The following is a 55,664-nucleotide window of genomic DNA, read 5'->3' as shown; positions in this document are numbered from 1 at the left end:
TCGTCCGGGTCAACGACACCGACCCCGAGCTCCTGCGCTACCTCGCCGACATCGACATCGGCATCGGCATGCGCGTAGAGGTCGTCGAGCGCCTGCCCTTCGCCGGATCGATCCAGATCTCGGTCCACCCGGAGAAGGACGACGAGGTGCGTGACCAGGCCCTGGGCCTGGTCGCCGCCGAAGCCCTGTGGCTCAGCCCCGAGCAGTAAGGTAGGGGGCCGGACATGTCCTCTCAGCCTGCGGGTGAAGAGTCCTCCGAACCCTGGTACCCGGTGCCGATGCCCTCACCAGGCGGCTACACCGCCGATGAGCTGGACCGTTGCGGTGAGCTTCCGCCACACACCGAGCTGATTGACGCGAGCCAGGTCTTCTCCCCCTTCGCGGGGGACGTCCAGGCGCTTGTGCGTTCGGTACTCGACCGTTACCGCGGCGAAGCGTCTCCGGTAGAGGCCGAGGAGGAGGGGCGTCCGGGGGTCATGTTGACTTCCTCCCTCTCCTGAAGTGAGAGGGATTCCGACCAGACCCAAGGGTCTGGTGGCGCTGTCCGCCTCGCGGCGGCAGCAGGTTCCTGCTTCTGCCGTGCCAGCCCTTGGACAGGATCGCCCGGTTCAACCCCGCCTTCTGCCGCACCCTCTTCCCAGGAGACTCTGCGGTGCCCTTGGCCGAGCGGGTCATGTTCTTCGTGTTGAGCTTCTCCAACACCACGACCGCGTTCTTGTCACACAACACGTGCGCGGTCTGGGCGCTGAAATCGGCGCGCCGGGCCCGCACCCGCCCGGTCACCCGCGACAGGGCCCGCTTGGTCTTGGCCCGATTGTTCGATCCCTTGCGGCGCCGGGCCATCTGGCGGCGCAGCCGGCGCTCCCGCTCGATCTCCTTGGGGGTTTGGAAGGTGCGGTCGAACAGGTCGCCTTCGGAGGTGGCCACCGCCACCGCCACACCCCGGTCCACCCCCACCGCCGAATCGGGAACCGCATGCGAGGTCGACGTGTGCTCGCCGTCTTCGCAGAGCAGGGACACGTACCAGTGCGCCCCGTCGCGGCGCACGGTCGCCGAGCGGATGGTGCCCTTGGGCGCGCGGGACCAGCGGAAGCGCACCCACCCGAGTTTGGGCAGCTGCACCCGCCCCCAGCGGCCCAGGCGCTCGACGGTGATGCTCGGCCCGTCGGGGAAGCGGAACGAGGGTTTCCAGTGGTGTTTGGCGCGGAAGTTGACGTTGAAGGTGCCGTGCTGGGTGCAGGCCCGGTCCAGGTCCTTGAGGGTCTGCTGCAGGATGTGCGAGGGAGCGGCCTTGAGCCAGGTCTCCTCGGTCTTGGCCTGGGCCAGCTGCCCAGCTTGGAGGTGGTAGCCGCAGTAGGGGGTGGCATAGCCGCACTGCCACCGGTCCCTGATGTGGCGGCGCTGGTCCAGGACGGTGTTCCGCACCGCCCGGCAGACATCGCCGTACTCGGCGCACTGGCGGGCTTGGGCGTCGGTGAGCGCCAGCCGGTACCGGTATCCCGTCAGCACAGCACACACCCCCCGTTGGTCTTGGTGGGGACCGTATCGGGAGGGTGTGACGTTTCTTGGCGGGGGCGGTGATCCCCGCCCTGAAGGGACGGGGTCTGCACCGCCAGAGAACCGGATCAAACTGGGGTACGCCGACCCGCACAGCGACATCCTGAGTGTCCAGGTCCAGGCCGCCGATGCCGAGTGGTGTTCCTGGTTTCCTCTGGCCGCGGTCGCGTTGGTGATCGAAGTGGCCCCTGCTGGCGAGTCGTCCCGGTCCGCGGAACGGGCACGGGCACACCTAGCGACCGGTGTCCCCCCTTCTGGTCGTTCGAGGAGGACGCGGACGCCACGGTAGTGCACGTCCACGAACTCGCTAACGATGCGAGATCCGCTCGACCAACCGTGCTGCGGGACTGCCTCCAGGCAGCACGGCCGTTCGAGGTCGACTTCGACCTCAGCAGGATCCGGCCGGTGCGAAGCTGACCCGCGCGATCAGGGCTCCCCTCCCGGGGTAGGACCTCCTCGGAAAAGTCCTCGGAAGGGAGCGCAGCATGGCCACCAAGGTAGGTAGGGTCCAACTCGACGAGGTTGAGGAGACCCTGCTGTGGACCGTGTACAGCAAGGTGCTCGACTTCCGGAACGCACACCCGGTGCTGGGCGACATCTGGGCCGTGGACGTGTTCGACCGCCTCGACTTCGATCAGCGCGCGCTCCGCGGGGCGACCGACAACCGGTACATGGTGCTGCTGCGGGCCCGGTGCATCGACACGTGGGCGCGGCGGTGGATCGCCGAGAACCCCGAGGGCACCGTCCTGCACCTGGCCTGCGGGCTGGACGCCCGGGCGCTGAGGCTGGGCCTGCCGCGCGGCGGGCGCTGGTTCGACCTGGACCTGCCCAGCGTCGTCGAACTCCGCCGCGGCCTGCTGCCCGAACCCGAGGGCTACCGACTGCTGTCCGGCTCGGTCACCGACCCCGACTGGCTCGACCAGGTCCCCGCCGACGCTCCCGTGCTGGTCATCGCCGAGGGCCTGGTCGAGTACCTGCCCACGGAGCAGACACGGCTGCTCCTGGACCGCCTGGTCGACCACTTCTCCCGAGGAGGAGAACTGGTCTTCGACACGGTGCGGCCCTGGGTGGGCCGGATGGCGCGGATGGTCGGCCGACAGATGCACGGCATGGCCGACCCCCGAAGCCCCGAGCACTGGAACCCGCGACTGGCGCTGGCTGAGGACTTCCCCCTGATGTCCGGCCACGAGGAAGTCCCCGAACGCTTCTACCGGGCCTCTTATCAGCTGATGAACGGGTGGGAGCCCACCCGTTCAGCCATGCGGGTCTCGCGCTTCCGCTTCTGAGAGGTCGCCTGCCGCGCACCGTCCCGTGTGCCACGCACCCGTCACGCGTCGGGTCGGGCCCCCGGTATGCCGGCGTCGATGACGAAACTGGCCCGGTCGCGGATGGGCGCCCCCGGCTCGCTCACGTAGTTGACCACCCGGTAGTCGGCGGTCCACTCCGTCGGGGTGACCGTGTTGCGCACGTAGCCGCGATGGCGGTTGATGAACCTGATGTGCGGGTTCTCCGCGAGCTGGACCGCGTCGGTGGGGTCCTGTTCCGATCCGTCCCGGCCGCTGGTGAAGGACGTGCCCACCAACTCGGTGGCGACCGTCGCCGACTCCGGGTCGTCGAAGTCGGCCTTGACGTCCACCACGTAGTTGGCGTGCACGTCCCCGGTGATCACGACCGGGTTTGCCACCCCGGCGAGCTCGTCGCGGACACTGTTCCGCTCCACCATGTAGTTGTCCCAGGCGTCGTCGCTGAAGTGGGTGGGCGGGCCCTCGGCGAAGTCGCGCTGGGAGAAGAAGACCTGCTGGGCCAGGATGTTCCAGGTCGCGGAGGAGTCCGCCAGCCCTCGAGACAGCCACCGGCGCTGGTCCGCGCCGAGCAGGGTGCGTTCGGGGTCTTCGCGCTCGGAATCCTCCACCTGCTCGTCCCGGTACTGGCGCGTGTCCAGCAGGTGCAGGTCGACCAGGTTCCCGAAGGCCAGCCTGCGGTACAGGTGCAGGTCGGGTCCGGCGGGGCGTTGGGCGGCGCGCAGAGGCATGTGCTCGTAGTAGGCCTTAAGCGCGTGCTCGCGGCGGATCAGGAACTTCTCCGGGGGTATGTCCTCCTCGTAGGAGATGTCGTCGGCCCAGTTGTTCTCCAACTCGTGGTCGTCGAAGACCACCGCCCACGGGAAGGCGGCGTGCGCCGCTTGGAGGTCGTGGTCGGTCTTGTACTGGGCGTGCCGGAGCCGGTACTCGGTCAGAGAGCGGGCCTCGGTCTCGGGGAAGTGTCCGCGGCCGATGTCGCCCTGGTCTGGGGTCTCGTAGATGTAGTCGCCGAGGAAGGCCACCAGGTCCAGGTCCTCCTCCGCCAGGTGGGCCTGGGCGGTGTAGTACCCGTGGGTGTAGCTCTGGCAGCTGGCGAAGGCGAAGGTGAACCGGTCCAGGCGGCTGCCGGGCAGGGGGGCGGTCCTGGTCCGGCCCACTGGACTGATCTCGCCCGCGGCGCGGAACCGGTAGAAGTAGTCGGCCCGGGGGCGCAGGCCCTCCACTTCCACGTGTACCGAGTGTGCGTGGTCGGGGCCGGTGCTGACCGTGCCGGAGGCGGCCAGGGCCGCGAAGTTCTCGTCATGGGAGACCTGCCACTCCACCTCCACCGTGCGGTCGGGCATACCTCCCAGGCCGTTCTCGGCGAGGGGGTCGGGTGCGAGGCGGGTCCAGAGCACGACGCCGTTGTGGAGGGGGTCACCGGAGGCGATACCCAAGGAGAAGGGTTCGGAGATCACGGGGCCTCGGGGAGTAGGGGTGGCCGCGAGGGCGGAGGGCGTGACCAGAGTGCTACCCAGAGCGGCCGCGCCCAATGTGACCGCACCGCCGACAAGTGCCTGTCGGCGGGTCGTGGCGAGTCCTGAGACGGGGGATCGGGACGGATCGGGGGATGCTGTGGTGCCCGGCATGCACGGTCTCCTGGAGATCGTGGGAGGAACCGCCCCGACGGATACGAGGCGGGAAGGACCGTGGTCAATCCCGCCACGGGGAACGGTACGTCCCAACCCCTACGCGGTGAACGTTACCCTCCGTTTGGTAACGAGAAAATGACCGAGAGTTACTTCCTGGGCTTTCGTGTCCCCGCGGGAGTTAGGATCGGCGCGGTCGCCTCCCCGAGACCGAAGGGAACCCGTGGGTTACAGACTCGACGCCGTCGTCGCTGAGGCCCCGCTCCTGCGCTGCGCCATCCGCGGCCTCGCCCGTGCCCGTCCCGTCGCCCTGCACCAAGACTTGGGCCTCCTCCCGGTCACCTGCGACCTCGTGGACCAGGACGACGACATCGTGGTCGACGACCCACCCGGTTTCCTCCTGCTGACCGACTGGCTTGTAGAACGGATAGCCGCCTGTTCGGCCCGTGGCCCGCTCGCCTACCTGGAGGCCGACTTCTTCGGCGGGGTCGGCTCGCAGCAGGCAGTCGTGTGGGAACGGGGCGAGATCGTGCTGGGACCCCTGCATCTACCGGTGGGCGCATCCGCACCCGCGAGCGGATCGCCGCTCTCCCAAGCCCTGCGCTACCTGGGCGTGGCCACCGGCCCCGGCGATCATGACGAGTTCGACGCCTCGGGCCTGGGGACCCACCGCTCCAGTGAGAAGTGGGTGGAATTCGGGGCATCTCTCCCGGGGGACTAGGCGCCGACGGTTCCTAGGGAGGCTCTGGATGCCTGGCGGCGGCCGGTCCGGATCCCCTAACCTGGACGCATGAACCAGCGACATTAAGTCCCAGGCTGCGGCCGAGGCCGGTCCGAGGCGAACGCCCGCGGGCCACCGGGTGACCACCACCCCGGTGTCCGTTGTTCGCCCGACCGAAAGACCTCCATGACCACCCTGCCCTCACGCGCGTCCGACGCGCGGCTGTCAAGGCTGACCCGGCCCGTCTACGCGTACGCGTTCTTCACGGAGTTCATCCTCCTCTATCCGCTGTACGCCCTGCTGTTCACCGAGACCGGACTGTCGGTCGCCCAGATCAGCTCGCTCTTCGTCGTCTGGTCCCTCACCGGCGTGCTCCTAGCCGTTCCCGCCGGAACCTGGGCCGACATCGTGCCCCGCCGCCACCTGCTGGCCGCCGCACCGGTGCTGGCCGGGGCCGGGTTCGCGCTCTGGCTGACCTTCCCCTCCTACGGGGTGTTCGCCCTCGGCTTCGTCCTGTGGGGCGCGGGCGGCGCCCTGTCCTCAGGAGCTTTCGAGGCGCTCGTCTACACCGAACTCGCACACCGGGGCTCCGCTTACCGCTACGCCCGCGTCATGGGTGTGACCCGGGCCTTGGGTGTGGCGTCGGTGGGCGCGGCCACAATGCTCGCCGTGCCGGTGATGGCCCACGGCGGCTACGCGGCGATCGGCGCGGCCAGCGTGGCCGCCTGTGTCCTGTGCGCCCTGTCCGGTTTGGCTCTGCCGGAGAACCGCGCCGCGAGCGGGGACCCCGGCGGCGGGGGCGACCAAGCCTCCGAGCCCGGTTACCGCGAGACCATGCGGGTCGGCCTGGCCGAGGCCCGCCGCAGCCGGACCGTGCGCGGCGCGATCGTGCTGGTCGTCCTGATCACCGCGTTCTGGGAGACGCTGGAGGAGTACATCCCCCTGCTGGCCTCCTCTGCGGGCCTCGCCACCGAAGACGTACCCCTGGTGGTGCTGACGGTGTGGACCTGCGTCACGGTGGGTGGTCTGCTGGCCGGACCGGCGGCCCGCCTGAACCACCTGACCCTCGGCGCGCTCCTCGTCCTGGCCGCGGTCGCGATCGGCGCGGGAGCCCTTCTGGCCAATCCGGTGGGCTGGGTCCTGCTCGGATGCGGTTTCGGTGTGTGCCAGATGATGAGCGTGGTGGCCGACGCCCGACTCCAGGACAGCATCTCCGGCCCCAGCCGGGCCACCGTCACCTCGCTGGCCGGCATGGGCACGGAGACGGTGGGAATCACGACGTTCCTGCTGTACACCGGGGTGTTCCTGGCCGTGGGACACGGCCCGGCCTTCGCGGTGTTCGCCGCTCCGTACCTGCTCGCCGCTGTGCTGATGGCCTGCGGCGGCCGCCGCAGGACCACGGGCGCGGAGCACTGATCAGGGCATTGACCAGTCAACCCGCGGGCGGGTCGAACCTCTCCGGAGAATTCCTGTCGCCAGAAAGCCGATAGGACCGAACCCTTCCGGCTCACCACGCGTCTCCACCTGTGTCGGGACATCCATACCCGACACGGATGCGGCGGGCCCCGAGTCCGCCGCAGTGCACCGTGCCCGAGGACGGCGGGCCACGGCGCTCGGGCCGTAGGTGACGAGGGACCACCTACGGCCCGACCACTTTCCCGAAGGCCTCTATTCAAGGCCTTGCGCCCGTGAATAACATCGTTTCTTGTGACACACCAGACGACGAACACCGCGAACAGTGACGGCCCGGACACCGCGCACGTGCGCGGAATCGGTGTCAGTTATACCGATCGCGGAGCGGGATGCCCCGTCCTGTTCATCCACGGTCACCCCTTCGACAAGAGCATGTGGGAACCCCAGGTCAGAGCACTGGCTGGGCGGGGCTACCGGACCATCGTCCCGGACCTGCGCGGCTACGGCCGCACCACCGTCCTCCCTGGTTTCACCTCGATGGACTCCTTCGCCCGAGATCTCGCGGCCCTCCTGGACCACCTGGAGATCGACGTGGTCAACGTGGTCGGCCTGTCCATGGGCGGCCAGATCGCGCTGGAGATGTACCGGCTCTTCCCCGACCGGGTGGACTCGCTGACGCTGGCGGCGACCAACCCGATGCCGGAGACCGAACAGGGAAAGCTCTCCCGCAAGCGCATGGCCGCGCGCCTGCGCGAAGAGGGGATGCGCGGCTACGCCGACGAGATGCTGGTCGGCATGATGACCGCCGACAACGTGCGCGACCTGCCCGCGGTCGCCGACCACGTGCGCGCGATGATGTACGCGGCCCCGCCCGAGGGCGCTGCCGCCGCGCAGCTGGGCCGGGCCGAACGCCCCGACCACACGGTGCTGCTGCCCCGTATCTCGGCCCCCACCCTGCTGGTGGTGGGCCAACACGACGGTTTCACGCCGCCCGAGGGCGCTGAACTGATGCACGTCCAGGTACCGGACTCGGCCGTGGAGATCGTCGAGGGCGCGGGACACCTGCCCAACCTGGAACGCCCGGACCGGTTCAACGAGGTGCTGCGCCGTTTCCTGGAGCAGGCCAGGACCCGCTCCAGGGCACTCTGAACGGGTCGCCGCCCTGACCGACGCCCCCTCCTGACACAAGACTCCTACATATCAGGAGATGAGCATCCCGGCGATGGCGGCGCTCATCAGGTTGGCCAGGGTCCCGGCGAGGATGGCGCGCAGGCCCAGGTCGGCGATGTCGCCCCTACGACTGGGGGCCAGGCTGCCCAGGCCGCCCAGCAGAATCGCTAGCGAGGAGAGGTTGGCGAAGCCGGTCAGCGCGAACGTGGTGATCGCCGCGGTCTTGGGACTGAAGTCGTCGGCCTGTGGGCCGAAGTCCACGAAGGCCACGAACTCGTTCAGTACGATCTTTTGCCCCACGAAGCTGCCGGAGGCCACCGCCTCGCTCCACGGCACGCCCACGAGCGTCATCACCGGGGCGAACAGGTAGCCGATCAGCTGCTCGAAGCTCAGGTCCGGGGCGCCGAAGAGCCCACCGACCGCGCCCAGTAGCAGGTTCATCAGGGCGATCAGCGAGATGAACGCCAACAGCATGCCGCCGATGGTCGCGGCGAGTTTGAGACCGTCGGCCGCTCCCCTGGCGGCGGCGTCGATGACGTTGCGCGGCTTGTCCTGCTCGGGTTCCACCTCGTTCGACTCGCCCGACCCACTCTCCTGCTCCGTCTCGGTCGCGTCGCTCGTCCCAGCCTCGCCGGGCACGCCGACCGGGGACGAGGTGGGCGCGGCGCCCGGACCGTTGAGCCCTGCGGCGGTGACCGCCTCGGTGGAAACCGCGGGCCGCTCGGTCTCGGGAATGATGATCTTGGCCATCAGCAGCCCCGCTGGAGCTGCCATGAAACTCGCCGCGATCAGGTAGTCCAGTCGCGCGCCCAGCAGCGCGTAGCCGAGCAGCACCGTCCCGGCCACGGTCGAGACCCCGCCGACCATCACCGCGAACAGCTCCGACCTGGTCATCCGCTTCAGGTAGGGGCGGATGAACAGAGGTGCCTCGGTCTGTCCCACGAACATGTTGGCGGCGGCGTTCATCGACTCCGCCCGGCTCGTGCCGAGCACCCAGTGCAGGGCGCCGCCGATGACGTTGACGATCCGCTGCATGATGCCCAGGTAGAAGAGCACCGAGACCAGGGACGCCACGAAGATGACCACGGGGAGCACCTGCAAGGCGAAGACCGTGCCCTCGCCCTCGACCAGGTCGCCGAACAGGAAGGCGATCCCGTCGTCGGAGGCGGAGATGACCGCGCCGACCCCGTTCGAAGCCCACGTGAGCGCTTGCTGACCGGGCTCCCAGTAAAGGACCACCACCCCGATAACCACCTGAATGGCCAGCGCACCGGCAACCGGGCGCAGCTTGATCGCGCGGCGGTCGGTGGAGACGGCGACCGCGATGGCGATCAGAGCAGCCATGCCGCCTACTCCCCAGAGTATGTTCATCATTCTCTCTCGCTCTTGGTTGCCGACGGCTCGGTCCGAGGCTGGGGCGGCACAGCAGGGTCTCGGTGAAGTGGGCGCTGAAGTCGCGCGGCCCGGTGCCCAGGGCCACCCGGCCGGTGTGGCGGGTACGGGCGAGGATGTGCGGCGGGTAGTTGAAGCGGGCGGCCTTGTCCTCGGGCAGGTACACGGTCTGACCGCGCCCCAGCTCGCTCGCGCATTCGACGGCGACCGTTCCGGTGCCCGTGGTCACGAAGGACTCGTCGGCCGCGACCCCGACCGCCAGCGGGTCGTGCAGCGGGCAGGAGCTCTGCCTGTGGTTGGAGTCGTAGGCCTTCAGGTCCCACAGTCCGGTGCCGAGCAGGTACTGCAGAGCGACGGCGTCGTCCAGCCCCGGATCGCTGTCCAGGACGATGGGGGCGGCTGCCACGGCATACCTCTCTGTCGGTAAACGTTCTCCCATGCGCTGCTAGGTGATCTTCCCCATGTCAATTCCTAGCTATCAAAAGTCAAGGTCAAAGACGCTCACCCTAGGGATGTGTCGATGATAACGTTTACCCTCATCTGCTCGCGGACGATGAGGGGAACACATGCCAGAGGTGACACTGCGCGAGGTGGCTCAAGAGTCGGGCTACTCCGTGGCCACCGTCTCCCGCGTCCTGGCCGGCACCCGCACCGTCGGAGCGCAGACCGAGCGCAGGGTCCGCGCGGTCGCCGCGCACCTGGGCTACCGACCCAACCAGGTGGCCCGCGCGCTGCGCAGTCGCTCGACCGGAACCATCGGCATGGTCCTGCCACAGATCACCAACCCGTTCTTCCCCGCGCTCGTGCGCGCCGTGGAGCACGCGCTGCACAGCCGCGGCCGCGCCCTGCTCATCGCCGACTGCGACGACGACCCGGCCGTGGAGGCCGACCGAGTCAGCACGCTCCTGGACCGCCAAGTGGACGCGCTGCTGGTGATCCCCGTGCACGAGGAGCACAGTCGGGTGGCGGTGCGCGCCGCGGCCGAGCGTGTGCCCGTAGTGCAGCTGGACCGCCGCTGCGGCACCGACGTCGCCGACACCGTGGCCGTCGACAACACCGCCGGGATGGCCCTGGTACTGGACCACCTGGCCCGTACGGGCCGCAGCCGCCCCTGCTTCCTCGGCTCGGACGGGACCGACTCCGCCGCCGTGGAACGGCGCGCCGCCTACCAAGGCGCCCTCTCGGCCCGGGACCCTGAGGGGGCCTCCCGCGTGGTGCTGGGCGACTTCTCCGTGGAGTGGGGCCGCGCCGCCGCCGAGCATGTGTGGCCCGACCGTCCCGACGCGCTCGTGTGTGCCAACGACCTGATCGCGGTCGGTGCCATGCAGCAGCTGCGCCGGATGGGCGCGGACGTGCCCGGTCAGATCGCCGTCACCGGGTTCGACGACGTCGCGATCGCCTCCCTCGCCGAACCCGCCCTGACCACCGTCCGGCAACCTGTCACCGGACTTGCTGAGGAGGCCGTGCGCCTGCTCGACCAGTGCCTGGGTGAGCAGGGGTCCAGACCGAACCACGCGGTGCGCCTGGCCCCCGAGCTCGTCGAGCGCGCCTCGACCGCAGCTCGTACGAAGGAAGCACATTGATCGCAGTCGTCGGAAGCTTCAACTTGGACGTCGTCACCGCCGTACCCCGGCACCCGGTGCCGGGCGAGACCGTGCCGGGCGGGGAGATCGCCCACCACACTGGCGGCAAGGGCCGCCAACCATGCGGTGGCCGCCACGCCGGGGACGGCGACCGGCCGCGCGCATATCGCGGTTGACCGTACGGGTGAGAACACCATCATCGTCAGTCCCGGCGCGAACGCGTACGTGAGCGCCGCCGACTGTGCGGGGGCCGCCGGGGGTGCTGCGCGGCGCGAGGGTGACCCTGTTGCAGCAGGAGGTACCCGAGGAGGCCAACCACGCGGCCGCGCGCCTGGCCTGCCAGGACCCGCTCTAGGGCACTCTGAACCACCCACCCCTTCGCATCGCTGTATTCGCCACGGTCAGCGCTTCGGCGCGTTGTGCCAAGATGTTCGCCATCCCTCGACATCGGCGTGAAGGATTCCCCGTATGGCCCCACGGACGAACAGCACACCGCACGGGGTCAGGGCCGCGCGCCACTGGGGCGCAACTACTGGCGGCTTCTCACCGCGAGCGGGCTGAGCAACCTGGGCGACGGGATCGCGATCGTCGCTCTTCCCTCGATGAACGCGGCGATCCTGGTGCTGTACGCCCAGGACGTGCTCGGCTTGGGCTCGGTCGGTTACGGTCTGCTGCTGGCCACGGTCGCTGTGGGTATGGTGCTCGGCGCGCAGGTGGTGCCGTGGCTAATCCCGCGCCTGCCGCCTGGCGCCACTCTGGTCTGGGTTCTGGCTGCGCAAGCGGTGGCCTACACCGCGATCGCGTTAGTCCCCAGCACGGCGCTGTTCGCGCTGTTGTGGGTCGTGGTCGGGTTCACGACTATGTGGTGGAACATCCTGACCATCTCGCTACGCCAGCGGATCATCCCGGACCCGCTGCTCTCGCGAGTCCTGTCCGCCTTCCGCACCATGGGTCTCGGCACCGCGGCGATCGGCATGGCCTTGGGCGGGCTCACCGCCTCGCTCCTGGAGTCCCCGGTGGGCCGCGAGACCGCGCTGTCCACCCCGTTCCTGCTCGCGGGCCTGATCAGCTTCGCCTTGGTGGTGGTCTCGGCTCAGTCGATGACCACCGCTCGCATCCGCGCGGCCCTGGCCGACGCCGACCGGGACCGCGCGGATTCGATGGGCCGGGACGATCAGACCCGGCGCAGCGAGCAGGCCTAGGCCGTCGTCTTCTCCACCGGCAGCCACAGCTCACCCGAGGCGATGGTCTCGTCCTCCTCGTCGTACTCCACGCTCAACAGTTCCGGCCCGTGCTTGTGCTGGTAGGCGGGGTTGGACGGGAACCACTCGGAGTGGGCGTAGACCCAGATGTGCTGGATGGCCTCGGGGAAGGTGAACTGCTCGAACGGGAAGACCACCCAGGTGCCCGCGGGTACGTCCAGGGCCTCCATCCCGTCGGGGGCCTCGGTGGCGGAGGTGGCGGCCGCCAGGTAGTAGTCGACGTCGCTGCCCTCCCGCCGGTCGGGGTCGTGGGTCACAGTGGCCGAAAAGCCGCCGTGGGGCTCCTGGTCGGACAGCTCCTCGAGCCGCTCGTAGGTGACGTCGTCGAGGCCTTCGACGAACGCGGCCATGGCGGGGTTGACGCCCTCGTAGACGAGCGGCACCCGGGCCTTGGGGCCGACGAGTCGGAAGGCCTCCTTCTCGACGATGCGGTAGCGCATGGTGGTGTTCCCTTCGATGGTGAGGTGGAAGGTCAGCCGTGACTGGGAGTTGAGCGCGGCACCCGATCGGCGGGCATCACCCGGGCTGATCCCGTGCATGGCCCGGAACGCCCGGCCGAAGGCCTCGGCGGACCCGTATCCGTAGCGGACCGCGATCTCGAGCAGGGTGTCCCGGCCCTCGATCACCTCGGCCCCGGCCAGCGTGAGCCGGCGCCGACGCACGTACTCCGACAGCGGCATCCCGGACAGCGCCGAGAACATCCGCCGGAAGTGGTGCTCGGAGGTGAGCGTGGTCCGCGCCATCGCGGCCACGTCCACCGGCTCACCCAGGTCCCCCTCGACCCGCTCGAGCGCCTCGTTCAACCGGTCCAGCATCTGGTCCTCCGCCGTTCACCACCCAAATTAGGGAGGTGGGACCCATCCCCACCCGACAGTTGCCGTTCACCTCCGGTCAGGTTCCGGATCCCTTCTGACCAGTGCTTCTGCCCAGCGCAGAAGGATCTGTCGGCCCCAGTACGTAGCCTGCCAACCTTCTGGCCCCACCCCCGAGGAAAGGCCGCCGTGTCCCACCGATCACACGCTCGCGATATCTCCGGACGCCGCCGCGAACCCCTGGGGCGCGACTACTGGCGGTTGCTCTCCGCCAGCGGACTGGGCAACCTGGGGGACGGTATCGCGGTCGTCGCCCTGCCTTGGTACGCCGCCACCCTGACCGACGACCCCTTCCTGGTCGCGGCAGTGGGCGCGGCCACCCGCCTGCCCTGGCTGCTGTTCGCGCTGTTCGCGGGGGTCCTAGGGGACCGGATGGACCGCCGTCGCCTGATGGTGGCCGCGGGAAGTGCCAAGGCGGTTCTGTTGGCGGCCCTGACCGCCGTCATCGTCTGGGGCGTCGCCTCGATTCCGCTCCTGGTGGCGGTGGCGCTGCTGGTCGGGGTGTGCGAGGTGCTGTTCGACAACACCACGCACTCCGTACTGCCCGCGGTCGTACCCTCCTCGCGTCTGGAGCGGGCCAACGGGACCCTCCAGGGCGTGGAGCGGGTCCTGGACCGCTTCGTGGGTGCCCCGCTCGCCGGGGTGCTGATAGCGGTCTCCACCGCTCTGGCCTTCGGCGCCCAGGCCGCCTTCGTCCTGCTGGCCGTGGTCGCCCTGTGCACACTGCGCGGCGACTTCGAACCCGCCAAGCAGACCGGGCCCCGCGAGCCGATCCGGACCATGCTCGCCCGAGGCCTGGCATGGCTGTGGCGGCACTCCATGATGCGCCCCCTGGCGCTGGTGTCGGGGGTGGCCAACCTGGCGTCGGCCCTGACCGCGACGATCCTGGTGCTCTTCGCCCGCGATGTCCTGGATCTGGGCCCACAGGGCTACGCGCTCCTGCTGACAGTCTCGGCGGCCGGGGCAGTCCTGGGGTCGGTCCTGGTACCCATCATCACCGCGCGGGTCCGCACGTCCACCACCCTCGTCCTGGTCCTGGCCCTCCAGGGGCTCATGGCCGCGACGATGGGCCTGATACACCACGTCGCGGTGTTCACGGCGGCTATGTTCCTGCTGGGTTTCGGCGGGATGTGGTGGAACGTGACGGTCGTGTCCCTGTTCCAGCGCGTCATCCCCGACGCGTTGAGGTCCCGGGTCTTCAGCGCCCACCGCATGTTCTCGTGGGGCATGCTTCCGCTCGGCACGGCGCTGGGCGGTGCGCTGGCCTCCCTGACCGAGCCCGCCCTGGGGCGGACGCTCTCCCTGTCCGCGCCCTACCTGCTCTCCTCGGTCATCAGCCTCGTCCTGGCCGCGATCGCGGCCAAGGTGCTCACCAACCGGGTCATCGACCGGGCCCTCGCCGATGCCGGGACCCGCCCTGGCACCCCTTGACCGCGCCGGGGCGGGGTGAAGGGAAAAACCTGGGAATCATCGGGCAAGAACCGTGTCTGGTTCGACGTGTGTAGCTGACAGAACCCACCATGGCCGGTCAGGATGACTCGCAGGCCGACCCCAGAAGGAGGTGGGCGGGGCGGGGTACACGCGCCCCGCAAACTATGGATCTTGGTTTTCTGCGACCTCTGTACGAAAGTGACGGCCCGGTGGCTTCGGTGCACCTGGACACCACCCGTGACACCACGGACGCTGACAAGAAGATCGAGCTGCGCTGGCGGCACCTGAGAGAGGAGCTGGCCGCGCTCGGTACCGACGAGGCCACTCTCGATGTCCTCGAAGAGGCCGTGGGACAGGGGTCCTCCCGCTCCTTCGGGAACCACGGCCAAGCCCTCTACGCCTCCGAAGGCCGCCTGTTGGGCGCGCATACCCTCGCTGAACCGCCCAGCCAGGACCGGGCCTCGTTCCTACCCGTGCCGGACGCTCTCCCCTTGGCCATCGACCGCGGCCGCAGGCTGCCCTATGTCCTTGTGGCCCTGGACCGGGTCAAGGCCAAGGTGTTCGCCTACCCGTCCCACCCCGCCGGCCAACCGGTGCTGGAGCAGGAGGCCCAAGGCGAGAACCTGCAGAACATCGACGGACAGGGCCGGATCTACCCCGGCCAGCGCGGCGACGCGGGCGGCCGCCGCGCCGACACCGGAACCGCCCAGGACATCTGGCGGGAGAACACCGCCGCGGTCGCCGAACTGGTCCGCGACGCGGTGCGCAAGGTCGACGCCGCGGTGATCATCGTGGGAGGCGACGACGAGGCCATCGCCTACCTGCGGGACAACCTCGGCCCGCGGCAGCTGTCCATCCCGATCAAGGTGGTCGCGGGGGGCCGGGGCGGGACTGACGCCGAGGAACGTCTGCACGAGACCGCCGAGGAGTGCCTGCGCGAGCTCGTCCTCGAAGAGCACGACCAGAGCCTGTCCGAGTACAAGCGCAAGCTCGCCCATGACCAGGCGGTCCAAGGCAGGACGCCGCTCCTGCCGATGCTGTCGGAGGCCCGGGTGGAGACCCTGCTCCTGGGGGCCGACCGGGAGGACGAGCCCGAGCTGTGGGGTTCCCACAACTCACCGGTCCTGGTGGACTCCTCACCCAAGGGCCTGGACGACCCGGAAGCGGGCTTCAAGGCTCCGGCCAGCGCACTGATGCTGCGAGCGGCGGTGATGTCCCACGCCGGGTTCACCGAGCTGCTCGACCACGGCGTGCCCTGCTCAGAGGTCGGCGCCACGTTGCGCTTCCCCGCGCAGTAGGCCCAAGCAGGGCTGGTAAGCCGGTGCCCCGCTCCCATCCGTGGGGGAGCGGGGCACCATTCGCGTACGGATGTTTTCGAGCATCAGGGCACTTCCCGCCGATCTGAAGGGACTGAGCCGATGAGGTGGAGCGCCGCGCGGGCCAGGGAGGCTTTCGCGGCCGGTCGCGTCGCGCGGCTGGCCACCGTGGACGGTGCGGGGCAACCGCACCTGGTACCGGTTACCTTCGCCGCCTACGCAGACACACTGGCCGTCGCCGTGGACAGCAAGCCGAAGTCCACCCGCGACCCCAAACGCCTGCGCAACATCGCCGGGAACCCCCGTGCGTCGCTGTTGGTGGACGAGTACGACGACGACTGGACGCGCCTGTGGTGGGCGCGCGCGGACGGCCTGGCCCGGATCGAGCACGCGGGGCCGGACTGGACCCGGGCGCGGGACGAGCTCACCGCCCGGTACCGGCAGTACCGGGTCACCCCGCCCGCGGCGGCGATCATCCTGGTGGCCGTCGAGCGCTGGTCCGGCTGGTCCTACCGCTGAGATCCACTCGCAGGTCTCCCGATGTGTACGCAGACCACAAAGCCACTGGACGGGCAGCACACCCCTACCGAGCATGCGGTGCCCGACTCGTCGGTGGGGGGGGTGGACCGAGGTGTGGCCTTCCTCGACAGGGACTTCATCCTTGGAGCCTGCTGACAAAGGGGGTTTGGTTGCCCTGCCCTTGGGGTGTGCCGCTTTCCGCGTGGGTGGTGGGTGGGGAGTCCGCGTGGGCTGGGGTTTGTTGTTGGGTGCGGGTTGCCCCGTTTCCTGCCGCTTTATGGTGGCCGTCTCCGCTGCGCGCGTCAAGGTCGTCGCCATCGAAGCGCTGGCGCGCTATCGGAGGCGCTCCACCTTGACCCGCTTCGCTACGACGGCGGGTCGGCGGCAGTCAGGAAACGGGGGGCGTGTGGTCGGGGTGGCGACGGGACCGGCCTGCGGCCGGGAACTGCCCCGGCCGTGGCCGGCCGGGTTCCTGCCCGTGGGTCTGGTTGTGTCGGCAGGCGCGTCGCAATCCAGTGGCCGGCCGGCGACGAAGAGCCCGAACAGGTGCCTGGGTGGCTGGGCGCGTCCCACCGGTCTGGCGGCTCGGTGGTGGGTGGCCCATACGGGTGCGGGTGGTGCTGTTGGACCGGTCGGGTGTGGGTTCCAGGGCATCGAACCCCCCTGTTGGAGTCATTTTGGGCGCCGAGATTGCCTCCAGGGAGGGGGTTCACCGGCCCCCGGGTGCTTCCGGGAGGGGGCTCGGCGCCCCAGGCGCCCCCATGTGGGGGTAGCGGGCGCCCCCCGGTGGGCGCCCCACACGGAGGTAGACCCGGTGTCTGAAACTGGCCCGGCGAAGATGACCGCTGTGTCCGAAACCGGTTCATCCCCGATGATCTTGCCCCCAGCTCCACCCTCGGCCGTCGAGGGTTGAGACAGGGGCAAGATCATCGTTGGAAAGGGGGCCCACCCCTGACCGAAAGTCCGGTGGGACGCGCTCAGCCACGCGCCCGGCCTGATCGGGTTCTTCGTCGCCCGCTGGCCACTGGATTGGGACGCGCTGGCCGATGAAGCCGGGCGGACGGGCAGGAATCCGGCCGGCCACGGCCGGACCAGGCGAAGCCCGGCCCACCGGGCCGGAGGGTCGGGGCCCGAAGGGCCCCATATCGGCCCCGACCACACGTCCCCCGTTTCCTGACAGCCGCCCACCCGCCGTCGCAGCAAAGCGGGTCAAGGTGGAGCGCCTGAGATAGCGCGCCAGCGCTTCGACGGCGACGACCTTGACGCGCGCAGCGGAGACGGCCACCATCAAGCGGCAGGAAACGGGGCAACCCGCACCCAACAACAAACCCCGGCCACACCGAGCCCCACCCACGCGGACTCCCCACCCACCACCCACGCGGAAAGCGGCACACCCCAAGGGCAGGGCAACCAAACCCCCCCTTTGTCAGCAGGCTCTTGGCCCTATGGAGGAGCTGCTCTCCCCGCCGGTTGGTCTGGTGGTACTCATGGTCTGGACGGCCGCCGCCCGGACGGCCGGAGCACTGGCGCTGAAGCGCCGGGATGCCTGAGAACGAGGAGTGGGCCGTGGGCGGAGATAGCGGAGCCGGTCTTCGCCTGCGTGGGGCGTGGGCGCACGCGAGACGGCGCGCACGGGAGTTCGTCGGCCTGTGGGTGGGACTGCTGGTGACGGTGCTGACACTGGTGTGGGCGCTGTTGTCGGCACTGGTCCTGCTGGCCGGGCTGGTGTGGCCCCCGGTGTGGCCGCGCGCACGGGGCACGTTCCGGGCGTGGACACGTTGGCTGTGCGACCGGGACCTGGACCGTCTCGCCTGCTGGATGGGTGCGACCATCAGGCCGGAGGCGGGTACCAGGGTCCGGGCGGCCTACCTGCTCGTCCGTTTTCCCTTGCACCTGGCAGCGCTCTACCTGGTCTTCGTGGTGGGCTTCACGATCTCACTCCTGCTCTCCGGGGTGGCGATACAGATCGCCACGGGAACCACGTCCGACATCGCGCTGTCCTGGCCCGGGGTGGGTGTGTACACCTCCAGTGCGAATGTCGGCCTCGCCGCCGCCCTGGTGATGCTGGTGGTCCTGTGGGCTCTGGTCGCTATCGCCGTCGGCCTCGACCGGTGGCTGGCCCGGACGATGCTCGGCCCCACGGCCGAGGACCTGCTGCACCGGCGCATCGACGAACTCACCCAGACCCGGACGGGGATCGTGCGCGCCGTGGACGAGGAGCGGCGCCGGATCGAACGCGACCTGCACGACGGGGTACAGCAGCGGGTGGTGGCGCTGGCCATGCTGCTCGGACGGGCCCAGCGCGGCAGCGACCCCGAGCGCACCGCAACACTGGTGCGTCAGGCCCACACCGAGTCGCGGGTGCTGTTGGACGAGTTGCGCGAGGTGGCCTGGCGGATCTACCCGACCGCGTTGGACACCCTGGGCTTAGAGGCCGCCCTCACGGAAGCGGCCGAGCGCGGCCCGCTCCCGGTCGTCTTCCGGCACCGCCTGTACGAACCGCTGCCGCAGGAGTTGGCCACCGCCGTGTACTTCGTGGCCCGCGAGGCCATGACCAACGCCGCCAAGCACTCCGGTGCCGACGAGGTGATGGTCGACCTGCACGCAGACGGGGACCGGGTGGAACTGGTGGTCTCCGACCACGGCCGCGGCGGGGCCGACACCAACGACGGCGGGCTGACCGGCCTGGCCCGGCGGGTGAACGCCCTGGACGGCACACTGAGAGTGGACAGCCCGGTCGGCGGCCCCACCACCGTGCGCGCCACCCTGCCACTGAAACGATGAACACCCCACAGCACGAACACGGAGCCCCGCATGCGCCTGGCGATCGCCGACGACTCAGTACTACTGAGAGAGGGCCTGATCCGGCTGTTGGAGGAGGAGGGCCACGAGGTAGTGGCGGCTGCCGAGGACGGTGAAGGGCTCCTCCAGGCAGTCGCCGACCACCGCCCCGACGCGGCGGTGGTGGACGTGCGGATGCCGCCGACCCATACCGACGAGGGTCTGCGTGCCGCCCTGCGGATCCGCGCCGAGCAACCGGAGGTGGCGGTTCTAGTGCTCTCCCAGTACGTGGAGCAGCGCTACGCCTCCGAGCTGCTCACCGGCGCCCCGGAGAAGGTCGGCTATCTACTCAAAGACCGTGTGGCGCAGGTGGGCGAATTCCTGGACGCCCTGGACCGGGTGGCGGCCGGGGGTGCGGCCTTCGATCCGGAGGTCGTCCGGCAGCTGCTGTCCCGGACCACGCGGACCGACCCGCTGGCCCGCCTGACCCAGCGCGAGCGCGACGTGTTGGAGACCATGGCGCAGGGGCTCAGCAACACCGCCATCGCGGAGCGGTTGTTCGTGTCCTTGAGTGCGGTGGAGAAGCACATCAACGCCATCTTCGACAAACTGGAGCTGTCGCACACCCCCGAGTACAGCCGCCGTGTGCTGGCCGTACTGCGCTTTCTAGGCACCTGAGCAGACCACCGGCGCTTCCTGCGACCCATGAGCTCACAGAACGCTCCAGAGGACCTCCTGCCGGACGGGCTGCGCGACACCACCGACCACCCCGTAATCCGTAAGGACTCCCAGCCCACGCATTCGTGGCCCCGGGGAGAAGCTCCCCGGGGCCATGTGGGCGCACCCACACGAGGAATCAGTCAGGCGAGGGCTCAGTCACCGTCACCCGTCGCCGCCTCGACCTCTGCCGTGAACTGCTCGGCAGCCTCCTCCGGCGTCAGCTCGCCGAAGGACAGCTCGTCGGTGATGCGCTTGGTGATCTCCACGACCTCACCCGCGCCGATCGGCGGGGGCGGGTTGCCGTCGATGATGTCGTCACCGATCTCGTCCAAGAACGCTGCGCTGCGCTCGTCGGCCTCCGGAAGGTCGCTCAGGATGTGCTCCCGCACCTCCTCGTTGGCGGGAAGGCCCAGGTCTGAGAGGTTCAGCTCGGCCGCCTCCTCGCTGTTGACCATGAAGTCCACGAACCTCACGGCCTCCTCCGGGTGGTCCGACCCCGCGTTGACCGAGTAGAACATCGCGGGCTTGAAGTACATCCCTGTGCGCTCGTGCTCGGTCTCACCCGGGTAGCGCAACAGCTCCAGGTCACTTCCGGACGACTCGCTGAGCCCACCCAGCTGGTTGTTCCAGAAGTGGGCCATGGCCCCTTGGTTGGTGGCCAGTACCGACTGGTCGGGGCCACCGGCCTCGATCTCCACGCTCTCGGCGGCGCTGGGCTGTCCGCCTTCCTCCAACAGGTCCGCGGTGACCTGGAACCACTCGGCCAAGGTCTCCTCGGAGAAGGCGAGACCGCCGTCCTCGTCGTAGAGGTTCTCCCCGTGCTGACGGGCGAAGATCTGGAAGCCGCTCTCGTTGTAGGCCATGCTCTGCACACCGGAGATCTCGCCGTCGGTCGCCTCGCTGATCTCCACCGCCGTCTCGACGTAGTCGTCCCACGTCCAGTTCTCGTCGTCGGGCATGGCGACGCCGGCTTCCTCGAACGCCTCGGGGTCGGCCAGGATCGCGTAGGCGTTCACCCCGGTGGCGATCCCGAAGGTCTGCCCGTCCATGTCACCGCTCTCGGCTACCAGCGGGTCCAGGCTCGACAGGTCGAGGGTGTCCTCGAACTCGCTGAGGTCGACCAGGGCGCCGCGGTCGCCGTACTCACGCAGGTACCGCTCTTCCTGCATGATGATGTCGGGGGCGTCGTTGGCGGCTGTGCTCGTGGCCAGACGGTCCCAGTAGGAGTCCCAGTCGGTGTAGTCCCCGGCGATCCGGATGTCGGGGTTCTCCTCCTCGAAGATCTCGATGACCTCCTGGAGGGTGGCGTGCCGGTCGTCGGCGCCCCACCAAGAAAAGCGCAGCTCGACGGTCTCGCCGTCCGCGGAGGAACCTCCCCCGCAGGCGCTCACGGCCATGACCAGGGCGGCGCCCGCCGCGGTGGGGGCGATCCGGGTACGGTGTCGGCGCGGTGTACGTTTCTTGCCCGAGTGACGGTTCATGGGGGGATTTGCCCTTCTGCTAAGTGCATCTGCTGAACACTGGGGTAGTGATGTTCCTTTAGCGGGGTGGTGCGGGCTCAGTGACCGGTTCCGATAGCGGCCTCCAGGTCCTCGATGAACTGATCAGCGGCCTGTTCGGCAGTGAGGTTGCCGAAGACCAGTTCCTGGTAGACGCGCTCGTTGATGTCCACGATCTCGCCGGAACCGATCGGCGGGGGCGGGTTGCCGTCGACGATCTCGTCCTCGAAGTCCTCCAAGAAGGCCGCCCCCCGCACATCCGCCGGGGGAAGGTCGTCAGTGATGGCCTCCCGCACGTCCAGGTTGGCGGGGAGGCCCAGGTCGGAGAGGTTCAGTTCGGCGGCTTCCGTGCTGTTGAGCAGGAAGTCGATGAAGCGTGCCGCCTCCTCCGGATGATCGCTGTCGGCCGCCATGGAGTAGTACATCGCGGGTTTGAAGTACGTGCCGGTGCGCTCGTTCTCCGTCTCGCCCGGGAAACGTAGAAGCTCGATGTCGCGGCCAGAAGCATCGGTGGTCGCGCCGAGCTGGTTGGTCCAGAAGTGCGCCGTGGCGCCGGTGTGGGTGGCCAGCACGGACTGGTCGGGCCCCTCGGCCGCGATTTCCACACCCTCGGTCGCGCTAGGCTGGCCCCCGCCCTCCATAAGCCGTTCCGTGATTTCGTACCAGCTGACGAGGGTCTGAGCGGAGAACGCTAGTTCGCCCTCCTCGTCGAAGAGGTTCTCGCCGTGCTGGCGGGTGAAGATGTGGAAGGCGTTCTCGTTGGTCAAGCCCTGGGTGCCGACGATCTCTCCGTCGGTCGCCTCGCTGATCTCCACCGACATCTCGACGTAGTCGTCCCACGTCCAGTTCTCGTCGTCGGGCATTTCCACGCCCGCCTCTTCGAAGGCCTGGGGGTCGGCCAGGAATGCGGAGGCGTTCACCCCGGTGGCGGCGCCGAAGATCTGTCCGTCCACTTCGCCGCTCTCGGCCACCAGCGGGTCCAGGCGGGACAGGTCGAGGGTGTCCTCGAATTCGCCGAGGTCGGCCAGGGCGCCGCGGTCGCCGTACTCACGCAGGTAGGTCTCATCCTGCATGATGACGTCGGGGGTGTCGTTGGCCGCGGTGTTGGTGGCCAGGCGGTCCCAGTAAGAGAAGAAGTCGGTGTAGTCCCCGGCGATCTGGATGTCGGGGTTCTCCTCCTCGAAGATCTCGATGACCTCCTGGAGGGTGGCGTGCCGGTCGTCGGCGCCCCACCAGGAAAAGCGCAACTGGACCGTACCGTCATCGGTGTCGGAGCCGCCGCAGGCGGTTGCTGAAATGACCAGGGCGAGTGCTGCCGCGGTCGTGGTGAAAAGGCGGCGCTGAAAGCGCGCGCCCCGGGTGGGACGGCCCATGTTGGGTCTTCCTTTCCTCTACTTGATTCCGGTGGTGGCGATGCCCTTGACCAGATAGCGCTGACCCGCCAGGAAGAAACCGAACACGGGGCCCAGGGCCACGACCGACATGGCGAAGAGCGGACCCCAGGAGGTCTGGGAACTGGAGTCGACGAACGTCCGCAGGGCCACCGGGACCGTGTACATGTCGGGGCTGGTCAGGAAGATCAGCTGGCTGAAGAAGTCGTTCCAGGTCCAGATGAAGGTGAAGATCGCCGTGGTGGCCAGGGCCGGCATGGACAGGGGGAGGATGATCTGGCAGAAGATGCGTACGTGACCGCAGCCGTCGATACGGGCGGCTTCGTCCAGGTCCCGGGGGAGTCCGCGGATGAACTGCACCATCAGGAAGATGAAGAAGGCGTCCGTGGCCAGGAGCTTGGGCACGATCAGCGGGTAGAACGTGTTGATCCAGTCCAGGTTCGCGAACAGGATGTACTGCGGCACGATGATCACGTGGATCGGCAGCATGATCGTGGCGAGCATGATCGCGAAGAACAGTCTCTTGCCGCGGAACTCCAGGCGGGCGAAGGCGTAAGCGGCCATCGAGCACCCGATGAGGTTGCCGATGATCGCTCCGGCCACCACGACCGCCGAATTCAGGAGGTAGCGGTGGAACGGGAACTCCAGCGCGTTCCACCCCTCGACCCAGTTACTGGGGGTGAAGCTCCACGGGATCAGCCCGGGATCGCGGAAGATCTCGGCGGTGGGCTTGAAGGAGCTGGAGAGCATCCACAGCAGCGGGTAGAGCATGATCAGGCCGAAGCCGATCAGACCGATGTGGATGAACAGCCGTCGTGTGCGTTGGGCCCGGTCCCGCTGTTTGCGCGTCGCCGGTGCCACCGTCTCAGTCGCCATAGAAGACCCAGTACTTGGAGGCGAGGAAGTTCACCGCGGTGAACCCCCCGATGATCATCAGGAGCAGCCAGGCCATCGCGGACGCGTAGCCCATGTCGAAGGCTCCGAAGCCGCGTTGGTACAGGTAGAGGGTGTAGAAGAGCGTGGAGTCGGACGGGCCTCCGGTCCCACCGCTGACGATGAACGCCTGGGTGAAGGTCTGGAAGGCGTTGATGAACTGCAGCACGAGGTTGAAGAAGATGATCGGGGTGAGCATCGGAACCGTGATGTGCCAGAACCGGCGCACCGGGCTGGCCCCGTCCACCGCCGCGGCCTCGTAGTACATGGCCGGGATCTGCCGGAGACCGGCCAGGAAGATGACCATCGGTGCACCGAAGGTCCACACGTTGAGGATCACGAGTGTGCCCAGCGCGTAGTCGGGGTGCGACACCCAGCCTTCGCCTTGGATTCCGAAGAAGGCCAGGACCTGGTTGACCAGACCATCCGCCCCGAACACCTGGCGCCACAGGATGGCGACCGCCACGCTGCCGCCCAAGAGGGAGGGCAGGTAGTAGATCGACCGGTACAGGGCCAGGCCCCGGAGTCCTCGGTCGAGGACCATCGCCAGTGCCAGCGCGAGGGCGAGCTGGAGGGGCACTGACACGAACACGTAGACGAAGGTGACCCGTAGCGCGCTGTGCAGGCGCGTGTCGGACAGCATCCGTTCGTAGTTCTCCAGCCCCACCCACTGGTGGTCGCCGATCAGGTTGTAGTCGGTGAAGGAGAAGTACAGGGAAGCGAGGAGGGGACCGGCTGTAATGAGGCCGAGCCCCAGAAACCACGGGGCGAGGAAGCCGAAGGCGGCGAGGTTCTCGTACCTGCGACCGTTCTTGCTGGTGGTCTGTTTGCGCCGCGGGGTTCGGGTGTCGGCACGGTCGGCTGACTTCGGCTCCCTGTTCAGAAGAGCGGTCAAGACGACACACCTCCTCCCGACACCGAAGCGCACGCGACCCGCACGCCTGGACCGGGGTTCATGGGGGACCGCCAATCTGGTCGGAAAACGCGCTGATGATGGACAAGCGCCTACGCAGTGTGTCCAAGGACACCGGTGGATTTCGCAGGCCAAGGCTTGGTAAGCGCTATCCAGCTACTAAGATAGTCAGTTTCTAGCACCGGGTTTCGGGGCTGTCAACGCCCTGTTTCCCCCCGAACTCGAAGCACGCACCAGATCGTTATTTTCCAACCGGGCGCTCATTCTGCTGAAATACTCACCTTGAGTGATCGATTGAATTCATAGAGTTCTGCTTCCGTGGTGGCTTTCCCCAGCCGGTGATCTCCAAGGTGTCTTGTGGGCCCTTGTGGCCCGCTGGGGAAAGCGTTTACCATGCGCCTTGTGAACGACACCACTCAACGCAGGTATGCGATCGTCGGTACGGGCTCCCGCGCACGGATGTACACCCACGCACTCGTGGGCACCCACAGCGACCGGGGACGCCTGGTGGCCCTGTGCGACACCAACCGCACGCGGATGGCCGTGCACAACCGGATCGTCACCGACAGCGGCGGCGACCCGGTTCCCACATACAGCGCCGAGGACTTCACCCGCATGCTCAGCGAGCAGGCGGTCGACGAAGTGATCGTGTGCACCGTCGACCGCACCCACGCCGACTACGTCGTGGCCGCCCTGGAAGCCGGGGTCGACGCCATCACCGAGAAACCCATGACCGCCGACATCGAGGGCCTGCGCCGGATCAACGCGGCCCAGACACGTACTGGTGGCCGGGTGACGGTCGGCTTCAACTACCGCTACAACCCCGTCCACCGCCAAGTGCGCGACCTCATCGCCTCCGGCGCCATCGGCGAGGTGGGTTCGGTCCACTTCGAGTGGCTGCTCGACCTGCGCCACGGCGCCGACTACTTCCGCCGCTGGCACCGGGACAAGACCCAGTCCGGCGGGCTGCTGGTCCACAAGGCCAGCCACCACTTCGACCTGGTCAACTGGTGGGTGGGCGCCCGGCCCGAGGAGGTCTTCGCCTGGGGCGGCCTGTTCTTCTACGGGCAGGACAACGGACAGCGCCACGGCCATTCCACCGGCTACGAACGCGGCCACGGTTCCGAGTCCGCGGAGAAGGACCCCTTCGCCCTGCACATGCGGGACAGCCCCGACATGACCGCCCTGTACCTGGACGCCGAACACGAAGACGGCTACCAGCGCGACCTCAACGTCTTCGGCCCCGGCATCACCATCGAGGACGACATGTCGGTCCTGGTCAGATACGACACCGGAGTGCGCCTGAGCTACCACCTCGTGGCCTACGCGCCCTGGGAAGGCTACCGGCTCAGTATCACCGGCAGCCGCGGCCGGCTCGAGCTCGACATGACCGAGTTCGCCAGCACCGCACCGGACCACGACGAGACCCACCCCGTCCGCGGCATGCCCGCACCCAAGGAGAACACCACGGCCCGGCTCCTGCTGCGCCGCCACTGGCAACCCCCGGAAGAGATCCCCACCAGTGTCGGCGGTGGAGGACACGGGGGCGGCGACACCGCCATGCTCGACTCCCTCTTCGGCGGGGGCGACGACGGGATCCGCCCCGACCACGCTGATGGCGGCAACGCCCTGCTGACCGGACTGGCGGCCAACGCGGCCATGGACTCAGGCACCCCCGTGCGCGTGACCGACCTGCTCGAGGGAGCCCACCCATGAACCGAAGCTCCCCGATCCCGCTCCTGCTCGTGGGCCTCCACGGACACGGCCGCTCCCACCTGCGCGCGCTCCTACCGCTAGCGAAGGCGGGAACCGTCCGCCTGGCCGGGGTCTGCGACCGCAAGCCGCCCGAACCCGACGACGACCTCGAGGGCCACGGCCACGTCCCCTTCTTCGACGACCTGGACACGGCCCTCCGCCGCACACAGGCGCGCATCACCGTCCTGGTGACCCCCATCCACACCCACCTTCCCTTGGCCGCCACCGCCCTGGAGCACGGCTCGCACCTGCTCCTGGAGAAACCCACCACCTCCTCCCTGACCCAGCTCACACAGCTGGAGGAGGCGGCGCGTTCGGCCGGACGCGCATGCCAGATCGGCTTCCAGAGCCTGGGCTCAGAAGCGATCGCTGAAGTGGGCCGACTGCTTCGCGAAGGGGCTCTGGGCACCCCCCGCGGGATCGGCGCGGCCGGCGCCTGGAAGCGCACCTCCGCCTACTACGGCCGCGCCCCTTGGGCCGGGCGGCGCACGCTCGACGGACACGACGTGGTGGACGGGGCACTCACCAACCCCTTCGCCCACGCCGTGGCCACCGCGCTGGCACTGGCCGACGCCGAGACCACGGCGCCCCGGGCCCTGGAACTGGAGATGTACCGCGCCCACCCCATCGAGAGCGACGACACCTCCTCCCTGCGCCTGCGCACCGAGGCCGGCACCACGGTCACCGTCGCCGTCACCCTGTGCGCCCCCGAAAGCCAACCGCCGGCGATCACCGTGCACGGCGACCGGGCCAGCCTGACGCTGGAGTACACCCTGGACCGCCTCACCCTGCACCGGCCCGGACAACCGCCGCGGACCACCACCCACGGGCGCGTCGACCTCATGGAGAACCTCGTGGCGCACGTGCGCCACGGTTCGCCCCTCCTCGTGCCTGCGGAGCGCACCCGCGGCTTCACCCACGTCCTGGAGGCCGTGCGCACAGCACCCGCCCCCCTTCCCGTCCCCGCCGAGTACCAGGAAGCGTACGAACACGAGGGCGTCACCCATCGGAGCATCCCCGGGGTCACACCGCTAGTGCACGAGAGCGCACGCACCCTCGCCCTGTTCTCCGAGCTCGGCGCCGCCTGGGCCCAACCCCCCGCACCCGTCCCGACCACGGAGACACGAACGTGAACCTGTCCGTCGGCCGCACCGTCGTGGCCACCCGCCACAGCGGCGAGTCCATCCCCCTCGAACTCTCCCCGCGCCCCTACCTCCACCCCGTGCGCACCCTCGCCGGGGTGGAGGTGACCGAGATCCGCCCCGAAGACCACCTCCACCACCTGGGCGTCAGCGTGACCCTGGCCGACGTCTCCGGGGCCAGTTTCTGGGGCGGGCGGACCTTCATCCGGGACCGAGGGTCGGTCATGCTCGACAACCACGGCCGCCAAGAACACCTTTCCTGGAGCGACCGCCACCCCGACCGGGCGACCGAGCTGCTCACCTGGACCGGCCCCGAAGGCAACGAGCTCCTGCGCGAGGAACGGACCCTGCGTGCCCTGCCCCTGGACGACACGACCTGGGTGCTGGACCTGCGTTCGACGCTGCGCAACACCTCGAGCGCGGAGCTGAGCATCGGCAGCCCCGCCACCAACGGCCGCCCCGGGGCCGGGTACGGCGGCGTGTTCTGGCGGGCCCCCATCGGGAACCGCCCACCCACGGTCACCGGCCCCGACGGAACCTCCGGAGAAGCCGCCCTGCACGGCTCCCGCGCCAGATGGCTCGCCCTGTCCGGGGCCGCCGCCGACCAGGCCCAGTGGACCCTGCTCTTCCAACAACCCGGACCACGCACGGACCCCTGGTTCCTCCGGGCCGAGGACTACCCGGGAGTGTGCCCCGCGCCCGCCTGGGACACCCCGGTGCGCCTGCCTCCCGGACAGACCCTCGAGCTGGGCCTGCGCACCGCCGTCACCGACGGCCCGGTAGCCGATTACGAAGCACTGGCCGAAACCGTCGCGAACGCGGCCTGACCCACCACGACCACGAAAAGTACGCCCCACCCCGGGGGACTGGAAAGGAACCGCACTCATGCGCGTGCTCGTCACCGGAGGATCCGGACGGCTGGGGCGCAGCGTCGTGGCCGTACTGGCCGCGCGCGGACACGAGACGACCTCTGTGGACCTCACGGAACATCCGCAACCCGAGGGCGTTTCGACTGCCGTCTGCGACCTGCTCGACACCGGGGCACGGGCGGAGCTGTTCGCCCGCACCAACCCGGAGGCGGTCGTCCACCTTGCGGGGATCGCCGTCCCCTTCGTCCGCCCCGACGCCGAAACCCTGCGGGTGAACACCTCCCTGGCCTGGGAAGTACTCGCCTCCGCTGCGGCGGCCGGCGCCCGCAGCGCAGTCGCCGCATCCAGCCCCACCGTCTACGGGTACAACACCCCCTCCTGGTCCCCCCGCTACCTGCCCCTGGACGAGGACCACCCCGTAGCGCCCTGGCACGCCTACGGGCTGAGCAAGGCGGTGGTGGAGGAGACCGTGCGCGCACTGGCACGCTCCAGCGACACCTGTGTGCTGTCGGCGATCCGCCCCGGCTACGTGGTGGCCCCCGAGGAATGGCGGGGCGCCCCCACCCAGCAGGGCCACACCATCCAGGAGCGCCTGGACGACCCCTCCCTGGCCGCCGGCTCCCTGTTCAACTACGTCGACGCCCACGACGTCGCCGAACTCTTCGCCCTGGCCGTGGAGAACCCCGAACGCGTCCCCACCGGCACGGTCTACAACGCCGTCGCCCCAGATCCCCTCTCCCGTGAACCTGTCGACGCCCACCTGGCGCGCCTGCACCCCGCCACCGCCGAGCACGCCTCGGTGCTGGCCGACGGGCGCGCGGTGTTCTCCTCCGAGCGCGCCTACCGCGACCTGGGTTGGAAGCCGGAGCGCACCTGGTGCGACCACCTCCGCCCCGCGGAGCAGGCGTAGATGGGTACGCGGGGACAACCCCGCACCTCCGCTACGCTAGGAAAGAGTTTTCCCAGCGGAGGCAGGAGGGGCAAGGGAGTGGATCCCGGTTACGTGACTCTGGAGCAGGTCGCCGAACACGCCGGAGTCTCCTTGGCGACGGCCTCGCGTGTGATCAACGGCAGCACGCGTCAGGTGAGCCAACGGCTGCGGGAGAAGGTCGAGGCCAGCGCCTGCGAACTCGGCTACCTGGCCAACGCCTCCGCCCAGACCCTCGCGCGCAACAGCAGTTCACTGATGGGCCTGGTCGTACACGACATCGCCGACCCCTACTTCTCACAGATCGCCGCCGGCGTGACCCGGTACGCCGAGGAACTGGGGCTGGTCCTCGTCCTGGGTACCACCAACCGCTCACCGCAGGCGGAGACGCGCATCATCTCCGCGCTGCGCGCGCATCGGGCCAAGGCGATCGTGATCGCCGGTTCCCGATCCATCGGCGAGACCAGCGACACCCGCCTGGCCTCGGAGATCGAGGCGTTCGGCCGCCAGGGCGGACGGGTCGCCCTGGTCTCGCAGGCCACCCTGCCCGCGGACACCGTCACCCCGGACAACCACGCCGGGGCCGCCGCCCTCGCGCAGCACCTCATCGCTCAGGGCCACCGCAACTTCGCCATCCTGGCCGGCCCCGCCAACCTGCGGACCGCACGCGAGCGCCTGGACGGCTTCCACTCGGCGCTCTCGTCAGCCGGGCTCGAACTCGCCCACCACAACGTGGTGCACGGCGACTTCACCCGCGACGGCGGCTACGAGTCCACCCAGCGCCTGATGACCCTGGGAACCGACGCCACTTGCCTGTTCGCCGTCAACGACGTCATGGCCACAGGCGCCATCGCCGCACTCCGCAACATGGGCAAGACCGTCCCTGACGACCTGTCCGTTGCGGGCTTCGACGACATTCCCACCCTGCGGGACCTCACCCCCTCCCTGACCACCGTGCGCCTGCCCCTGGAGGAGATGGGCGAGCGCGCCGCCGCACTGGCCCTGGACAGCGACTACCGGGGCGAGCCGCGCGTGGTGCACGTGGAAGGCTCGGTGATGGGACGGGAGAGCACGGCCCCGCCCAGGGACTGACCACGCCACCTCACCGGATACCGCCACCATGGCGGCCCGCGTGCCCCCACGCCGTGCGGCCGGACACGGTGTCCGGCCGCACGGTGGCGGCGGCTCCTCGCGCAACCGCCGCCACCTCTCGCCCGCCAACGCGTGCTAGGGGAGTGTGGCGAGCGTGTCCGCGAACACCAACCCGTGGCCGGAGCCGGTATCGGCGGACAGGTGGCCGCCCGCCAATTCCACCCCGCTGGGCGCGGCCAAAGCACCCAGAGCGGCGAAGGAGGCGTGGTCGATGTCCTCGACCATGGCGACCTTGGGTAGGCACAGGGCCAGCTGACCGGACAGCTCCGGCAACAAGTGGGGCGCCACGGGCACCCCGCGCCTGGCCACCGCCTCGGCAATCCGCAGGAACGGGGTGATTCCCCCGACCCGCACGACGTTCGGCTGGGCCACGTCGCACACGCCCTCGTCCACGAACCGTTCGAACTCCGCCACCGAGCGCAGGTTCTCACCCAGCGCGAACGGCACATCCGTACGGCCGCGCAGGCGCACATGGGCGGCCAGGTCCGAGGCGGGCAAAGGCTCCTCCACGAAGTGCGCATCGAAGGGCGCCAGCTGCGCCAGCGCCCGGGCAGCGCGCGGCACGTCCCACCGCTGGTTGGCGTCGACCATCAGCAGCCGCTCGGGGCCCAGGAGGTCGCGCACCGCACCCACCCGTTCCACGTCGCGGTCGGCCGCGTCCGAGCCCACCTTGATCTTCACGGCGCGGTGACCCTGCTCCACCCACCCCCGGACCTGCTCCAGCAGGTCCGGGAGCGAGTAGTCCAGGTTCACACCGCTGCCGTAGGTGGCGACCCGTTCCCGCCGCCGACCCAGCAGCCCGACCAAGGACACACCCAGCGAGCGCGCGTGCAGGTCCCACAGGGCGATGTCGACCCCGGCCAGGGCCATCCGGGTCAGCCCGGTCGTGCCCGCCTCGCGCAGGTGCCAGAGCGCCTCGTCCCACAGGCCGGGGTGGGCCTCGCGACCCACCAGCGCCGGGGCCAGGTCGTCGTTGACCAACGCCTCGACCGCCCGCGCCCCGATCAGGGGGGTCCATGAGAAGCCCGTGCCGATCGGCCCTTCATCGGTGCTCACCCGGACCACGACGATGTCGTTGCGGTCGACCCCGCCGTCCCAGGCCCTGTGCAGGGGCAGCCGGTGGGCCCGAGCCCGCACACCGGTCACCCTCACAGGACGTACTCCGCGTGACGGCGGGCCATCGTGGCGATGACCTCGTCACCGTCGGCCGACCACACGTCCTCGTTGAAGACCTCCCACTCCACGTCGCCCCCGTAACCGGCGTCCAGGGCCGCCCGGTGCAGTGAACGCACGTCGATGTGGCCGTCACCGACCATGCCCCGGCCCAGCAGGGCCTCAGCCGGCAGCGGGGTGATCCAGTCACACACCTGGAAGGAGGAGATACGGCCCGCCGCACCGGCACGGGCGATCTGCTCGTACACCGCCGGGTCCCACCACACGTGGTAGGTGTCCACGACCACGCCCACGGTCTCCGCGGCGAAGGGCTCGGCCATGTCCAGCGCCTGTCCGAGGGTGGACAGCACCGCGCGGTCAGCGCAGAAGAGCGGGTGCAGGGGTTCGAGGCCGAGCTGCACACCGCGCTCGGCCGCGTAGGGGGCCAGGGCGGCAATTCCCTCCTGGACCCGCTCCCGGGTGCCGTTCAGGTCCCGGTCTCCCTCAGGCAGCCCGCCCACGACCATGACCAGTACCGGGGCGCCCAGTTCGGCGGCCTCGTCGATGGCGCGCCGGTTGTCGTCCAGGGCGTCGGTCCGGGCCGGATCGGACAGGAACCCGCCTCGGCAGTAGGAGGACACTCGTAGCCCCGCCTGGCGGACCAGGCGCGCGGAGTGCTCCAGACCGGCCTCGTGGACGTGTTCGCGCCACAGGCCCACGGCGGGTACCCCAGCGCGCAGGCACCCGTCCACGGCCTGGGTGAGGGTCCACCGCTTCACGGTGGCCTGGTTGAGTGACAGACGTGCCAAACGGGGGTCACCGGGCGCCGGGGTGTCGATCCGCGCTCGCCGGTTGGAGGGCACGTCCACCGGTGCGGGGACCGTGCCCGCGCGGGCAGGGGATTCGGCTGTGCTCACTGAGGCACCCCCGAGACCCGCAGTAGGGACCGCATGCGGTCGGCCGCCAGGTCGGGGTCGGACAGCACCCCGGCCGCGTCGGCCAGGCGCAGGGTGTGCGCCAGGTGCGGGAGGTCGCGGGCGCTGTGCAGTCCGCCCACCATGTGGAAGCCTTTCTGGTGGCCGTTCAGCCAGGCCAGGAAGGCGATACCGGTCTTGTAGTAGTAGGTGGGCACGGAGAACAGGTGGCGTGCCAAGGGCACGGTGGGCTCCATCTGGGCGAGGTAGCCGTCGGTGTCCTGCTGGTCCAGGGCCGCCAGGGCCCGGGCAGCGGCCGGGGCGATGGCGGCGAAGACCCCGAGGAGTGCGTCCGAGTAGCCGCGGTCGTCGCCCAGGACGAGCTCCGCGTAGTGGAAGTCGTCCCCGGTGTAGAGGCGGACCCCGTCCGGGAGCAGGCGCCGCAGGCGGATCTCCAGTTCGGTGTCGAGCAGGGAGACCTTGATGCCGTCGACGCGGTCGGCGTGCGCGGCGATGAGCTCGGCGACCGGTTCCACTGCCTCCTCGGGGGTGTCGTAGCCCCAGTATCCGGCGAGCGCGGGGTCGAAGGCCGTGCCCAGCCAGTGCAGGATGACCGGGCGCTCGGCGCGCTCCAGGACCGCGGAGTAGACGCGGGTGTAGTCCTTGGGGCCCTCCGCGGCCGCGGCCAGGGCGCGTGAGGCCATCATGATGGGGGTGGCTCCGGACTCCTGGACCACCTCCAGCTGTTCGTGATAGGCGGTGATAACGCTTTCCAAGTCGGCCTGCGAAGACCCGAGTTGGTCGGTGTTGACCCCGCAGGCGAGGAGGGCCCCGCGGCCGCGGGCCTCAGCCCCGGTGCGGCGGATCAGCTCGGCGGTGGCGGCCCAGTCCAAGCCCATGCCGCGCTGTGCGGTGTCCATCGCCTCGGCCACGCCCAGTCCTTGATCCCACAGGTGGTGGCGGAAGGCCAGGGTCGCCTCCCAGTCCAGTTGTGCGGGGGCACCGGGCGCGTTGGGGCGCTGGGGGTCGGCGACCACGTGGGCGGCCGCGTAGGCGGTCCGGCACTTGGCCGGGGGCCGCGGCGCGATGTCCGCCGCCGCCCCGCTGAGGGTGAAGGGGACCGTGGTGCCCTCACCGGAGGGCAGGTTCAGGGTGTTCACGACGTGGAGACCTCACCGAGTTCGACGGTACGGCCGGTGCGCGCGGAGTGCAGGCCGGCTTCGGCCATCTGGATGCCCCGCGCTCCGGAGAGCAGGTCGTGGTGGAAGGGGGTGCCCAGGACCACGTGGCGCAGGTACTCCTCCCACTGCGCGCGGAAGCCGTTGGGGAAGTCGCCGTTGTCGGGGACGGCGGTCCAGCCCTGGCGGTGGCGCACGGGGTCGACGGCGTCGGGGTCCCAGCTCGCCTTGGGGGTCGCGCTGCGGTGCTGGACATGGCAGTCGCGGAGCCCGGCCACAGCACTGCCGTGGGTGCCGTCCACCTGGAACTCGACCAGTTCGTCGCGGTTGACCCGCACGCTCCAGGAGGAGTTGATCTGGGCGATGATCCCGTCGCCGACATCGAAGATGCCGTAGGCGGCGTCATCGGCGGTGGCGTCGTAGGGCTCGTTGTGCTCGTCCCAGCGCCGGGGGATGTGGGTGGCGGTGCGCGCGGTGACCGTGCGCACCGAGCCGAAGAGGTGCTCGAGGACGTAGTGCCAGTGGGGGAACATGTCCAGCACGATCCCGCCCCCGTCCTCGGCCCGGTAGTTCCAGCTGGGCCGTTGGGCGGGCTGCCAGTCGCCCTCGAAGACCCAGTAACCGAACTCGCCGCGGATGGAAAGAACTTTTCCGAAGAAGCCGCTGTCCAGGAGGCGGTGGAGTTTGATCAGGCCCGGAAGGAAGAGCTTGTCCTGGACCACGCCGTTGCGCACCCCGGCCTGCTCAGCGAGCTTGGCCAGCTCAAGGGCGGCGTCCAGTGTGCCGGCCGTGGGTTTTTCGACGTAGATGTGCTTGCCGGCGGCGATCGCCGACCGGACCGCGGCCTCTCTGGCGTGCGTGATCTGGGCGTCGAAGTAGAGGGGGACATCGTCATCGGACAGCACCGAGTCCAGGTCGGTGGTCCAGCGCTCAATGCCGTGCTGCTCTGCGATGGCGCGCAGTTTGTGCTCCGAACGGCCCACTAGAACCGGTTCGGGTATGACCCGGGAACCGTCGGGGAGTTCGACCCCTCCAGCATCCCGAATCGCCAGCACCGACCTGGTCAGATGCTGTCTGTACCCCATGCGGCCGGTGACGCCGTTCATGGCGACGCCCAGCACGTGATCTCTCATGGATCGAGTCCACCTTTCTTGTGAAAGCGCTTTCCGGACTACGGCAAAGCTACCTCCTCCCGCCAGAGGTGTCGAGACCCAGGTCAGAGAGAAGCCCGAACCCTCCGTTCCCTCACAGGTCGGAGCCGGGGCCTCCGCTCAGCTGTGCCCTCATGGGAAACGGCCTCAGTCCGTGCCGCTTAGCACGAGGCTGACCGTCGCCTCCGGCCGGTCCCACTGCGGGTAGTGGCCGCACCGCCGGAACCAGTGCAAGTGCGCGTCCGGGAACCGGACCCGTGCGCGAACAGCCTGCTTGGGCACGGTGACCAGGTCCTGGCGCCCCCACCCCAACGTGACCCGCCCGGGAACGGTGCCCCGAGGAGCCCCCCGTTGATCGGGGCCCCGGGTCAACGCGTCCAGGGCCGCCGTGGTCGACGGAGCATCCGCCAGGCCGCGCAGGTCGGGCAACACCGTCTCCGGTGACAGGTCCCAGGGCCGAGCCGACAGCTGGGCCAGCAGCGCCGTCCTGCTCACGGGGTTGCCCACCAGGGTCGGCAGCGCCCCGCGCAGCGCTCGTACCAGAGCGATCGACGGCCGCAGGGTGGCACCGAAGGCGGCGCGCTCGCGGTCGTTCCAGAAGCCGCCGGGCCCCAGGGCGACGGTATCGCCGCCGACCCCACGACGGGCCAGCTCGAGCACCATCCGTGCACCCATCGAGTGTCCGGCCGTGGCGACGTCTTCAAGGCCCTGCTCCCCGATGAACTCCGCGACGGCGTCGGTCAGCGTCTCGATCGAGACCTCGCCGGTCAGGGGCGGGCTCTCACCGAACCCCGGGAGGTCGATCGCGATCACCTCCCGGTGCTCAGCCAACCCGTTGATGACCGGGGACCAAGACCGCCAGCCCGCGCCGAGCCCGTGCACCAGCAGAAGCGGGGTCCCGCTGCCGCGCCGAATGTGGTTCAACGTCATGATGGGCTCCCCTGTTTAGCCTGTACAGGACCTGTGTCGGCCACGGGCTCGTGGCATCGAGCCCGCACCACCCACCTACCCGTGCCCGGCTCCCCGAGCCGGAGCGGGAGGACATCGGGTTGAATCGGAGGCTATGGCTTCCTCCACCACCCCCGAAGAGCAAGGATCAACAGGCCAGCCACCGTCGCACCGGGCCATGGCCACCGCGGCGGCGGTGGGCGCGGCGGCGCCCTCGCTGATGTGGCTGCCCGCGCTGAACCCGGCCGAGAGCGGGTGGAGCCTGCTCACCCTCACTCTGATCGTGCCGTGGATGTGGCCGTTCGCGATGGCTTTCCTGGGCCTGGTGTGGGCAACGACCCTACCCGTGCTCCGCTGGGGAGGGGTGCCGCGGCGCCGGGCGGTCGCCGCACTCGCGGTCCTGGCCTTGGTGGGGCTGGCGCTGCAGTTGATTGCCAGTATGGGCAACACCGGCGGTTACGGTCCGATCGAACAGGGCGTGTGGCAGAACTGGGTGCTGCGGTGGGCGGTGATGTCCCTGGCCGGGGCCGTGGCGTGTGCTCTGGCCGCATGGTGGTCGGCCCGCAAACCCCGGACCGAACGACGGTTTCGGACCGCCTTCGCGGCGCTGGCGCTGGGGTTGGCCGTGGTGGCGGTACTCCTTGGCGTGCTCGCCCCGCCGCTGATCCGGCTTGTTGGCGGCGCAGACTCCGTCCTTTAGGGCGGAGATAGCCGTCCTGGGAGTGAGAATGTTCTAGTACTTTGTGCAATGGTCCGATAACCAAGGGTCATGCGGATGGACTAGCCCGCAAGGGTGAACCGTGCCAGCCGGGCCCCCGCTGCGCGAGCATGGCGGAGCCTGCGCAGTAGGGGCGGGAGACCTCTGGGTAGCCATGTCTGTGAAGCAGGAACCTGCTGCCGCCGCGAGGCGCGTAGCGCCACCAGGCCCTGTGGGTCTGGTCGGAATCCCTCTCGGTTCACGAGAGGGAGGAGGTCAACGAGGACCACGGGGTGACGATGGCGGCGGGCGAGACTGGCTAGTCTGAATCCGTGAAGGATCGGATCGGCGGGCTCTCCCCCCGCCAGCAGCAGCTCGTCCGTACATGGCTGCCCGCTGCCGAGGTGGTCGTCGACCACAGCTGGGGACTCGTCGGCACGACGGTGCTCGAGCTGCGCCGCGAGGCAGAGCGCTTCATCGTCAAAGCCGGTGACGAGAACGACCGCCACCTCGCCCGGGAGATTCGCGCCCACCACAGGTGGCTGCGGCCCTGGACCTCGATCGGTCGCGCTCCCGAGCTCGTGAAGGCCGATGGTGACGCAAAGCTCCTCGTGACCCGGTACCTGCCCGGCAGGCTGGTCGAGGGAACCGACCATGAGTGCGAACCACACACCTATCGGCAGGCCGGCGAGCTGCTCGCCAGGCTGCACGAGCAGGAGAGTGTCGACGACCCCGAATTCGAGGCGCGGGAGCAGGAAAAGGCGCTGCGGTGGCTGGACAAGCCCCACCGGATCGACCCCGACGTGGGCACGCGGCTCCGTTACATGGTGGAGTCGTGGCCGACCCCGCCGAGCAGGTTGGTGCCGACCCATGGTGACTGGCAGCCCCGGAACTGGCTCATACACGAGGAAACGGTCAGCGTGATCGACTTCGGGCGTGCCGACCTCCGTCCGGCGTTTACGGATCTGGCCCGGCTGTCCGCGCAGCAGTTCCGTTCTGACGCCTCGCTCGAAGCCGCCTTCCTCGAAGGCTACCGAGCAGATCCGCGAGAGCAGGCGGCTTGGCAGCGCAACCGGATCCGCGAGGCGATCGGCACCGCGATCTGGGCCTATCAAGTCGGCGACGACCGGTTCGAGCAGCAGGGGCATCGGATGCTCGCCGAAGCCCTCGCCGACGAGCCCCACCGTTATGGCTCTTGGTGAGGAGCGTGTGGCCTTCGGGGACCAGTCACGGACGTCAGGCCGACGCCATACCCAGGCGGGCCATGAGTTCGGCCTCGGTGATGATGTCGATGCGCTGGCCCTTGGCCATGTAGGCCTCGGCCTGGCGGTGTTTGGAGGTCTTGCCGCCGTGGTCGCTGCCGCACACGACCAGGACTTCGGTCTTCTTGGTGACGTTCTTGGCGGGGGTGCCGCCGGCCTCGGCGACGCGCTTCCACATCTCGGGTTTGTCCATCGCCTGCGGGTCACCCGAAACGCACACCGTGCGGCCATAGAGCGGACCGGCGGGATCGGCGTCGGGGGAGGGGACGGGCAGGGGCATCTGGGCAACGCGCTGCCAGCGGCCGTAGCGGTCTTCCATGGGCGACGCGGTGGGCGCGGTGGCCGGCACGGACGCAACCAGGCGGGCCGCGACCGCTTCCAGGCGGCCCAGGCGCATACGCGAGGCGCGGGAGAGTTCGGGCAGTGAGCTGGTGCCGTAGCGGTCCATGGCGGCGATCATGATGCGCGCGGCGGCTTCGGCGTCGGCGTCGGCCCGGTGGTGGTGGGTGACCTGGTGGCCGATGTGCGCGCACACCGTGGGCAGGCGGTGGTCGGGCAGGTCCCAGGTGCGGCGGGACAGCGCCAGGGTGCAGGCGTAGTCCAGGGCCGGCAGGTCCAGACCGGTGTGGCCGCAGGCCTGGCGCAGCACGCCCATGTCGAAGGCGGCGTTGTGGGCGACCAGGGCGCCCCCGTCGGCGAACTCCAGGATGCGGGGCCGCACGGACTCCCAGCCGGGGGCGTCGGCGACGTCGGCGGCGGTGATTCCGTGCACGGCGGTGTTGTGCCGGGAGAAGTAGGCGACCGGCTCGGGTGGACGGATGAGGGTGGTGTACCGGTCCACGACCTCGCCGTCGACCACGCGCACCAGTCCGACCGCGCAGGCGCTGCCGCGGTCCTGGTTGGCGGTCTCGAAGTCGATCGCGGTCCAGGCGTGGGCCACCACGTATCCTCCTGCTGCCGTTGGGGTCGGGTCGAGGTTACCCGGGGTTGGGGGCCCGCGAGGCCGGAACGGCTGATTCGTGGCGGTGCTCTCGTTGCAGCCGGGTCAGGCGGGTTCGAAGGACTCCAGGGCGGCCGTGCGCCAAGCGCCCTGGTCGGCCCAGTCGGTGGCGTTGCTGGCCCAGGCGACGGTGTAGTGCGCCCCCGGTGTGACGGTGATGTTGCGGGCCAGCACGTGGCGGTCGGTTCCGTCTTGGACCCAGGTGAACTCCCAGTCAGCGGCGGAGTGGAAGCCGGTCTGGCCGGTGACGTCGTCGATGCGGACCAGGTCGTAGCCGCCCATTCGGGAGGGTGCGCCCTCGTGCTGGTCTTGGACGTGCTCGTACTCGTCGTCGGTGGGGTGGGCGGTCATGTCGATCTGCAGGTAGCTGGTGTTGTCGGGGGCGTCGTAGAAGATCCCGCTTCCCTCGGCTCTGCGGGTCCAGCCGTCGGGTACCAGGACCGCGAACCCCTCGGCGTCCTGGGTCCAGTTCATGCCCGGTTCGGCGGGGTCGGAGTCCTCCTCGGCCTGTTCGGAGTCGGCGGGGCTGCCCGGGGCCGGGTCCTCCTCGCCTTCCTCCGGGGCCGCGTCCTGTTCCTCTGCTTCCTCCGCGGGGTCTTGTTCTTCCGCGGCACCCGCCCCGGGGTCCTCGCTTCCGATCAGGGCTGTCTCAGGACCGCTGTCCCAGGGGGAGTACACGAGGAGGCCCGCCACCACGAGGATCGAGGCCAGCCCCAGGGTCAGTGCCACCAGGGGCCAGGACAGCCCGCCAGTGCGTCCGGGCGCCTGCGCGGCGCCCGCTGGCGGGTAGGGGGTCACCGGCGGTGGGAGCGGTGGGTTCGAGACCGCGGCGGGGTGGGGCGTTGTCCCGCCGGTCTGAGCCAGGGTGTAGGCGGTGGTGGGCGCACCGGAGACGTTCTCGGTGGTCGAGGTCGGCGCCGGGATGGGGACCCCGCCGGGCAGGTGGGCGGTGGGCGCGGACGGTGTAGCCGTGGCGCCGGAGGCGGCCGCGGTGAGCAGCTCCCGGCAGTGCTCGGCCACGATGCGCTGGTCCGGGTTCTTGGCCAGCAGCCCGCGGACCGCCTCTCCCAGGGGGCCGGGCAGCGTCTGGTCCGGTTCGGCGGTGGTGATGGCGTGCAGGGTCGCGGGTATGCCCGGGCGGTGGAACGGCGAGGTGCCGGTGGCGGCGTGGTAGAGGGTCGCGCCCAGGGACCAGAGGTCGCTTGCGGGGGTGGCCGGGCTCGTCGCCAGCCGTTCGGGGGCCAGGTAGGCGGGCGATCCCACCACGCCCGCGGTCTGGGTGGTCCCGGTGGTGTCGGCGATGGTGGCGATGCCGAAATCGGTGAGTACCACCCTGCCGGTCTCGGTGACCATGACGTTCTCGGGTTTGACGTCGCGGTGGGTGATACCGCTGTGGTGGGCGGTGTCCAGTGCGCTGAGCAGGTCCAGGCCCAGTGAGGCGGCCTGGTCGGGGCGGCGTGGCCCCTGCTCCGCCACGAGGTTGTACAGGGAGGTCCCGCTGAGCAGCTCCATGACGAGCCACGGGCGTCCGTCGTCCTCGACGATGTCGTGGACGGTGACGATGTTGGGGTGCTGGCCCATGGCGGTGGCCTGCGCCTCGCGCCTGGCGCGGTCGGCGGCGCGGGCGCGCTCCTCCTCGCCCAGCCCCGGACCCAGCAGGATCTCCTTGATCGCTACCGTGCGGTTGAGTTGGATGTCGTGGGCCCGCCAGACACGGCCCATGCCGCCCCGGCCGATCTCGGTCAGCAGCTGGTAGCGGTCGCCCAGCATCCGATGTGTCTCGGCCTCCATGGGACCCCCTGGGCGATGAGGGCCGTGGCGGCCCGCGAACGTGAACTTCGGCGTGCGCGGCGGTCGCGGGTGCCGCCCCGCACTGGAAGTGAACTGTGTGGCGATTCTAGAGCTCTTGGTGTGTACCGGGTAGGTGTTTGTCCTGCCCGGAACGGGATTGTTGCGCTCTGTTGGGGTGGCCGCGGACCGGGGCCGCGGCGTCAGGGGCTGGGTTCGGTGAGGAAGTCGCGCACCAGGCGGTTGACCTTGTCGGGGGACTGGCGGTTGGGCCAGTGGCCGTGTCCGGCGAGCAGTTCGATGCGGGCGCCGGGGACCGCCTTGGCGGCTCTGACGGTGTTCATGGGCCGTACGCCGACGTCCTTGTCGCCCTGGATGAACAGTGCAGGGCAGCTGATCTGGCCCAGTCGCGGACGCAGGTCCACGTTCATGCGCCAGAAGCCGATCGAGTTGTTCTGCCAGTCCGAGGAGCTGGCGCCGTTGGTCTCCACCTCCACCATGAGCTCGTCGATGACCTGTTCCTGATCGGGTGCGGGAGTGGGGAAGAGCCCTTTGGCGAGGAAGGACTCCACCCGGCGCCTACTGCTGAACATCATCGCGGGCAGTGTGGTGTTGAGCAGGCGGCTCTTGGCGCTGAGCCACAGGAACTGGTGGGCCACGGGCGGGAAGGCCAGAATGCCCCCAGGGGCTATGGGCACGATCCGTTCCACCCGGTCGGGGTGGTCGATGGCGGTGGCCAGGGTCAGGGCCCCGCCCTGGGACAGGCCCACGACGGCGGCCCGTTCGATGCCGTAGTGGTCCAGGGCCGCGATCACACAGCGTTGTAGGACCGGGTGGTCGGCTACGCCCTCCCATGGGGTGCTTCTGCCTTGTTTGGGCCAGTCCAGGGCGATGACCCGGTGGTCCTTGGCCAGGTCGGGGATGAGGTGGCGCCAGCTCAATGTGGCACTGTCCACCCCGGCTCCGCTGAGCAACAGCACCGGCGGGGCCTGTGCGGGTCCCTCGACGATGACGCTGAGTCGGCCCTCGGGCATCGGGACGTGTTCGCGGTTGAATCCGGTGTCGGTGGTCAACGGTCGTCCTCTCGTTGGTCCCGCCAGCGCTGGAGCATGGCGGGCAGTTCGGTCTCCAGGAACCCGTAGAGCTCGTGGACGTTGGCCAGCCGCTCGCGGCGTTCGGGGGAGGCGTCCTCCATGACCTTGAGACCGCGCTCGGTGACCTGGCGGAAGCTGGTGGCCAGGGCGTAGCGGCGCTCCAGCATGCGGCTCCAGCCGTCGGCGGCGATGCGGAAGTACTCCTGTCGTTCGCCGCGTTTACGCACCCCTTCGACCAGGCCGTTGGGGGTGAGCATGCGGGTGGCGGTGCTGATGGAACTCCGGCTGACCTGGAGTACCTCGGCCAGGCGGGCAGCGCTCTGCTCGGGCGGGTCGCTGATCAGCAGCCAGCCGATGACCCGTCCGGAGATCAGGGGGAGTCCCTCGCGCTCGAAGAACACCGCGACCTCGTCCACGAAGGCCAGTTCAGCTTCGGTCGGTTCGCTCATGAGGTCAGATTACAGCTGTTGCAGTCATGACTGCAACAGCTGTAATTGCTGCAAGGCCCGAAATCCACAGAGTCCGGATGTGCAGTTTGGCCGGGTTGTGATAAAAAGTTAGGCGTGCCGAACTTTAGAGATGGGCTCACCCCAAAGACCTGGTCGACGGCGCTCCCCGCCGCCGGAATGGCCCTCGCCCTCACCGCCTGCTCCGCCACCTCCGACGCCACCCAGAGCGACGACGAGCGCCCCCTCGTGCTGACCACCTTCACCGTCATCGCCGACATGGCCGAGAACGTGGCCGCCGACCGCGTGGACGTCGCCTCGCTGACCCGGCCCGGTGCCGAAATCCACGGCTACGAGCCCACCCCCGACGACCTGGTGCGCGGCCAGGACGCGGACCTCATCCTGGAGAACGGCCTGGGGCTGGAGGAATGGTTCCAACAGTTCACCGAACGCGTGGACGCCCCCACCGCCGTCCTGACCGAGGGCATCGACACCATCCCCGTCGCCTCCGGCGATTACGAGGGCGAACCCAACCCGCACGCCTGGATGTCTCCCGACAACGCCCTGGTCTACGTCGACAACATCCGCGACGCCCTCACCGAACTCGACCCCGAGGGTGAGGAGGAGTTCACCGAGGCCGCCGAGGCCTACAAGGAGGAGGTCGCCGAGGTCGGCGCCTTCCTGGAGGAGGAGCTCGCCGAGGTATCCGAAACCTCTCGTGCCCTGGTTACCTGCGAGGGCGCCTTCTCCTACCTGGCCCGCGACGCCGACCTGGTCGAGCAGTACCTGTGGCCGGTCAACGCCGAGCGCGAGGGCACCCCCCAGCAGATCGCCGACGTTTCCGAGTTCGTCAGGGACAACGACGTGCCCTCGGTGTTCTGCGAGAGCACCGTCAACGACAGCGCCCAGCAGTCCGTGATCCGCGAGACCGACGCGGTCATGGGCGAGACCCTCTACGTGGACTCCCTGTCCGAGGCCGACGGCCCCGTTCCCACCTACCTCGACCTGCTCCGCCACGACGCGGAGGCCATCGTCACCGGCCTGAACGGCGACTGAGGGAAGGAGCCGACGTGACAGCGGCCATCGAGGTCAACGCGGCCACCGTCCGCTACGGCGACGTCCTCGCCCTGGACGACGTGAGCCTGTCCGTGGAGCACGGCCGCGTGTGCGGCCTGCTCGGCATGAACGGCTCGGGCAAGTCCACCCTGTTCAAGACCGTGCTCGGGCTGGTCCCCCTCGACCGCGGCCGGGCCCGGATTCTGGGCCTGGGCAACACCGCCGCCCGCCGCAAAGGCCTGGTCGCCTACGTCCCCCAGTCCGAACAGGTGGACTGGGCCTTCCCCGTCCGCGTGCGCGACGTGGTCATGATGGGCCGCTACGGCCGCATGCGGGGCAGGCGCAGACCCCGACCCGTCGACCGCGAGGCCGTCCAACACGCCTTGGAGCGCACCGGCCTCACCGAGCTCGCCGACCGCCAGATCGGCGCGCTCTCCGGAGGCCAGCGCAAACGCGCCTTCGTCGCGCGCGCCATCGCCCAGGAGGCCGACGTGCTGCTCCTGGACGAGCCCTTTGCCGGGGTGGACAAGCGCTCGGAGGCCACCATCACTGATCTGCTCCTGCAGTTGCGCCGGGCCGGACACACCCTGCTGGTGTCCACCCACGACCTGGCCCAGGTTCCGGCCCTGTGCGACGAGGCGGTGCTGTTGCAGCGCCGCGTGATCGCACACGGCACACCCCGGGAAGTACTGGAACCGGACGTCCTCCTCGAGGCGTTCGGCATCCACCCCAGCGAGGAGGGAGCCTCGTGGACGCCCTGATCGCGCTCGTGGAGTGGTTCACGGTCCCGATGCAGTTCGAGTTCGTCCAGCGCGCACTGTTGGTGAGCGTGGTGGCGGGCGTGGTGTGCGCGGTGCTGTCGTGCTGGATGACCCTGGTGGGCTGGTCTCTGATGGGTGACGCGGTCTCGCACGCGGTGCTGCCCGGGGTGGTGCTCTCGTACATGTTCGGGATGCCCTTCGCGCTGGGCGCCCTGGTGTTCGGGGCCGGTTCGGTGGCGCTGATCGGGGTGGTCAACCGCACCTCCCGGGTCAAGGAGGACGCGGTGATCGGCGTGGTCTTCACCGCCATGTTCGCCCTGGGCCTGGTGCTGATCTCGCGGGTGCCCAGCCAGACCGACCTGACGCACATCCTGTTCGGCAACGTCCTGGGGGTCTCCGACGGCGACATCCTCCAGGTGTTGCTCCTGGCCGGCGTGGTGTTGGCCGTGGTCTTGTTCAAGCACCGCGACCTGACCATGTACGCCTTCGACCCGGTCCACGCGCACGCCATCGGCATCAACCCTCGCCTGTTGGAGACCCTGCTGCTGGGGCTGCTGTCGGTGACGGTGGTGGTCGCTCTGCAAGCGGTGGGGATCATCCTGGTCGTGGCCATGGTGATCATCCCGGGCGCCACTGCCTACCTGCTCACCGACCGGTTCGAGCGGATGCTGGTGATCTCGGCGGCAGTGGCCTTCGTCGCGGCCGTGGTGGGAGTGTTCACCAGCTTCCACCTGAACGTGTCCACCGGCGGCTGCATCGTGTTGGCCCAGGCGAGCGCGTTCACCCTGGCCTACGTGTTCTCGCCCAAGCAGGGCGTGCTGTGGCGGGGGCGCACAGCCCGGGCGGTGCGGGCGGCGCGCACCGGACGCTGAGGACGGAAACAGGGGAATGAACATTCTGTTTACATCAAATCGTTGACAATGATCAGTTGACACCGCATGCTGAAGGAATGACTGCAACCGACCCGTTCACCCAGCCCGACCCCGAACAGTCCCGCCGCCAGCGCGCACACGAAGCACTCGTCCGCATCACCGAACGGCATGCCGTCGGCGAGGACCTCCTGCGCTGGCAGGAACGCCGGATGCCCATGCAGCCCCACGACGCCATCCGGCGCGTCTCGGACCTGGCCGCGGGCAGCGCCGTCCCCGCCGAGGACGCACCCGGCATCGACCAGGCGGACCTGACCGCGGCACTGACCCTGGTGCCGTGGGCGCGCGCCGAGTTCGACCAGATGGAGGCGGGCCTGCTCACCATGGCCAAAGGCCGCGGCATGACCTGGCAGGAGCTGGCCTTCGGCCTGGGACTGGGCACCTCCCAGGCCGCCCGCCAACGCCACGAACGCCTGGTCAAACGCACCGAAACCGAGGTCTGACGGTCCGATCCGGGATTGACCTGCTCGGCCCGCTCAATCCCGGGGAACGCCGTGCCGCGCGTAGTGGCGGGCCGCGCGAGCACGGTTTCCGCACGAGGTCCCGCACCACCGCTGGCGACCGTGCTCCTGGACGAAATAGCGCACACAGCGCGGGGCCGTGCAGGAGCGCAGGCGTTCGCGGTCGGGCCCGGCCAGGAAAGCCACGGCCGCGCGCGCCAAGGCGGCGACGAGCCGGTCGCCGGTCTCGGCCCGGCCGGCCACGAGCTCCACGACCGGGCCGACGGAAGGACCGTCCTCGGGCCAGGACAGCTCAGGGCGGACCGGCACCAGGGCGGCGTCGGTGTTCAGCCGCTCCAGTGCTCGCCCCGAGGGGAGAAGGCGCTCGGCGTCGGCAGGGCTGGGCGGCCCGGGCCTGACCGCCCTCGCGAAGAGGGCCCGCCCCGCCGCACGCAGCCCGACAAGGCGCCCCCGGAGCTCCTCGTCCACCTCGACCCCGGCATCGACGTGGCCGTGCACCCACTCGGCCGCGCCCGTGACCGTGGCCAGGTCGTCGGCGACACCCCCAGACCCGTCGTGCCGGACCGTGCTCGCCAGCGCCGATCGATGCTCCACCGTGTGCCGCTCGCTGACGTTTCTACATCCGTCAACGAATCGCACCATTCCTGGGCGAAAGTCCCGTACCCGGCCCCGAAGAACTGGGTCATGGGTTCACGCTTCGCAGCGGACTGCCCGGCAAGGCCCGGTCTTATGCCCGCTCCACGTGCAGTTTTCCGTCTCCGAGCCGCTCCCGACGACGCCAGGCCCAAGACCCGGATAGAAAGGCGTGTTTCACCTGCCGCCGCAGGATGTGGGCGCCCGACCGCTTGACTCTCACCGGCCAGACAACCAACAACTTAACAGTCCACACAGACAGGCGCAGAGATTCACTGAAATCCACCTATGCACACGCCAACAGCACGCAACCCTCTCCGACCAGCCGGACACCCCGATCCTGCTCGCCATGCACCACCCGCCCAGCCGGGTCCACCACCCACTGCCCGACGCGTCCACGCTGGGCAATCCCCACGACCTGACCGCACTGCTCGACGCCCACCCCAACGTCGTGGGTGTCCTCGCCGGGCACGCCCACACCGGCGCGGCGGGCCAGTTCGCGGGGCGCCCCATGGTCCTCGCCCCGGGCGTGACGTGGACGCTGCGCATGCCGTGGGAGGGCGAACAGCGCGTCGACCGCGGCCAGCCCCCGGGTGTGGCCTTCCATGTCCTGGCCGAGGACGGCGGCCTGACCACACACTTTCGCGCCGCTCCCTAGTTGGGGTGCGGACCAAGACTGACACCGCTCGGTGGCGGAGTCGACGTCTCTTCTCTGCTCTGTGGTGATGCTGCGGTTGCTGTTCAGGATGCCTTCGGGGTTTGCTGCCCTCGCCGGTCCGCGTCCTGTCGACGAAGGCCCTCGACGATGACGTTCATCAGAGGCCGTGCTGTTGCTTCCCATTCATCTCGGTCCAGTCGGCCGAGGTAGGCGATGAGCAGGAGGACCCCGCGGGCGTCCACGTCCGTGCGGATGGAACCGGCTGCTTTCCCGGCGTTCAGCAGGTGGCCGAGGGCGTCTTCGATGGGGTTCTGGCTGTGGGCGACAAGGTCTTGCCACGCTGCCGGCTCGAGCGCTGCCAGGACGCCGTACTTGATCTCGGCGTAGTCGATCACTCGGTCGAGCCAGTGACGCAGGGCTTCCACGGGCTCGTGTGCCTCCAGTAGAGCGGAGGCGGCGGTCACGAGTTCTTCGACGTCGCGCCGGTAGACCTCGGCGAGGAGCGCTTCGCGGTTGGGGAAGTTCCGGTAGAGCGTTCCCTGTCCTACACCGGCGCGCTTGGCGATCTCGTTGAGGTGGACGTGGTGGGACTCGGCGAGGGCTGCGCGGGCAGCCTCAACGATGCGGGTCCGGTTCCGCACCGCATCCGGACGGCGTGCTGGCGTGCTCATGGTCCTCTCCCGATGTTCCGCCTGTGACAAGTGGACACGTGTCCGGAAGGCTGGCAACGCATCGGACACGTGTCCACTTTACTTGGAGGCAGTAGTGCTCTCTCTTCACGGCAAGATCGTCGCTATCACCGGAGCCAGTGGCGGCATCGGCGAAGCCACGGCCCGGCTACTCGCCCAGTGCGGCGCTACGGTCGTCCTCGCAGCGCGCCGCAGCGAGCGCATCGACGCCATAGCGCAGGAGGTCCGGGAACAGGGCGGCCGTGCCGCCACGTGCGTCGTCGACGTCACCAAGGCCGAGGACCTACAGCGCCTGGTCGCCACCACCATCGACCAGTACGGCCGTACCGACGTACTGGTCAACAACGCCGGCATCGCCCCGATCAGTCCGTTGGCCGACCTCGACACCGAGAGTTGGTCGGCCATGATCGATGTCAACCTTCACGGCATGCTCAACGGCGTCGCCGCCGCGCTGCCAGCCTTCCGCGAGCAAGGATCGGGCCACCTGGTGAGTATCGTCTCCGTGGCCGGCCTGTCCGGCGCGTCCCCCTTGATGGCTGTCTACGCCGCGACCAAGAACGCGGTGCGCACCGTCCACGAGGGGCTGCGCAGTGAGTCCACCGACGGGGTGGTGCGCACGACAGCCATCTCGCCGGGATACATCCGCACCGATCTCGCCGACTCCATGGCAGATCCGTACATCCGCGAGCAGACGCGCAAGAACATGGACGCGGTGGGCATCCCTCCGGCGGCGGTCGCCCGCGCCGTGGCCTTCGCCATCGAGCAGCCCAGCGACGTCGAGATCGGCGAGATCAACGTTCGCCCCACCGTTCAGGCGTGACACTTGCCGTCACCGGTCAAGTGAGACGGCCGAAAGCCGCTTGCACAACGCCACAAGGGGCAATGGCCAGGTCGCCAGGTAGCTGAGCTACTGCGGCTCGGGGTCGTTCTCCGCTGCTTTGACCTCGCCGTGCACCACGGCCAGGCTCACCCCGACCCCGCAGGCGATCTCGCGCAGAGACTGGCCCTCAGCGCGGCGGGCCAGGATCGCGCGGCGTTTGTCGGCGTCGACCACGCGGGGCCGGTCGCCCTTGCGTCCGGCCCTGGCGGCCGACTCCAGGCCGTTGCAGGTCTTGCGGACGATGTCGCGGCGGCGGTCCTAGGCCAGGGCCAGCGCCAGATCCAAGATCAGGCTCGTTCAGCAGCCCATTGCCGCTTTCCGGCGTACTTTGTTCACCCCCTAGTTCCCTTCCTGCTCCACGTGGCGACGAAAGGCCGAGCTCTGACCGCACCACACCTGACCGCCGAGACCGTCACCGACGGGCTTGTTCCGCTGGGCCCGGCCCTGTCCCCCGATGGGCGCCGGGTGGCCTACGCCGTCACCGCCCTCACCCGCACCTGTGCGCGCCCGGTGAGCACACTGTGGATCGCCGACCGCGACCGCGCCACCGCACCCCGGCGGCTCACCGGAGGCGACGCCGCACACCACCGGCCACGCTGGGATCCGGACTCCCAGCACCTGTACTTCCTCTCCGACCACACAGAAGCCGGGGAGCGGGGCGCACCCCAGCTGCACCGGATCAATACCGACGGATCCGGACACCGAGTGCTGACCACCACCGAAGGCGGGGTGGCGGACCACCTTCCGCTGCCTGACCACGCGACGGTGGCACTGGTGGTGAGCGATCCCGACCGGCGGGGGAGCGCACCACGGGTGTGGGGTCAGGCCGCCCCCCACGACCGGCTGACCCTGCTCGACACCGGCACCGGCCGCCAGCGCCCGGTCACCGGGCTGGGCGAGCGGCACGTACTGGAAGTGGCCGCGCGTCCCGACGGCGCGGCCCTGGCGGTGACCACCCAGCCGGGGCCCGAACGCGACCCCGTCCGTCCCCGCTGGGACCTGCACCTGGTGGATCCGGCCACCGGGCAGGTCAGGGATCTGGGCCCGCTCGGCTGGGACGCCCACTCACCGGCCTGGTGGCACGACGGCCACCGCTGGCACCTGTCCTACCTGGCGATGGACCCGGGCCCCGACGGCGGCCAGGCCGTCTTCGACCTGGTCCCGGACCACGACCGGACACAGCACACCAACCTCACCGGCGGCCTGGACCGATGCCCCAGTGAACTCACCCAGGTGGACCAGGGGCCCCCGCTGGCCCTGTTCGCGCACGGGCTCGACACCGAGATCCACCGCCTGGACCCGGGCCTTGGAGCCTTTACCCGTCTCCTGCGCTCGCCGGGGCGCCTGGAGTCCCTGACCTCGGACCGCACCGGTTCCCACGTCGCGGCCCAGGCCGCTGCCTGCGCGCACCCCAGGGAGGTGTATGCCGGAGCCCCGACCACCGCGCTCACCCGGCTCACGCATCTGCGGCCCGAGCTCGACCGCTTCGACTGGGGCAGGCAGGAACGCCTGTCCTACCGGGCCCGTGACGGGCTCGCCCTCGACGGGCTCCTGGTGACACCGCCGGGCGCGGGCCCCGGTGATGGCCCCTTCCCCCTGGTCACCTGGGTGCACGGGGGACCCTACGGCCGGTATATGGACCAATTCACCCTGAGCCCTTACGCACCCGCCCAGTGGCTGGCCCACTGCGGGTACGCGGTGTTCCTGCCCAACCCGCGCGGCGGCGAAGGGCACGGGCGGGCCTTCGCCGAGCTGGTCGTGGGCGCGCTCGGAGTGGGGGAGTGGGACGACATCGTCGACGGCATCGACCTCCTCGTGGAGCGGGGTGTTACCGACCCCGACCGGCTGGGAATCGGCGGGTGGAGCCACGGCGGGACCATGGCGGCCTGGGCGGTGGGGCACACCGACCGGTTCCGCGCGGCCGTCGTGGGAGCCGGTGTCAGCGACTGGGGGATGCTGGCCGCCACCGGCGAATACGGCGCCAGCGAGGCGGGGCTGAGCGGGAGCGTTGGCTGGGAGGGTGTGGGCCCGCACCCGCACGACGCGGTCAGCCCCATCGCTTTCGCCTCGCGCATCGCCACCCCGGTGCTCATCGTGCACGGGGAGGAGGACACCAACGTGCCCGTGGGCCAGGCGGTCTACCTGCACCGGGCCCTGCGCCACTTCGGGGTGGAGCACGAGTTCGTGGTCTACCCGGGCGAGGGACACGGCCTCGAGACCCGGGCGAACCAGATCGACCTGCTCGACCGCACCCGTTCCTGGTTCGACCGCTGGTTGGGGTCCGACAGCTGAGCTCGTTCCCACCCCCTCGTCAGGCCGTGCCGACAGTTCGACGCCCCTGGAACTCGCGGTTGACCCACGAGGTTTATTCGTCTATACACATATTTATCTGATAAGATAAATTACGGCGATGAAACGGGGAACGATGGGCCGCACGGTCACAAACGAGGCGCGCCGGGCACAGATCGTGCGGGCCGCAATCGAGGTGATCGCGGACGAGGGCTACGAGCACGCCTCCTTCGCCAAGATCACCAAGCGCGCCGGGCTCAGCAGCCCGCGCATGATCTCCTACCACTTCGCGGGCAAGGACGACCTGGTCCGCCAGATCGTGACGGACGTGATCACCGAAGGCGCCACCGTCATCATGGAACGGATCAAGGCCCAGGACACCGCCCGGAGCAGGCTGCGGGCCTACCTGGAGGCCAACCTCGAGTTCCTGCGCGCGCACCCGCGCGAGATGGCCGCGCTCACCGCCATCGGCCCGCACCTGCGCGATGAAGAGGGGCGGGCGCACAACCACGACAGCGCCCAGGAACCCATGGTCAAGGGGCTGGCCGAACTGCTGGCCGACGGTCAGAGCACCGGGGAGTTCCGCGACTTCGACACCCGCTCGATGGCAATACTCATCCGCGGCGCGGTCGAGGAGGCGGCCCGCCGAGTGGACAGCGCGTTCGACTTCGACGCCTACACCCGGGAGCTGACCGCCGCGATCGACCTCGCCACCCGCGCCGGGGGAGACCCCGCGAGCGCAGAGCTCTCGGAAGCAGCAGAGCCCTCCGAGCCAGGGCAGACACCATGACCGCCGGACGGGGGAGCAAGGCCGCCCTGGCGGTCACCCTCTTCTTCGAACTCGCCCTTCCCCTGCTGGTCTTCTACGGGCTCCGGGCACTCGGGATCGACCAGATCACCGCCCTGCTGGTGGCGGCGGTGCTGCCGGCGGCGCGGATCGCGCACGGCGCCATCAGAGAGCGCAGGCTCAACGGGGTGTCGGTCTTCGTGCTGGTCACCCTGGTCCTGACGGTCGCGCTGACCTACGTCACGGGAAGTCCGCGCACCCTGTTGGTGCGGAGTGCCTGGGCCTCGGCGGCGATGGGCCTGTGGATCCTGGCGACACTGCTCACCCGGCGCCCCTTCCTGTTCTCGGTGACCCGGGTCTTCCTGACCACGCGGGACCAGCGTGTGTGGGACGGCAACTGGGAGGACTCCGCGGTCTTCCGGCGGGCTCTGCGGGTGTCGACAGCCGTGTGGGGCACGTTGTTCCTGGCGTACACGGGGTTGAGCGTGACGATGGCGCTGACCCTGCCCATCGACCTCGTGCCCGTGCTCGACGACCTGCTCCTCGTGCTCAGCCTCGGCCTGATCTTTCTGTTCCAGCGCTCCTACGGGCGTGCCCAGCTGGGCCGACACGGACTGAGGATGCGCGGCGTCCACTTGGAGCGCATCGAGGGCCCAGCTGAGGCAACCGGAAACAGCATCCCAACCGCCCCGAGTCAGCCTTGAGCCAGGAGGAAAGCATGAATGCACAGGTCGCACTGGTCACCGGAGCGGCGAGCGGGATCGGGGAGGCGATTGCCGAGGACCTCGCCGCCCAGGGATTGCGCGTGGTCGTGGCCGATCGCGACGAGGAGCGCGGAGCCGAGGTCGCCGCCCGGATCGGGGGCCGGTTCGTGCCCGTCGACGTCTCCCGGCGTGCGGACAACGAGCGGGCCGTGGCCTCGGTGGTCGAAGCCCACGGGCGGCTGGACGTGGTGGCGCTGAACGCGGGCGTGCCCGGCCGGTGCGGGATCGACGACTACTCCGAGGAGGCCTACCGGGCCACCATGGGCGTCAACCTGGACGGGGTGGTCTTCGGTTTCCAAGCGGCGCTTCCGCACCTGCGCGCGGCCGACGGAGGTTCGGTGGTCGTGACGTCGAGCATGGCGGGCCTGACCGCTTCACCCGACCCCTTCTACGCGGCCAGTAAGCACGCGGTCGTCGGCCTGGTCCGGTCCGCGTCGATGCTGCTCGCCGCCGACGGGATCCGTATCAACGCGCTGTGTCCGGGGCTGGTGGACACCCCGCTCGTGGCGCCCTTTCGCTCCGCGCTGGTGGAGGCGGGCCTGGCTGTGGCCGCCCCGGCGGATGCGGCAGCAGCGGTGCGCAGCATCCTCGCCTCCGGCCGCTCAGGTCAGGCGTGGGTGTTCCAGCACGGCCAGGAAGCCGCGCCCGTGCCCGATCCGGAGCTGGCCCTGGCCCAAGCGGACCCGGGCTAGCGCAGACCCAGAAACGCCTCGTGCCGCCGCTCAGCTGGGAGCGGCGGCACGAGGCGGGGTGCGGGACCGGTGCTAGAGCAGCATGGAGAGCTGGCGGGCCTGGGCGACGAGCTGGCCCTGGCTGTCCCAGATCTCCATGTCTTCTTCGTGGAAACCGTTGGAGACGTGCTTGGTGGAGACCCGGCAGGCCAGCCAGCCGGGCGCGGGCCTGCCGCGCACGTGTGTGGTGAGCTCCACCGTGATGGTGGTGAACTCGCCGATCTCCAGCACCGCGGGCACGGCGAAGTCCACCATGGCGGGCAGGGAGTGCACGTCGGCGTCGCGACCGTCGGCGAAGCGCATCCAGAAGTCCACCTGAGGGTGGCCGTCCTTCTTGCCGTCCAGCCATTCGGGGCGCTTGGCGTAGCGGTACTCGATGCGGTGGGCGATGGTCAGCCCCTCGGGCTTGTCCGCGAACTCCGCGGGGACCAGGCAGTCCTCCGGGGCGGGCAGGTCCGGCGGGCCCTCCAGGTGCAGTTCCCGGCCCTCGGCGCTGAGGTCGCCGTAGGTGGCGGTGGCCCGCACGATCTCCTTGCCGCCCTGTTCCAGGACGACCGCGCCCGTGGCGGTGCGGCGGCCTTCGCGGATGGTCTCGGTGCGCATGACGGCCTCACCGGGGGCCGCGGGCCTCAGATAGAAGGCGGACACCACGAGGGGGTCGGGCTGGGCGAGGGTCTGGCCCAGGGCGTTGACGGCCGTCCCCAGGACGTAGCCGCCGTTGGGGTGCGAGGTGAACGTGGTCCAGCCGTCGGTGAGGGTGGCTGTGAACTCGCCGTCGGCTCGCTTCTCGACCCGGGTATCCTGGTCGAACTCGTAACCCTCGGCGGGGTGGTCAAGGCTCATATGCATATGTTACCCGCGAGTAGGCATGGTGGCCACACCAAACCGAATCCCGTTCGGCGCCGGAGAAGGCACGCCCCGTCCACCCCGGACGGCAGCGCTGCCCCGGATCGTCTGCCCCTGGGCAACCGCGCCCCCGTGACACAAAGCGCTGGCGCCCGCGGGGAGACCGTGCCACCTTCGTTGCCATGGCCGACACCGCAATCCGAGCCCTCGCCCTCTGGGAACACCTGGCGGACACACGAGTCCGGGCACCGCTGACCGTCGCCGTCTCCCCGAACTCCCGCATGTGCCCGCCCGGCTGGTGCGGGATCGTCCACCTGGACGGCACAACCCTGGCCACAGCCCCCACCGAAGAGCTCGCCGACGCCCTGCACAGGTCCTTGGCCTCGGTCGAGCCCGCCGCACACACCGAACCGGAAGCGCTCACGCCCCTGCTCCCGATCGGGGACAGCCTCGGCCCGGCCACGCTGGCCTACCTCTCCCCGCCCGATTTTCGGTCCGTGGCAGCCCCCCCCGACCAACCGAACTCCCCGTCGGCCACCCCGACCTGCACGCGCTCCTGGAAACCGTCGGCCCCGAGGACGCGGGGGAGAGCGGCCTGGGCGAGATCACCTCACCGGCCCACACCATCTACGACCAAACCGCTCCCGGCGGGGCGCCCCGAGTCATCGCCGCGGCCGGGTACCGGCACTGGCCCGCCGACACCGCTCACCTGTGCGTGCTGACCGCCCCCGACCACCGGGGCCAAGGGCTGGCCCGCCCGGTCGCCTCCGCCGCCGCGGCCCATGCACTGGCCGAGAACCTCCTCCCGCAGTGGCGTGCCCGCCTGGCTGCCTCGCGCCGGGTGGCCCTGGGTCTGGGCTTTGGCGCACACGGCTCCCAGCTCAGCCTCCGCTTGGCGTGAACGCCGCCGTGACACACCTCGCGTACCGCAGCACCGTTCGGCCTGCTAGCGTTGGCTCTCGCGAAGCCGGAGTCCGGCCGCGTTCAGACCGAGGGAGAGTGAGTTGATGGCTGCGATGCAGGCAGCTGCCGTGCGCAGCGCCCACACCGTCCTCACCACCCGGGCCCCGGCCTGACCTGACGCGCACCCCGCCCGCCCCTGCACAGCGCGGGCGTCCCTGGAGCGTCACTTCCGCCGGGCCCTGTCAACAAAGGGTCTCCACCTTGACTTTCACCACTGCGCAGAGCAACAACTGGGCCACCCGCCCCGAAACCGGGGCCGACCTCGCCGACGTGCGCGCGGTCAACCTGGCGGCGTTCGAGACCGCTGAGGAAGCCGACCTGGTCGACGCCCTGCGGGCCGACTCCGGAGCGTGGATCGACGGGCTGTCCATGGTCGCCGAGACGACCGACGGCAACCTGGTCGGGCATGCCCTGTACACCCGGTGCCGCGTCGACGGCCACCCGGCCCTGGCCCTGGCCCCGTGTGCGGTCCTGCCCGAGCACCAGGGCACCGGGGCCGGTTCGGCCGCCATCCGTGCCGGGCTGGAAGCCGCCCGTGCCATGGGCGAGAACCTCGTCCTGGTCCTGGGCCACCCCGGTTACTACCCGAGGTTCGGCTTCACCCCGGCCTCCGGTTTCGGTGTCCGGGCGCCGATGGAGGTTCCGGACGAGGCGATGATGGCACTGTCCCTGGACCCGGCGCGCGAGACCCCGCGCGGCACCATCGAGTACCCGGCACCCTTCGGTATCTGACCGACACCACATTCCCGGGCCATGGGGCGCCCCGCCGCGGTTGGCCGCGGCGGGGCGCCCTCGTCACTTCAGCAGGGACAGCTTCCCGGTGAGCATGTTGATCAGGTTCTTCGCGGTGCAGACCCCGTCCTTCAGGGCGGGGATCACCGCCCCGCGCAGAAATGTCACACCCTCGGGCTACGGTCCTGTCCAGGATCAACAGGGGAGGTGTGTGCTGTGCTGACGGGATTCCGGTACCGGCTGGCGCTCACCGACGCCCAGGCTGGCCAGTGCGCCGAGTACGGCGATATCTGCCGGGCGGTGTGGAACACCGCCCTGGCCCAGCGCCGCCACTTCGTGGACCGGTGGAAGCGCGGCTATGCCGCCCCCTACTGCGGCTACCACCTCCAAGCCACACAGCTGGCCCAGGCCAAGGCCGAAGAGACCTGGCTGCGGGCCGCCCCCTCGCACATCCTGCAGCAGACCCTCAAAGACCTGGAACGGGCCTGCACCGAGCACGGCACCTTCAACGTCAACTTCCGGCCCAAACACCACTGGAAGCCCTCCTTCCGCTTCCCCAACGGGCCAAGCATCACCGTTGAGCGCCTGGGCCGCACATGGGGGCAGG

The 55,664-nt window shown here is 69.7% G+C and carries 56 protein-coding genes (1 of these 56 running past the window's edge); 35 read left to right on the top strand and 21 right to left on the bottom strand.

Annotated elements, in window-relative coordinates; genetic code table 11:
- Positions 1–209 carry the final stretch of a metal-dependent transcriptional regulator gene (locus ACYVDG_RS13995; RefSeq protein ID WP_460751160.1) on the top strand. Its footprint begins 487 nt before the window's first position, so only the last 209 of its 696 coding nucleotides appear in the window; the start codon falls outside the window, past its left edge; its stop codon occupies positions 207–209.
- 15 nt (positions 210–224) lie between these two features.
- The gene (locus ACYVDG_RS13990) at positions 225–500 is read left to right on the top strand and encodes a hypothetical protein (protein WP_460751157.1); all 276 of its coding nucleotides are present in this window, start codon (positions 225–227) and stop codon (positions 498–500) included.
- Here ACYVDG_RS13990 and ACYVDG_RS13985 read toward each other — a convergent pair.
- Positions 475–1,509 (bottom strand): RNA-guided endonuclease InsQ/TnpB family protein, encoded by a 1,035-nt coding sequence (locus tag ACYVDG_RS13985; RefSeq protein ID WP_460751154.1) that lies wholly within the window; start codon positions 1,507–1,509, stop codon positions 475–477. The genes ACYVDG_RS13990 and ACYVDG_RS13985 overlap by 26 nt on opposite strands.
- A gap of 533 nt (positions 1,510–2,042) precedes the next feature.
- Between ACYVDG_RS13985 and ACYVDG_RS13980 the strand changes: the two genes are divergently transcribed.
- A complete protein-coding gene (locus tag ACYVDG_RS13980; protein WP_460751151.1) occupies positions 2,043–2,843 on the top strand; it encodes a class I SAM-dependent methyltransferase in 801 nt (266 codons plus the stop codon).
- A 41-nt stretch (positions 2,844–2,884) separates the two neighbouring features.
- On the opposite strand, the gene ACYVDG_RS13975 is transcribed toward ACYVDG_RS13980, so the two are convergent.
- Positions 2,885–4,486: an alkaline phosphatase D family protein gene (locus ACYVDG_RS13975; RefSeq protein WP_460751148.1), complete on the bottom strand. Its 1,602-nt coding sequence runs from the start codon at positions 4,484–4,486 to the stop codon at positions 2,885–2,887.
- Positions 4,487–4,709: 223 nt separating this feature from the next.
- Between ACYVDG_RS13975 and ACYVDG_RS13970 the strand changes: the two genes are divergently transcribed.
- The 3 genes from ACYVDG_RS13970 to ACYVDG_RS13960 all read left to right on the top strand — a co-directional run bounded on the left by ACYVDG_RS13970 (position 4,710) and on the right by ACYVDG_RS13960 (position 7,769).
- The gene (locus ACYVDG_RS13970) at positions 4,710–5,207 is read left to right on the top strand and encodes a hypothetical protein (protein ID WP_460751145.1); all 498 of its coding nucleotides are present in this window, start codon (positions 4,710–4,712) and stop codon (positions 5,205–5,207) included.
- Between the two features lie 186 nt (positions 5,208–5,393).
- Complete coding sequence (locus ACYVDG_RS13965) at positions 5,394–6,623, top strand: MFS transporter (RefSeq protein WP_460751142.1); 1,230 nt, start codon at positions 5,394–5,396, stop codon at positions 6,621–6,623.
- Positions 6,624–6,914: 291 nt separating this feature from the next.
- A complete protein-coding gene (locus tag ACYVDG_RS13960) occupies positions 6,915–7,769 on the top strand; it encodes an alpha/beta fold hydrolase (RefSeq protein ID WP_460751139.1) in 855 nt (284 codons plus the stop codon).
- Positions 7,770–7,820: 51 nt separating this feature from the next.
- Here ACYVDG_RS13960 and ACYVDG_RS13955 read toward each other — a convergent pair whose 3' ends face one another.
- Positions 7,821–9,134 (bottom strand): NupC/NupG family nucleoside CNT transporter, encoded by a 1,314-nt coding sequence (locus ACYVDG_RS13955; protein WP_460751136.1) that lies wholly within the window; start codon positions 9,132–9,134, stop codon positions 7,821–7,823.
- 614 nt (positions 9,135–9,748) lie between these two features.
- On the opposite strand from ACYVDG_RS13955, the gene ACYVDG_RS13950 reads away from it, so the two are divergent.
- The 3 genes from ACYVDG_RS13950 to ACYVDG_RS13940 all read left to right on the top strand — a co-directional run bounded on the left by ACYVDG_RS13950 (position 9,749) and on the right by ACYVDG_RS13940 (position 11,967).
- Complete coding sequence (locus ACYVDG_RS13950; RefSeq protein WP_460751131.1) at positions 9,749–10,765, top strand: LacI family DNA-binding transcriptional regulator; 1,017 nt, start codon at positions 9,749–9,751, stop codon at positions 10,763–10,765.
- Positions 10,762–10,941 carry a hypothetical protein gene (locus ACYVDG_RS13945; protein ID WP_460751128.1) on the top strand — a complete coding sequence of 60 codons (180 nt, stop codon included), beginning with the start codon at positions 10,762–10,764 and terminating at the stop codon, positions 10,939–10,941. Before ACYVDG_RS13950 ends, ACYVDG_RS13945 begins: the two co-directional genes overlap by 4 nt.
- Before the next feature lie 276 nt (positions 10,942–11,217).
- Entirely contained in the window at positions 11,218–11,967 is a 750-nt protein-coding gene (locus tag ACYVDG_RS13940; RefSeq protein ID WP_460751125.1) for an MFS transporter, read from the top strand.
- Here the strand turns inward: ACYVDG_RS13940 and ACYVDG_RS13935 are convergent.
- Entirely contained in the window at positions 11,964–12,842 is an 879-nt protein-coding gene (locus ACYVDG_RS13935) for an AraC family transcriptional regulator (protein WP_460751122.1), read from the bottom strand. The genes ACYVDG_RS13940 and ACYVDG_RS13935 overlap by 4 nt on opposite strands.
- Before the next feature lie 186 nt (positions 12,843–13,028).
- On the opposite strand from ACYVDG_RS13935, the gene ACYVDG_RS13930 reads away from it, so the two are divergent.
- From ACYVDG_RS13930 to ACYVDG_RS13910, 5 genes are all read left to right on the top strand, one after another.
- Positions 13,029–14,330: an MFS transporter gene (locus ACYVDG_RS13930; protein WP_460751118.1), complete on the top strand. Its 1,302-nt coding sequence runs from the start codon at positions 13,029–13,031 to the stop codon at positions 14,328–14,330.
- A 164-nt stretch (positions 14,331–14,494) separates the two neighbouring features.
- On the top strand, positions 14,495–15,628 hold the full coding sequence (locus ACYVDG_RS13925) for a baeRF2 domain-containing protein (RefSeq protein ID WP_460751115.1): 1,134 nt from the start codon (positions 14,495–14,497) through the stop codon (positions 15,626–15,628).
- A gap of 120 nt (positions 15,629–15,748) precedes the next feature.
- Positions 15,749–16,165 carry a TIGR03668 family PPOX class F420-dependent oxidoreductase gene (locus ACYVDG_RS13920; protein WP_460751113.1) on the top strand — a complete coding sequence of 139 codons (417 nt, stop codon included), beginning with the start codon at positions 15,749–15,751 and terminating at the stop codon, positions 16,163–16,165.
- A gap of 1,542 nt (positions 16,166–17,707) precedes the next feature.
- On the top strand, positions 17,708–18,949 hold the full coding sequence (locus tag ACYVDG_RS13915) for a sensor histidine kinase (protein ID WP_460751109.1): 1,242 nt from the start codon (positions 17,708–17,710) through the stop codon (positions 18,947–18,949).
- A gap of 30 nt (positions 18,950–18,979) precedes the next feature.
- The gene (locus ACYVDG_RS13910; RefSeq protein ID WP_460751104.1) at positions 18,980–19,624 is read left to right on the top strand and encodes a response regulator; all 645 of its coding nucleotides are present in this window, start codon (positions 18,980–18,982) and stop codon (positions 19,622–19,624) included.
- Between the two features lie 194 nt (positions 19,625–19,818).
- Here ACYVDG_RS13910 and ACYVDG_RS13905 read toward each other — a convergent pair whose 3' ends face one another.
- The 4 genes from ACYVDG_RS13905 to ACYVDG_RS13890 form a co-directional block, all read right to left on the bottom strand.
- Positions 19,819–21,147 carry an ABC transporter substrate-binding protein gene (locus ACYVDG_RS13905; protein WP_460751101.1) on the bottom strand — a complete coding sequence of 443 codons (1,329 nt, stop codon included), beginning with the start codon at positions 21,145–21,147 and terminating at the stop codon, positions 19,819–19,821.
- Positions 21,148–21,224: 77 nt separating this feature from the next.
- Positions 21,225–22,538 (bottom strand): ABC transporter substrate-binding protein, encoded by a 1,314-nt coding sequence (locus tag ACYVDG_RS13900; protein WP_460751098.1) that lies wholly within the window; start codon positions 22,536–22,538, stop codon positions 21,225–21,227.
- 18 nt (positions 22,539–22,556) lie between these two features.
- The gene (locus ACYVDG_RS13895; RefSeq protein ID WP_460751095.1) at positions 22,557–23,432 is read right to left on the bottom strand and encodes a carbohydrate ABC transporter permease; all 876 of its coding nucleotides are present in this window, start codon (positions 23,430–23,432) and stop codon (positions 22,557–22,559) included.
- The gene (locus ACYVDG_RS13890; RefSeq protein WP_460751323.1) at positions 23,422–24,246 is read right to left on the bottom strand and encodes a carbohydrate ABC transporter permease; all 825 of its coding nucleotides are present in this window, start codon (positions 24,244–24,246) and stop codon (positions 23,422–23,424) included. The genes ACYVDG_RS13895 and ACYVDG_RS13890 overlap by 11 nt, the downstream gene beginning before the upstream one ends.
- Positions 24,247–24,804: 558 nt before the next feature.
- On the opposite strand from ACYVDG_RS13890, the gene ACYVDG_RS13885 reads away from it, so the two are divergent.
- From ACYVDG_RS13885 to ACYVDG_RS13865, 5 genes are all read left to right on the top strand, one after another.
- Entirely contained in the window at positions 24,805–26,118 is a 1,314-nt protein-coding gene (locus tag ACYVDG_RS13885; protein WP_460751091.1) for a Gfo/Idh/MocA family protein, read from the top strand.
- Positions 26,115–27,290: a Gfo/Idh/MocA family protein gene (locus tag ACYVDG_RS13880; protein WP_460751088.1), complete on the top strand. Its 1,176-nt coding sequence runs from the start codon at positions 26,115–26,117 to the stop codon at positions 27,288–27,290. Before ACYVDG_RS13885 ends, ACYVDG_RS13880 begins: the two co-directional genes overlap by 4 nt.
- A complete protein-coding gene (locus ACYVDG_RS13875; RefSeq protein ID WP_460751085.1) occupies positions 27,287–28,126 on the top strand; it encodes a DUF6807 domain-containing protein in 840 nt (279 codons plus the stop codon). Before ACYVDG_RS13880 ends, ACYVDG_RS13875 begins: the two co-directional genes overlap by 4 nt.
- A 58-nt stretch (positions 28,127–28,184) precedes the next feature.
- Positions 28,185–29,078: an NAD-dependent epimerase/dehydratase family protein gene (locus tag ACYVDG_RS13870; protein ID WP_460751082.1), complete on the top strand. Its 894-nt coding sequence runs from the start codon at positions 28,185–28,187 to the stop codon at positions 29,076–29,078.
- Positions 29,079–29,156: 78 nt separating this feature from the next.
- Entirely contained in the window at positions 29,157–30,188 is a 1,032-nt protein-coding gene (locus ACYVDG_RS13865; protein WP_460751077.1) for a LacI family DNA-binding transcriptional regulator, read from the top strand.
- 135 nt (positions 30,189–30,323) lie between these two features.
- Here the strand turns inward: ACYVDG_RS13865 and ACYVDG_RS13860 are convergent, their stop codons facing one another.
- From ACYVDG_RS13860 to ACYVDG_RS13840, 5 genes are all read right to left on the bottom strand, one after another.
- Positions 30,324–31,400: a mandelate racemase/muconate lactonizing enzyme family protein gene (locus tag ACYVDG_RS13860; protein ID WP_460751073.1), complete on the bottom strand. Its 1,077-nt coding sequence runs from the start codon at positions 31,398–31,400 to the stop codon at positions 30,324–30,326.
- Positions 31,397–32,317: a sugar phosphate isomerase/epimerase family protein gene (locus ACYVDG_RS13855; RefSeq protein WP_460751070.1), complete on the bottom strand. Its 921-nt coding sequence runs from the start codon at positions 32,315–32,317 to the stop codon at positions 31,397–31,399. Before ACYVDG_RS13855 ends, ACYVDG_RS13860 begins: the two co-directional genes overlap by 4 nt.
- Positions 32,314–33,474 (bottom strand): dihydrodipicolinate synthase family protein, encoded by a 1,161-nt coding sequence (locus ACYVDG_RS13850; RefSeq protein WP_460751067.1) that lies wholly within the window; start codon positions 33,472–33,474, stop codon positions 32,314–32,316. The genes ACYVDG_RS13855 and ACYVDG_RS13850 overlap by 4 nt, the downstream gene beginning before the upstream one ends.
- Positions 33,471–34,625: a Gfo/Idh/MocA family protein gene (locus ACYVDG_RS13845; RefSeq protein ID WP_460751064.1), complete on the bottom strand. Its 1,155-nt coding sequence runs from the start codon at positions 34,623–34,625 to the stop codon at positions 33,471–33,473. The genes ACYVDG_RS13850 and ACYVDG_RS13845 overlap by 4 nt, the downstream gene beginning before the upstream one ends.
- Before the next feature lie 165 nt (positions 34,626–34,790).
- On the bottom strand, positions 34,791–35,573 hold the full coding sequence (locus ACYVDG_RS13840) for an alpha/beta fold hydrolase (protein ID WP_460751060.1): 783 nt from the start codon (positions 35,571–35,573) through the stop codon (positions 34,791–34,793).
- Between the two features lie 133 nt (positions 35,574–35,706).
- Here ACYVDG_RS13840 and ACYVDG_RS13835 point away from each other — a divergent pair, with 133 nt between their 5' ends.
- Both ACYVDG_RS13835 and ACYVDG_RS13830 read left to right on the top strand, forming a co-directional pair.
- A complete protein-coding gene (locus ACYVDG_RS13835) occupies positions 35,707–36,291 on the top strand; it encodes a hypothetical protein (protein ID WP_460751056.1) in 585 nt (194 codons plus the stop codon).
- Between the two features lie 329 nt (positions 36,292–36,620).
- Complete coding sequence (locus ACYVDG_RS13830) at positions 36,621–37,490, top strand: phosphotransferase (RefSeq protein WP_460751053.1); 870 nt, start codon at positions 36,621–36,623, stop codon at positions 37,488–37,490.
- 34 nt (positions 37,491–37,524) lie between these two features.
- Here the strand turns inward: ACYVDG_RS13830 and ACYVDG_RS13825 are convergent, their stop codons facing one another.
- The 4 genes from ACYVDG_RS13825 to ACYVDG_RS13810 all read right to left on the bottom strand — a co-directional run bounded on the left by ACYVDG_RS13825 (position 37,525) and on the right by ACYVDG_RS13810 (position 41,881).
- Positions 37,525–38,490, bottom strand: a complete 966-nt coding sequence (locus ACYVDG_RS13825) for an exonuclease domain-containing protein (RefSeq protein WP_460751320.1) — start codon at positions 38,488–38,490, stop codon at positions 37,525–37,527.
- Positions 38,491–38,595: 105 nt separating this feature from the next.
- Positions 38,596–40,341, bottom strand: a complete 1,746-nt coding sequence (locus ACYVDG_RS13820; RefSeq protein ID WP_460751049.1) for a serine/threonine-protein kinase — start codon at positions 40,339–40,341, stop codon at positions 38,596–38,598.
- A gap of 200 nt (positions 40,342–40,541) precedes the next feature.
- The gene (locus ACYVDG_RS13815) at positions 40,542–41,411 is read right to left on the bottom strand and encodes an alpha/beta fold hydrolase (protein ID WP_460751045.1); all 870 of its coding nucleotides are present in this window, start codon (positions 41,409–41,411) and stop codon (positions 40,542–40,544) included.
- Positions 41,408–41,881 (bottom strand): GbsR/MarR family transcriptional regulator, encoded by a 474-nt coding sequence (locus ACYVDG_RS13810; protein WP_460751042.1) that lies wholly within the window; start codon positions 41,879–41,881, stop codon positions 41,408–41,410. Before ACYVDG_RS13810 ends, ACYVDG_RS13815 begins: the two co-directional genes overlap by 4 nt.
- A gap of 114 nt (positions 41,882–41,995) precedes the next feature.
- Between ACYVDG_RS13810 and ACYVDG_RS13805 the strand changes: the two genes are divergently transcribed.
- The 4 genes from ACYVDG_RS13805 to ACYVDG_RS13790 all read left to right on the top strand — a co-directional run bounded on the left by ACYVDG_RS13805 (position 41,996) and on the right by ACYVDG_RS13790 (position 45,067).
- Entirely contained in the window at positions 41,996–42,934 is a 939-nt protein-coding gene (locus tag ACYVDG_RS13805) for a metal ABC transporter substrate-binding protein (RefSeq protein WP_460751039.1), read from the top strand.
- Positions 42,935–42,948: 14 nt separating this feature from the next.
- Complete coding sequence (locus tag ACYVDG_RS13800; protein ID WP_460751036.1) at positions 42,949–43,695, top strand: metal ABC transporter ATP-binding protein; 747 nt, start codon at positions 42,949–42,951, stop codon at positions 43,693–43,695.
- Positions 43,683–44,567, top strand: a complete 885-nt coding sequence (locus tag ACYVDG_RS13795; protein WP_460751033.1) for a metal ABC transporter permease — start codon at positions 43,683–43,685, stop codon at positions 44,565–44,567. Before ACYVDG_RS13800 ends, ACYVDG_RS13795 begins: the two co-directional genes overlap by 13 nt.
- Positions 44,568–44,644: 77 nt before the next feature.
- Positions 44,645–45,067 carry a DNA-binding protein gene (locus tag ACYVDG_RS13790; protein WP_460751030.1) on the top strand — a complete coding sequence of 141 codons (423 nt, stop codon included), beginning with the start codon at positions 44,645–44,647 and terminating at the stop codon, positions 45,065–45,067.
- Between the two features lie 33 nt (positions 45,068–45,100).
- Here ACYVDG_RS13790 and ACYVDG_RS13785 read toward each other — a convergent pair whose 3' ends face one another.
- Positions 45,101–45,727: a CGNR zinc finger domain-containing protein gene (locus ACYVDG_RS13785; protein ID WP_460751027.1), complete on the bottom strand. Its 627-nt coding sequence runs from the start codon at positions 45,725–45,727 to the stop codon at positions 45,101–45,103.
- Between the two features lie 340 nt (positions 45,728–46,067).
- Here ACYVDG_RS13785 and ACYVDG_RS13780 point away from each other — a divergent pair, with 340 nt between their 5' ends.
- Complete coding sequence (locus ACYVDG_RS13780) at positions 46,068–46,376, top strand: metallophosphoesterase family protein (RefSeq protein ID WP_460751024.1); 309 nt, start codon at positions 46,068–46,070, stop codon at positions 46,374–46,376.
- An 83-nt stretch (positions 46,377–46,459) separates the two neighbouring features.
- Here ACYVDG_RS13780 and ACYVDG_RS13775 read toward each other — a convergent pair whose 3' ends face one another.
- Positions 46,460–47,047 carry a TetR/AcrR family transcriptional regulator gene (locus tag ACYVDG_RS13775; RefSeq protein WP_460751019.1) on the bottom strand — a complete coding sequence of 196 codons (588 nt, stop codon included), beginning with the start codon at positions 47,045–47,047 and terminating at the stop codon, positions 46,460–46,462.
- 94 nt (positions 47,048–47,141) lie between these two features.
- Between ACYVDG_RS13775 and ACYVDG_RS13770 the strand changes: the two genes are divergently transcribed.
- The gene (locus ACYVDG_RS13770; RefSeq protein ID WP_460751016.1) at positions 47,142–47,885 is read left to right on the top strand and encodes an SDR family oxidoreductase; all 744 of its coding nucleotides are present in this window, start codon (positions 47,142–47,144) and stop codon (positions 47,883–47,885) included.
- Positions 47,886–47,972: 87 nt separating this feature from the next.
- Here ACYVDG_RS13770 and ACYVDG_RS13765 read toward each other — a convergent pair whose 3' ends face one another.
- Positions 47,973–48,119 (bottom strand): helix-turn-helix domain-containing protein, encoded by a 147-nt coding sequence (locus ACYVDG_RS13765; protein WP_460751011.1) that lies wholly within the window; start codon positions 48,117–48,119, stop codon positions 47,973–47,975.
- Positions 48,120–48,305: 186 nt separating this feature from the next.
- On the opposite strand from ACYVDG_RS13765, the gene ACYVDG_RS13760 reads away from it, so the two are divergent.
- The 4 genes from ACYVDG_RS13760 to ACYVDG_RS13745 all read left to right on the top strand — a co-directional run bounded on the left by ACYVDG_RS13760 (position 48,306) and on the right by ACYVDG_RS13745 (position 52,477).
- Positions 48,306–50,237, top strand: coding sequence for a S9 family peptidase (locus ACYVDG_RS13760; protein ID WP_460751008.1), 1,932 nt, complete (start codon positions 48,306–48,308; stop codon positions 50,235–50,237).
- 118 nt (positions 50,238–50,355) lie between these two features.
- Positions 50,356–51,024: a TetR/AcrR family transcriptional regulator gene (locus tag ACYVDG_RS13755; RefSeq protein WP_460751004.1), complete on the top strand. Its 669-nt coding sequence runs from the start codon at positions 50,356–50,358 to the stop codon at positions 51,022–51,024.
- A complete protein-coding gene (locus tag ACYVDG_RS13750; protein WP_460751001.1) occupies positions 51,021–51,725 on the top strand; it encodes a VC0807 family protein in 705 nt (234 codons plus the stop codon). The genes ACYVDG_RS13755 and ACYVDG_RS13750 overlap by 4 nt, the downstream gene beginning before the upstream one ends.
- 14 nt (positions 51,726–51,739) lie before the next feature.
- A complete protein-coding gene (locus ACYVDG_RS13745; protein WP_460750997.1) occupies positions 51,740–52,477 on the top strand; it encodes an SDR family NAD(P)-dependent oxidoreductase in 738 nt (245 codons plus the stop codon).
- Between the two features lie 72 nt (positions 52,478–52,549).
- Here the strand turns inward: ACYVDG_RS13745 and ACYVDG_RS13740 are convergent, their stop codons facing one another.
- Positions 52,550–53,359, bottom strand: coding sequence for a thioesterase family protein (locus tag ACYVDG_RS13740; protein WP_460750993.1), 810 nt, complete (start codon positions 53,357–53,359; stop codon positions 52,550–52,552).
- Positions 53,360–53,544: 185 nt separating this feature from the next.
- On the opposite strand from ACYVDG_RS13740, the gene ACYVDG_RS13735 reads away from it, so the two are divergent.
- The 4 genes from ACYVDG_RS13735 to ACYVDG_RS13720 form a co-directional block, all read left to right on the top strand.
- Positions 53,545–54,084 (top strand): hypothetical protein, encoded by a 540-nt coding sequence (locus ACYVDG_RS13735; RefSeq protein WP_460750990.1) that lies wholly within the window; start codon positions 53,545–53,547, stop codon positions 54,082–54,084.
- Complete coding sequence (locus ACYVDG_RS13730) at positions 54,078–54,263, top strand: GNAT family N-acetyltransferase (protein ID WP_460750987.1); 186 nt, start codon at positions 54,078–54,080, stop codon at positions 54,261–54,263. The genes ACYVDG_RS13735 and ACYVDG_RS13730 overlap by 7 nt, the downstream gene beginning before the upstream one ends.
- Before the next feature lie 263 nt (positions 54,264–54,526).
- Positions 54,527–55,057, top strand: coding sequence for a GNAT family N-acetyltransferase (locus ACYVDG_RS13725; protein WP_460750984.1), 531 nt, complete (start codon positions 54,527–54,529; stop codon positions 55,055–55,057).
- Positions 55,058–55,273: 216 nt separating this feature from the next.
- The coding region (locus ACYVDG_RS13720) for a helix-turn-helix domain-containing protein (RefSeq protein WP_460750980.1) at positions 55,274–55,664 on the top strand (391 nt) is incomplete at its 3' end.

The organism is Nocardiopsis oceani (assembly GCF_054777395.1).
The sequence above is the reverse complement of the archived record's forward strand: the minus strand, read 5'-3'. Positions and strand labels throughout refer to the sequence as shown.

Excerpts from the sequence above, each read along its gene's own strand:
- ACYVDG_RS13990 (WP_460751157.1), top strand. The coding sequence starts at position 225 with ATGTCCTCTCAGCCTGCGGGTGAAGAGTCCTCCGAACCCTGGTACCCG.
- ACYVDG_RS13980 (WP_460751151.1), top strand. The coding sequence starts at position 2,043 with ATGGCCACCAAGGTAGGTAGGGTCCAACTCGACGAGGTTGAGGAGACC.
- ACYVDG_RS13975 (WP_460751148.1), bottom strand. The coding sequence starts at position 4,486 with ATGCCGGGCACCACAGCATCCCCCGATCCGTCCCGATCCCCCGTCTCA.
- ACYVDG_RS13965 (WP_460751142.1), top strand. The coding sequence starts at position 5,394 with ATGACCACCCTGCCCTCACGCGCGTCCGACGCGCGGCTGTCAAGGCTG.
- ACYVDG_RS13955 (WP_460751136.1), bottom strand. The coding sequence starts at position 9,134 with ATGGCTGCTCTGATCGCCATCGCGGTCGCCGTCTCCACCGACCGCCGC.
- ACYVDG_RS13950 (WP_460751131.1), top strand. The coding sequence starts at position 9,749 with ATGCCAGAGGTGACACTGCGCGAGGTGGCTCAAGAGTCGGGCTACTCC.
- ACYVDG_RS13935 (WP_460751122.1), bottom strand. The coding sequence starts at position 12,842 with ATGCTGGACCGGTTGAACGAGGCGCTCGAGCGGGTCGAGGGGGACCTG.
- ACYVDG_RS13925 (WP_460751115.1), top strand. The coding sequence starts at position 14,495 with ATGGATCTTGGTTTTCTGCGACCTCTGTACGAAAGTGACGGCCCGGTG.
- ACYVDG_RS13920 (WP_460751113.1), top strand. The coding sequence starts at position 15,749 with ATGAGGTGGAGCGCCGCGCGGGCCAGGGAGGCTTTCGCGGCCGGTCGC.
- ACYVDG_RS13915 (WP_460751109.1), top strand. The coding sequence starts at position 17,708 with ATGCCTGAGAACGAGGAGTGGGCCGTGGGCGGAGATAGCGGAGCCGGT.
- ACYVDG_RS13910 (WP_460751104.1), top strand. The coding sequence starts at position 18,980 with ATGCGCCTGGCGATCGCCGACGACTCAGTACTACTGAGAGAGGGCCTG.
- ACYVDG_RS13905 (WP_460751101.1), bottom strand. The coding sequence starts at position 21,147 with ATGAACCGTCACTCGGGCAAGAAACGTACACCGCGCCGACACCGTACC.
- ACYVDG_RS13900 (WP_460751098.1), bottom strand. The coding sequence starts at position 22,538 with ATGGGCCGTCCCACCCGGGGCGCGCGCTTTCAGCGCCGCCTTTTCACC.
- ACYVDG_RS13895 (WP_460751095.1), bottom strand. The coding sequence starts at position 23,432 with ATGGCGACTGAGACGGTGGCACCGGCGACGCGCAAACAGCGGGACCGG.
- ACYVDG_RS13880 (WP_460751088.1), top strand. The coding sequence starts at position 26,115 with ATGAACCGAAGCTCCCCGATCCCGCTCCTGCTCGTGGGCCTCCACGGA.
- ACYVDG_RS13870 (WP_460751082.1), top strand. The coding sequence starts at position 28,185 with ATGCGCGTGCTCGTCACCGGAGGATCCGGACGGCTGGGGCGCAGCGTC.
- ACYVDG_RS13845 (WP_460751064.1), bottom strand. The coding sequence starts at position 34,625 with ATGAGAGATCACGTGCTGGGCGTCGCCATGAACGGCGTCACCGGCCGC.
- ACYVDG_RS13840 (WP_460751060.1), bottom strand. The coding sequence starts at position 35,573 with ATGACGTTGAACCACATTCGGCGCGGCAGCGGGACCCCGCTTCTGCTG.
- ACYVDG_RS13835 (WP_460751056.1), top strand. The coding sequence starts at position 35,707 with ATGGCTTCCTCCACCACCCCCGAAGAGCAAGGATCAACAGGCCAGCCA.
- ACYVDG_RS13820 (WP_460751049.1), bottom strand. The coding sequence starts at position 40,341 with ATGGAGGCCGAGACACATCGGATGCTGGGCGACCGCTACCAGCTGCTG.
- ACYVDG_RS13810 (WP_460751042.1), bottom strand. The coding sequence starts at position 41,881 with ATGAGCGAACCGACCGAAGCTGAACTGGCCTTCGTGGACGAGGTCGCG.
- ACYVDG_RS13790 (WP_460751030.1), top strand. The coding sequence starts at position 44,645 with ATGACTGCAACCGACCCGTTCACCCAGCCCGACCCCGAACAGTCCCGC.
- ACYVDG_RS13785 (WP_460751027.1), bottom strand. The coding sequence starts at position 45,727 with ATGGTGCGATTCGTTGACGGATGTAGAAACGTCAGCGAGCGGCACACG.
- ACYVDG_RS13780 (WP_460751024.1), top strand. The coding sequence starts at position 46,068 with ATGCACCACCCGCCCAGCCGGGTCCACCACCCACTGCCCGACGCGTCC.
- ACYVDG_RS13775 (WP_460751019.1), bottom strand. The coding sequence starts at position 47,047 with ATGAGCACGCCAGCACGCCGTCCGGATGCGGTGCGGAACCGGACCCGC.
- ACYVDG_RS13755 (WP_460751004.1), top strand. The coding sequence starts at position 50,356 with ATGAAACGGGGAACGATGGGCCGCACGGTCACAAACGAGGCGCGCCGG.
- ACYVDG_RS13750 (WP_460751001.1), top strand. The coding sequence starts at position 51,021 with ATGACCGCCGGACGGGGGAGCAAGGCCGCCCTGGCGGTCACCCTCTTC.
- ACYVDG_RS13745 (WP_460750997.1), top strand. The coding sequence starts at position 51,740 with ATGAATGCACAGGTCGCACTGGTCACCGGAGCGGCGAGCGGGATCGGG.
- ACYVDG_RS13740 (WP_460750993.1), bottom strand. The coding sequence starts at position 53,359 with ATGAGCCTTGACCACCCCGCCGAGGGTTACGAGTTCGACCAGGATACC.
- ACYVDG_RS13735 (WP_460750990.1), top strand. The coding sequence starts at position 53,545 with ATGGCCGACACCGCAATCCGAGCCCTCGCCCTCTGGGAACACCTGGCG.